This is a genomic window from Streptomyces sp. S.PB5 (genome assembly GCF_030403745.1).
Taxonomy (GTDB): domain Bacteria; phylum Actinomycetota; class Actinomycetes; order Streptomycetales; family Streptomycetaceae; genus Streptomyces.
This window is the reverse complement of the sequence record NZ_JAQMWP010000037.1, coordinates 1-46,089: the sequence shown is the minus strand read 5'-3', so window position 1 is coordinate 46,089 and position 46,089 is coordinate 1. Positions and strand designations below refer to the sequence as shown.

Genomic DNA, 46,089 nt, shown 5'->3' with positions numbered 1-46,089 from the left:
GCGCGCGGTCTGCTCCGCAGACACGACGCGCCGCCGCTACGCGGCGGGCCAACTCCCTTGCTTTGCAAGGGAGTTGATGGATCGTCACTCCGTGACGATAGCCGGATTGCTCCGCAATCCGGCCAAGAAATTCGCTCCGCGAATTTCTGAAAACGCACCTGCAGGGGGCTGCTCCCTCGGCTGAAAGCCCGTCAGTTCCCTTACGGAAACCAAGAGATTCGGGATATGTGAATCCCTGAATCGAAAAATCCCAATTCCCGGTCCGAATGCAGGAAATGACCCTCTGTCAATTATTCTCCTTCCCGATTAAATTACGCTTCGGCGATAACCTCCCCGTAGGGTCTCCCGGCAACCTTTGGCTAGAGTCTGCCGAATGCTCCGCCAGCACACCCCGGGCCGCCGTACCGGCCCGGCGCGGCGGCTCCGCCGACGCGCAGCAGGACCCCAGGCCGCACCGATCCCCGAGGCCGCCGCTCCGACCACGCCCACCCGCCCCCTCCTCTTCTCTCAGGGCAGGGAGCAGCGGCAGCAGAGGGGATGTCAGCGGGCGTACCACGCTTGGTTGGTGGGTTGACCTGGGGTGTTGTAGAGGCCGGCTTTTGGGTCGTGCAACGTCCAGCGCAACCCCTACCGCAACGCCATGGCGCAACTTCCAGTGCAACGGGGGTTCCATCCGAACAACAGACACACTATTATTTAAAGTCCTGGGGAGGTCACCCCGGGGGCCGCAGAAAGCCAACGAAGGGGAAGACGTGGAGATCAAGATCTCTGGTGGGATCGTCAGCCGAGTGCGCGGCGGTAAGGACGCCCCCATGACCGGTCTTGCAATTCAGGCGCGCACGGTCGCTAACTTCCTTCCGCTGCTTGTTCAGCGAGTGGGAGCGAACATCGTGCACAACTCCGACGCGAACTACACCGGCATTCGGTTCGACACCAAGGTTGGCCCGGTGGTACTGGAAATTCCTACTGGTGACCGCCCCTACCGGCTCGTGCATGAACTGCCGGAGCCGGACGAGAACGGGCGTACCGAGGTAGAAATGCGGCGCTTTCCGCAGATCTACAAGCCGAAGGGAATTGCGCACATTACGGCTCAGTTCCTCCAGTCGCGTGGATTCCTCAAGTAGCCCGCCCGGGGCGCCCCCTGTTATGGGGCGCTCCTTCGATCCGGAATTTCCCAGTGGAGAGGCGGACCCATGGAGGGCACGCGGGGTGCAGAGTCGGTCGAGGAAACCGCGCCGCTCACGGGTGCGGAGCGGGATCAAGCACGTTACGCGCTGTGGGAATTGGCGCGCAGTCAGAGTGATCCGGAGGCGTTACGGGTTCCGCGCGAGCTGTTGGACATGGTCCAGCCGCTCTTCGAGTTGGGTTGGGCCCTGGGGCTGCGTACGGGGCATACGGGTTCGGCTGTCACTGGTGTCCCTGTGGATCGTGGAACGGTGGCGCGTGCGTTTGTGCAGCTGCTGTCGGCGCAGGGGGCGGCTCGGAGTCTGGACCCGCAGGGTTCTGGTCCGGTGGTGTGGCAGAAGGTCGAGTACCACGGCAGTGTGACACAACGTCACGGCCGTTATTGGGTCGGGGCGATTCACGCTCATGCCCTTCCGCTGGGCAGCGCGCCGGAGTTGCGCTATGACCTGTGCGAAGTGCGCGGGTTCACGTCGGTGTCAGTGGTCACGAACGTTCGGCGGCGGAGCCTGACGCCATTGCCGGAGTTCCGCGCGCTGGGCTGAGTGTGCTGGTCAGGGGTGGGTTCACCGACTCCTAAAACACACTATTATTGTAGTTGTTCGGGGGGTGGTGGCTCCGCCCCCCGACCCGCTCAGACCAACAGCGAAGGGGAACACCGCATGACTCAGCAGTTCGCCGAGCGCGCTACGAACCTCGCTCCCACCGGCGCCCGTAACGCCGACCTGTCCGACCTGGTCAGCATCCTGGAGGACGGAGAGCGTCAGAAGCTGGACGTCATCGCCCCCGCGTCCGCACTGCGGATGCGCGAGGGAAACGTGCACGTCGAAGGCGTCGAGGCGCAGCTCAGCGCGCGCGGCGTGACGGCCGTTGACGGCGTCTACCGGCCCACCGCCGTTGCCGATGAGGGAATCTCTGACAAGCTCCGCATCCCGCTGGCCTACCTGCGTCGGATGCGCACGGAGAACGTCCCGCTGCTGGACGAGAACGTCAACGCGTGGCTCCGTGAGGGTCCGGAGCGCCGTTTCATGCTCCGCGCGTTCCGGGGCGGCAGCGGCCCCGGCATGCCCGGCGAGGGCGTGGCCCGCGCGCTGCTGTCCGACAGCTACAAGCTGATGGACAACCTTGACATGCTGCTCGCCGCTCTGGACGGGGTGCAGCAGTCCGGCCACCCCACCCGGATCACGGGGTGCGACCTCACCGACCGCCGCATGTACGTGCGTGTCGAGTCCGAAGCGGTCGCGGTCCAGGCGCGTAGCCTGTTGCGCGGCTATCGCTCCCCGTTCGACGGACGCAGCGGTGACGAACTCCCGATGGTCTCGGCAGGGTTTGTCATCACCAACAGCGAAGTCGGGGCCGGGGCGTACACCATCACCCCGCGCGCGGTCATTCAGGTCTGCCGCAACGGGATGACCATGGCCAAGGACGTCATGCGCGCCGTGCACCTCGGAGGCAAGCAGGACGAGGGCGTTGTGAACTGGTCCGGCCAGACCCAGCGCAAGACGCTGGAGCTGATCACCTCCAAGACCACGGACGCCGTGCGCACCTTCCTGTCACGGGAGTACGTCGAGGCCAAGGTGTACGAGATGGAGGCTGCCGCCGGGAAGACGCTTGAGGAACCGACGAAGACGATCGAGCACGTCACCAAGGCGCTCAGCATCGGCAACGAGACGAAGGACCGCATCCTTGCCCACTTCGTCCGGGGCGGTCAGATGACCGCCGGGGGTGTGATGCAGGCCGTCACGTCGACAGCTCAGACCCTCGCCGACGCCGACCAGGCCGCCGTCCTGGAAGCCCTCGCGGTTCCCGCCCTCACGGCCGCCGCCGCGCACGGCTGACAGACCCCCGTGCGGGCCGGGCAACTCCCCCAGCCCGGCCCGCACGGGCCCGACCAGCCCGAGAGCGCGGAGCGTGCGGCTCAGTCCCGCAGGGAGCGCGGAGTGCGCCCGCCCGGCCCCTGCCGCGTAGCGGCAGCGCGACGCGTCGGCGGAGCCGCCCGCGCGCCATGAACACCCGTTATATCCAGGGGCGCAGTGCGGCCGGCCTCCGTCGCCCACCGCCCCGCCCCGCAAGGAGTCCTCATGCCAGTACGCCCGGAGCTCATCTACCCCGGAGACGACGCCATAGCGGCCGCCATGAGCCGCACCCTGAGCGCCCTTTCCGCCGTGTTCCAGGTACTCGGAGACGGTGAGCACACGCTGACCCTCGTTGCCGAGCGGACCGACAACGCGTTCGTCACGGGCCGAACCGATCTCTCTATCGGCATGGAACCGCTACGCCTGGCCGTCCTGGACGAAGAAGAGTTCTGCGCCTTCCGCATGCTGCTGGTGTTCGCGCTGGAGGCCAGCACGATGCGCAGCGCCGTCCTGATCGCCACCACGGCCGCCGATCCCAATCCCCGCGCGTGCGGCTGGGTCGTGCGTGACGGGTGGCTGCACCCCATGGACACGGACGACGTCCAGGCCGCTGTCATTCCGTGCCCCGACGTCACGGCCGTAGAGCGCGAGGTCTACCCCGCCCCCGTTCTCCTGCAGCTCCCCGACTCCGACTTGGAGAACCCGCATGCCTGAGCCGCAGCTTCCACGGCCCGACGCCCCCACGACGTCCGCCATGGGCCGCGCCCTGCACGCGCTCACCGCATTGTTCCCCGCCCTCGGGGAGGGAGGTTCCCTCCCTCACAAGAGACACTATTATTACTCATCGAGCGGCTCCCCTTCCCCGCTCTGCGCCCAGAGCCGCTCGCCGCCCGGCCATGACGAGGGGCGCCACCCCCGCAGCCGAATACCGAAGTGCTGTAGCTCAGCCGGAAGAGCGCGGATCTTATAAGTCCTGAGGTCGTGGGTTCGAGTCCCACCAGCGCTACGCCAAACCCGCCCCAGGCGGCGGGCACGCAGTACCACCAGCACGCCCGCCACCGGGCCCGACCGCCCACCCGTCCCCGCTGGAGCCCGACGACGGCCGGCACCGGCGCGATCCCGGCCGACGTCGCCCGCGCGTTCGCCGACGCATGGTGCACCATCGCCCTCGCGTCCGATGTCGCCGTCAGCCCGTGGTGCGCCGAAGTCGACGCGCCGGCCGACCTGTTGCGCGCCCCCGGCGCCGGAGAGGACGTCGACAAGGGGCCGCCGCCACCACCCTGGACGACGAGCCGAACGGCCGCCGTTTTCGAAAAGCCGTGCCCTCAGGCGCCTCGCCCGCCACCGGCGGATTGCGCTGGAGCCCACCGCCCCTCTGGACGAGCCGTCATCCCGGCGATCCCGTCAGCGAACCAGCAGGTCAAGGGTGGGTTTCCACTCACCCAAACAACACTATTATTGAATGAAAGGGATGGGGTCCACCCCAGCCCGCCAGTCGGCGGCTGCCTGCCCTTCTCCTGACGGCCGCCCCGTGTCAGGGAGGTTCCCGTCAACCCGTCCACGACAAAGGAGTGCACGTGACCCTCACACCTCAACCCTCCGAGCACAGCCGGGACGAGTCCCACGCCGCCCGCCGCAGCACGGCAGACGCGGCCCGCACCGACCGCCGCACCACGCGCCGCGCCCTTCGCCGCGAAGTCGCGGGCGCCATCGGCCTGCTCACCGATGATCACGACTTCCGCGCCATGCGGCACTACCGCTCCTTCGTCTTCGCCGACTTCCCGGCCTATCTCTCAGGAGTGGAAGACCTTCTCCGGGTCCGCGCTTCGCAGGGCGCTCACACCGTGCTCGCCCTGTTCGACCCCGAGGAGTACGCCGACTTCTGCGCGGACAGCGGCCTCGACCCCGACCGGCCGTCCAGCCGCGCCCGCTTCACCGGCGAGCTCGCGGTCACGGGTCCGACCGTCCCGTACAACGGGGAGCCCCTGGCCGATCTTCTCCCGACCCTGATCAAGAAGGCTTTCCGCCAGGCCACCTGGGAGTACGCCTCCATGTCCCTGGCCCGCCTCGGCACTTGCACCACCTGCGGGAAGGACATCGGCCAGGAGGCCTTCGCGCGCGCACGGGACCTCCTCGCCCGCATCCTCGACACCGCCCGACCGGGCCGCCAGCACCTGACGTGCAGCGTCTCGGCATCGCCGGAAACGCTGGTTGCCGTCCTGCACGCGGACACGGACGCCGACGGCACCGCCCGGCTCGACGACGCCGAGGCCCTGGAGTTCACCGCGGTCCTCGCCCTCGGCCTGGCGGCGCTGCCCGGCAGACTCGCCATGCGGGCCAGCACTCGAGGCGCCGCGGACCGCGTGTACGGCTGGCGGCTGCGAGCAGGTGACCTGGATCCCCTCACCGCGGGAGAGGTCTTCGACGCCTGCTGCACCGACATCGACTCAGGCGACCCCATCCCCCCGGAGTCGAGCGTCGACTACTGCGTACCGCCCGACCTCGGCCCCAACTGCCCGCCGCCGGGGCACCGCCACTGAGCGATGCCGTGCACGCCCTCCGTTGACGCAGGGGTGCCGCCGCTCGCGTCCCACCCAAGGTGAGGGCGACGCCCCCCTTTCCCCCTCCAGCCCCGGGAGTCGCCATGCTCCGAACGCTGCGCCGCGCCCTGCGACCGGCACGCATCCGTGTTCCCGCCCACCGGTTCAGCGCCGGGATCGCGGCACTTCCGCCCACCGCGCGCGACGCGCTCGGCACCGACGCCACGGCCGGTGAGGCCATCGCCTACAACCGCACACGTGTCGCCACCGCCACCGCGGTCGCCCTCTATCGCGCCGGACACACGCTGCCGATGTCGGACATCGGCCTGGACGAGGCGGTGCTCGCCCTGGGCTTCCCCTCCTCCGTCCCGAGCCCGGAGACCCGCGCGTCGATCCGCGCCGCCCTCGGGGTCCTGGACGCCGACCGCACCGTCACCGTCACCCGCTGACAGCCCTCCGCGCCAGCCGTGGGCCGCCCGGAAGGAGCCCGGTGTTCCTCGTCGTACCTGACCCCGCTCACGGACTCGTTGCCGCCCCGCAGTCCCCCGAGGACCGCACACCCGTCACCGAACAGTCCCTCACCGCCCGGGGGTTCGCCTGGAACGGCGAGATCGAGGCGTACACCCGGTCGGCCGAATTCGACCCCGCAGCCGTGGACCACACCGTCAGCATGCTGCGCGCGCTGGGCCACTACGTCTTCTTCTCCTACACGCCGCCCCAGAGCTGACCGGCCCCCGGGCGGACTTCACCGCCGCCCCCGGCCCCTTGCGCAGCTGGGAGTTCCGCCCTGCCCCGACGCAGCCCCCAGCCGCAGCGGCCCGTCCGGAACGCCGCCGCCGAGCACGAGGGACGCCAGCCCTTGGACAAGCTCCACGAAACTCAGCTGCCGCCACCACCACGAAGCGCTCCCGGCCGGCGGCCCCGCAGAACCGCCCCCCCCACCGGCCAGCAGGTGACGCCCGTAAGCCCGACCCCCTGCCGCGCGCCCCACCACGATCCGAAGGAACACCCATGCACGCGATACCCCAACGCTGCGCCCACCGCCCGCTGGCGGGCGGACTGGGGGTGCCGTACGTGACCCTGATCCACGACGGCCACGCCGCCTTCGGCGTCCTCGACGCCGACAAGGCCCACGCCGCCTTCCTCAGGCGCCTGTGCCAGATCTACGCACAGCCGCTGGACGAACGGTGCTTCCTGCTTGGTGCGCCCGGCCGACGTCCTCAAGGGCTCCTCCCCGGAACCGGCGCTGCACCCCGAGTGCCTGCCGTACACGGCCGCACACTGCCCGATGCTGAACGGCACCGCCACGCACTACCGCCGCAGCCCGGTCCTGGCTAGCCACCCCGCCGGACGGCCCTGCGCCGATCCGGCCTGCGCGTGTCCACCCCGCACCACGGACGAGTCTCACACCGCCCGCAGCGGCAGCCTCGCCGACCGGTACGAGGCCTGGATGATCCACACGCGCAACCACCACCTCGTCTTCGCGCCCGAGCGGCCCGATGTGCCCTCCGGCATCAGTCTCGACGTGCCCGTCCTGCGCAGACGCGTGCTGCGCACTGCGGCGCTCACCCCCGACCAGCAACACCTGATGGTCCTCTTCAACGCCCTGACGTGCGGGCCCTGACCACCCCGAAGCCCACGGAAGGCAAACGCTATGCCGATCAAACCGGACCCGTCCACGCCCGCAGGCGCGGCCATCCTCGACCTGGCCGACCTGATGGACGGCCTGCAGGAACGCACCGGCGAATGGCCGGGCGCGGACACCGCCGGCATCGTCCAACGGTGGCTGAGCCGCTTTACCTTCGCCGTCCTCGAAGACCTCACCCCGCAGCCGGCGGGGCGGGCGTGGGTACTGCGTCAGTGGGGCCTGTGCACCGATGCCGTGACCCTCTGGTCCGACGAGGCCTCCGCCCTCACCGCGCTCGCGCGGCAGGTACGCCGCTCCTGGGACGACGTGGCGGGCACCGAGGGCTTCCCGCTCCGGCCTCCGGCCGACGACCAGGCAGTCGTGGACCTCTACTACGGCCCGGACAAGAGCCGCGGCACCGAGCGCTACACGCTGCACCCGGCCGCCATCTCCCGTCACGTGCACAGGCCGTTCACCCTCAGCCTCTCCGACACCCAGGCCTGCGCACAGGCCAACAGCTCGGCGCTCTTCCACCCGCAGGAGAACCCCGACGACGAAGGCCTGCCCTGCATCGAGCTCGCAGGCATCCTCGTCTTCGCCCACCTCGACGCCGACCGCCAGGCCGTACGCATCTCCGTCCATCTGGACACCACCGACGAGCAGCTGCTCCGGGCCGACGGCACCGTCCCCGTGCAGATGGAGATCGAGGACACCACCGTGTTCGACAACACCACCCCACCGCTGCCCCCGTCGTAGGCGACCGGGTGGACATCCGTCATCCAGCACCTCCCCCACCGCCCCGGACTACCGGGCGGGAGACGCCGACAAAGGGTCGACCAACCCCCACATACACCATTACTCATAGTCGGAGGTGTTCCTGTGCCCCCGTCCGTCACGCACGTGTCCGGCACCGTCACCGGTGACGTGGAAGTCCGCTTCACCCAGGACGGCATCGCCGTCTGCCGGTTCCGCCTCACCGAGACCCCCACCCAGTGGGACACAGCCGCGAATCGGTGGCGCGACCTGGAGCCGATCGGCTACATCTGCACCACCTGGCGGGACCTGGCCACCAACGCCGCCGAATCCCTGACCGACGGGACCAGCATCCTGACCAAGGGACGCATCACCAAGATCAAAAATAACTCCATCCACCTCAGCGTCGACGACCTCGGCATCAGCCTGCACAAGCGCATCACCTACACCGAAACCAGCCTGCCCAGCCCCATCGCCGCACCCCCGCCCACAACCACCTCCCCCGCTCCCGGGCAACCAGGCAGCCCACCCCAGTGGTGGGAGCAGCAGCCCGCCTCCAACTGGTCCTAGTAGTACTCCGGCAGCGTTTCGCTCTCTGACCTGGTCAGAGAGCGAAACGCTGCCGGAGTACTAGCCCACTCGGCTGTAGCCGTAAACGCCCTTCACCATGCGGTCAAGATAGGTTCCTTTGCTGTGGGCCGCGACAAGCCCGGCATACACATGCTCAGGAACACCGTGGTACTGGTACACGCCACCGCTGTGGAATTCAACCTCCAGGATTCCGCCCGAGTATCCGACCGATCGGACGTTGGACGAGCGGACCGCTACACGTTCCATGGAAATATTCCCTTTCTCTTGCGCCGTCACGGCGTCGCGTTGGTGGGGTCGGGAGCCTGGGACTCGTCCTGCAACGTCACGGCGGCGTGGAGGAGTTCATGGGCATACCGGTTGGCGGCGTCCTGTACCCGCTTCGCGGACGGCAGGAGGAACCAGCCGGCCAGGGAGAACAGGCATGCTGCCAGGCCGAAGAGGTTTCCTGCCGAGGTCTGCGGCCGGTCTATCACCGGCGCGAGCCACGCCATGTAGCTCGTCAGAACGAGCGCGGACAGCAGGCTGATGCTGCGAGCCGCCCAGCGCAGTCCGTAAATGTTTCGTTCGTAGCCGTAGTTGCGATTCTCGTTGAACAGGAGAGCGAACTTCTCCTTGTCTCGCGTTTTGTCGCGTACACGCTTGACGGCCAGCTTGATCGTACTGTCGGCCTTGACCTTGTCCCGTCGCTCGGCACGCAAGGAGGGCAGAGAGACCCCGGATACGGCTGCAACTGCTCTGCGCCATAGCTGCCGTTGGGCTTCGTCGTCGCTGGGCGCATCGAGTCTCAGCCACACGGTCGTCGGCGGACCGCCCCAGCTGTTCCACAGCCGCTGTTCGACCGACCTGCCGAAGTTGCGCACCACGCCAGCGATCAGTACCGGACCCACACCCGCGAGAGCGAGTGTTCCAATCACATAGGAAACCGCGGGTATCTGACGCAGTCCCAGCACGGCGAACAGGACGATGAGGGGCAGGATCGCGAGCAGGCCGGGCACCAGTCGGGCGCGGCGCTCGTAGTCATCGAGGAAGAGCATGCTCACGCGCCTCCGTCGTCTTCCACCACGGGATGGAAGGGGAGGGACTGCGCGGGACGGTTGCCGGAGCGGGCCGGGGCGTCGTGGCTGTACTGGAGCGATGCACTCTGGGTCGCGTAGACCGGGTAGCCGCGCCGTAGGAAGGCGTTGGTCACCTTCTTCGCGGGGTGGCGGTTGTCGGGGTTCTTCTTCGGCGCCGAGACGCACGCGATCCCACGCCTGATGTCTTCAGCCGGCGGGCCCAGCAGCCGGTCGAGCATCGTCGGACCGACGTTGTTGCGGCTGCCGTGGTGCGGCACCTGCACGAAGGGGAGGTCACCGGGGCTGAACCCGTTCTCCTCAAGGCCGTCGAGTACGCGAGTGAGTGCGGGGATCCCGGCGTCGCCGGTCAACAGCATCTTCCTGCCGTCGGCTTCGAGTAGGGAGACCACGCTAGCGTTGTTGGTGGGGGTGGTCGTGCCGTCGTCGCGCAGTGTCTCGTGTAGCCACGTCTCCGGGACCAGCTTCTTCCCCGCCTCCAGCAGCTTGCGCATGGCGGACTCGTAGGCGAGCTGGGCGACGGATTTGGCGGTCTGTGCGACGAGTTCGGTCAGGAGCTGTTCGTAGTATGTCTCGGAGGGGCCGAGCACGCTGAAGATGCCGTCCTTGGAGCCGACGCCGGCAAACGGCTCGACGACCCCGACTCCACGCTCGCGGGCTATGGCCTCCAGCTCCATCGCCGCCTCGAGCATCCGGCGCGCTGGATCGTTCAGCTTCTCGCGCCAGGACTCAGAAGTGCGGGCGCGCTCCATCTCCGCCGAGTGCTCCCAGGGAAGATGCATGAGGAGCTGGCTGACGTGCATGGTCTCCAGCACTGTCTTCAGGCCACAGATATGGTCCTGGTCGGTGTGCGTGGACACCACGATGTCGATGCGGTCGGTGGCGTAGTACTTCTTGATGTGCTCGACCAGGGCGTCACCGCAGTCGGTGTACCCGCCGTCGATGACCATGACGGTCTGCTCTGCGCGCACTCCCCGGAGGTTCCCGAAACGGATTGCGATGGCGTCGCCGCCCTTGGACTCCTCCCCCACCGGGAGAAAGTCGATCTCGTATCCCACTGTGGATCCTTGACTCACAGGCGCCTTGGCGCATCACACGAAGAGGCGGCCGTAGCACTCATGTACCTTCGGCCAACCGCCAACACAGAGTAGCCATCCCAAGCCGGCACATCATCACACTCCGTCAACTCATGGGCAGACAAAAGGAGTAGACCACCACCTCGACATGACCGTTCGTGATCGCTTCTGCCACATGGTGACCACCTACACCCCGCCCCTCGGCGGCCACGGGAAGGCCACCCTCCCCTCGGGAAACGCCCAGCCCGAACAGGGCGACAGGACGTTCGGCGACGGCTTGATTGCAACGAGCTATACGGTGCGCGACCTCGGGAGACCAAACCGCCCGCCCCGGGTGTTCGCCTGCCGAATATCACATTTGCCGTACCCAAGTTCAGCCGCGCAAGGGCGCCGTCTGAGCGATCCCAGGCGTACCAAACGGTCCGAGGATGCAGGTGGGGCCAGGGACGCGTCCGGGAAACAGGTCGAGCCGGCACCGAGGGCAGTGCCAGCTCGAGATGTCAGCGGACGCGGGCCAGCGCACCTGTCGCACGTCCTAAAGCGGATTGAGCTTGCGACCAGTACGCCGACAGCGCTGTTTCCCTAAGGCTGCAGGGGGCGTACCTGACGGCAACACGTAGGGCAGTGGGCGTCGCGCACGCTGGCGAACCACCGCGATCTGCTGCTGACCGCCGGGTGCCGCCCGCGGACGGCGTCGAGCTGTGTGCGCTGGTCGAACGCGTCCGCCAAATGCCGTTCAACCCGAACACCACCATGGCCGAGCTCATCGAACCGTCCCGCCGCCGCGACGCCCCGGACCGGCATCGAGGCGGAGGAGAACGCGGACTTCGAGCGGATAGAACGCGACCCACGCCGCCTTGCGCAAGCCGCCCGCCCGGGACTCCAAGGCCCGCACCGGCCCGGCGAACTCCTGCACAGCGCCACCGGACGCGACGGCTGCCCCTGACCACCACACCGGCGCTTCGAAGATACTTCTGATGATGACGACCACCACACAGCGCCTCCTCGACCTCGCCGCAGCAGCACCGGCCCGCCACGGCGAGGACCTCGTCCTGCTCCTGCGCGAGGCGAACGAGCTCTACCAGCAGGGCCTTGAGGATCTGCACCAGAAGGCGGCAGCCCGCCTCGGCCCGCTGCCCACCTCAGAGCTGATGCTCGCCGCGGACGCCGCCGGCATGCCCTGCGATGCTTCCCAGGACCGCGACGAGATGATCCTGCTCCTGGCCGTGGCCGAGTGGGAGATGACGCCGGCCGCCATGGCCTACACCGAGATGGCCGAAGACGCCGCACGCCGGGGAATCTGCCTGATCCCCGAGGAGTAGGCCGCAGCCGGAAGCAGCCACCCCTCAAAGCCTCGGGCCCCGGGCTGGACCCCCAACCGAAACTCCTGCCATTATTTGTTTTGCGAGCCGGGCCGGCCGGCTCACCGCCGACAGGACGGACGGTTCCGCCATGACCTCGCGCCGTGAGCCTCGCCTGGCCGACGCCGTCGAGATCGCGGCCGAACAGGGCCTGACATCCGCCCGGGTCACCGGCCTGTACACCGAACGCGCAAAAAACTCGGCCGGCACGACCTTCCCCGAACCCGTCGGCATGCGCGGTCGCGCCCGCCTGTGGGACCACACCGAGGTCACGCAATGGTTCGCCCACCGCACGCCGGTACGGCTGCGCGGGTACAAGCCGCCCGCCCGTGACCCGCAGGAACTGCTGAACGCGGCCGACGCCTCAAGGTTCCTCGGCTACAAGAACCCCAACCAGGTCACCACTTTCCTGCGCGACCACCCCGGCTACTTCCCCGAACCGGACGCCGTAGAAGAGATGGGCACGCCCGAGAGCCCCTACCGCCGGCAGCAATGGCGCGTGCAGACCCTGCTCAACTGGCTGGAAACCCGGCCCGGCCGCGGACGGCGAGCAGGAGACAAAGCAGCCCCGCCCCTGCCCGACGTTCCCGTCGACGGCGACCCCGACGAACTCCTGGGAGCAAGCGAGGCAGCTGCCTTGCTGGGATACAAGAGCGTCGGCTCCTTCTCCAGCAGCCTGTCCCAGGGCAACCTCCCCCTGCTGCAGACCACGGACGGCATCGCCGAGAACGCCGGCCGCCAAAACGGGCGCCGGCGGTGGACACGCCGGCGCATCCTCGAACAGGCCACGCAGCGAAAGCCCCCTGGCCGCACCCGAAGATGAGCGGACTTCCGCCCACCAGCCTGAACGCGCCCCCCGGTATGGGGCGTTGGTCCCTTGCAGGCCGGGGGTCGCACGATGGTCGGCACGGCATGGTTCGCCACCACGCCCCGCAGCAGCGCACGCCGCTGCGGACCGGCCATCGCCCGCCTTCCGGCCGCCCCGACCACGGCCCCGACCACGAGAACGTTCCCGGACCGTGACCTTGGTCGGGGCGGCATGGTCGGGGGCCGGGCCGCAGGGTGCGGGTTGCCTGACCTGCATGCCCCGTCCCCCTTCAGGTGTTCCGGCCGCCGAGCCGGCCCCCAGCCCTTCTGAACCGCTGCGCCTGCAGGTCCTGACCGCGCTCGCCCTGCACCGCATGGCCACGACTGGCCAGCTGCGCCAGATGCTGCGCCCGGACGGAACCCGCCAACTCATCTCCCGGGTACTGAACAAGCTGCGCACCACGAGCCTTGTCGACCTCACCCCGTTGCCGGACCCCGACCGATCGCGTACACACGCCTGGTACCTCACCCCCGAAGGCGCACGCCTGACCCGCGATCTCCCTGTCCTGCGAGGGCGACCGCCCTACCCCATCACCTCCACGACCGCAGCCTCGCTGAAAACCCCCCACACCCTCACCGTCGTACACACCCACCTGGCCTTCGCAGCAGACGCCCGCCGCCACGGACACGAACACGGCCCCTTCGACTGGACCCCCGAAATGGCCCACGCCATCGGCGAAGGCGAGCGGCTCGTCGCCGATGCCGTCATGCATTACACCCACATCGACGGCGCACACCGCCGCAAACTGCGCGCGTTCATAGAAGTCGACCGCAGCACGATGAGCAGCGAGCGCCTGGCCGTGAAACTGATCGAGTACGCCCGGCTCTTCCACTACGAAGCCCAACCCGCCGGCCGCCGCAGACCGGCCCCCACCGGCCCGGCATGGCTGCGCCGGTATCCGCTTTTCCCCCGCGTGCTGTTCGTCCTCACCGGCGCATCACGCCCCAGACTCCAAGCCCGCATCAGCGATCTGCAGGCGATGGCCGCTCAGCACCCCCTCGCCGCCACCCTCGCCCGCGAGGTACCCCTGGGCGCCGCCATCCTCGAAGACATCGAAGAACACGGCCCGTCCAGGCCGGTATGGATGCCGCTGACCGGAGGCCAACCCCGCCCATGGACCGACCTATAACCACACCGGCCACGCATCCACGCGCGAACATACCCGGGAAAGACACCACCACACCCGCGCAAACGGCCCGCCGACCTCGACGCCCTCGGCATGCGGTGGTGATGGGGTGGGTCAGTGTGCGGAGCCGAGCTTGCTGATGTGCCGAAGCACGTTAGTTGTCACATCGGCACGCGGGCTGTCACCAAGATCTGGCTGGCCGATTGACCGTCGCGGGGGCACGCTGACGAAGACGTCGAGCTCGCCGTCGGCGTGGCCGTCGGGTGCCACTCGCGGCGGAGGAGGCCGAAGACCCAGGAGTCGGAGACGTCGCCGTTGACGACGCAGTCCTCGCGGAGGGTGCCTTCGCGGACGAAGCCGAGCTTCTCCAGGACCCGGGCGGACGCCACGTTGCGGGTGTCGGTCTCGGCCTGGACGCGGTTCAGGTCCAGGGTGTCGAACGCCCACCGCAGGACGGCGTGCGCGGTCTCCGTGGCGTAGCCGTGGCCCCACGCGGCGCCGTCGAAGACGTAGCCCAGGGACGCGCTGCGGAAGTCCGGGTTCCAGCTGGTCAGGCCGCACCAGCCGATAAACGCGCCGTCGGAGACGCGGTCGACGGCCACCCGCGCTCCCGTGCCTTCCTCCTCAATCGTCCGGCAGGTCGCTATGAAGCGCTGGGCTCGGGCCGGTTCGGTCCACGGCGGGGAGTCCCAGTAGCGCAGCACGTGGGCGCTGCTGTGCAGCGCGTACAGCGACGCCGCGTCGGCGTCGGTGAACGGCCGCAGTCGCAGGCGGGCGGTGTGCAGCTCGGGGGTGGGCAAGGTCATGCGGAGCATCCTGCCGTGTCACGCTCGCCCCCGACCATCCGTTTATCCGGACGGTCGTGGGCGCGTACGTCCGCGGTGACGCCGGACGCGCAGGATGGGCGGTGAGTCCGCAGTACCGTGCCGGCCATCACACCCAGCAGCAACCTCTCCGTGCCAGTGCTGCTGTCGAAACCCGTAAACATTTCGATTCCCTCTCGGGTGGCGGCTGCCTCCCAAACCGGTGTACATCCGCTGCCCGTTCTCGCGAACAGAGCCAGCCCGGTGGCTGGAAGCTGGGCGTGTGGGTCTCGAACACCAAGTCCAGGCGCGACAAGCTCGCCCAGGACCAGCTGGCCGCGCGGCGGGAGCTGGGGGTGGAGTGGGCGTGATGCTCCCGCCGACGGGTCGTTGAACCGGCCGGGCATTCCAGAGCACAGAGAGACCCCGGGCCGCAGAGGCCCGGGGTCTCGTGTCTGTCTGCAGTTCAGGCCGCGAGCTGCTTAAAGACCGTCTCGAAGCGGTCAAGGGTGTCGTCGTCGACCTGTGCGAAGAAAGCGTCCTTGTCCTGGGTGAGTCGGTGTGCGGGTCCGACGTGGTCGAAATCCCGGGGCTTGTGTTGACGCTCCCGGGCGATCCCGATGCGCTTGAGGATCGGGGGGGGTGTGTCGGGGGTGATCAGGTCTTCCTGCTTGATGGTCACCTCGGTCGCCCTGTTGTAGAGCCAGAGGTAGTCCTTGGTGGAGAACAGGTCCTCGATGTCGGCCGTGTCCGGGAGCCCGTCGAGCTGGCCGATGACTGTGATGTGGGCCGGGTCGACTTCGGCCGCCTCGGCAGCGCTGAGAACCTTGGCGGTCACCTTGGTGGTCTCGGCTCCGTCGATGAGCGCGCGGACGGACAGTCGGCGTCCCATGACGGCGATGAAGGCCGGCATGTTGCCGATGCCGCCGACCGGAATGATGGCCAGCCGGGGGTCGAGGCCGGTGCGGTCCTGGCTGATCAGGTAGTCGGACATGCGCATGAGGAAGACGAAGTCGCTGCTGCCTTCCACGGCCAGGAGGGGGCCGGCACCAAGGAACAGGTGCTGCGCCACGGAGTATCCGAGCGCCGCTTCCACCGGCAGGATCGTCTTGGGATCGGCCGACAGGCTGACCGAGGTGATGACCACGCCCAGGCTCGGGTCTGTGCGGGTCGCCTGGTCGTGGATGGCGCGCATGGTCTCGTATCGCGTGGGGTCGATCATGTGCTGAGAGTGGGTGGTGTACAGAACCTGCTGCTTGGGCCCGAGCTCACCGTAGACGTACCGCAGGCATCCCGCCCGTCCCTTCCTCCTTCACCCCAGCCAAGGGACATGGGCAGAACAGCCGCAACGGGGATGTCAGCCCGAGCCGGGGCCACCAGCGGGGCACACGCCGGTCGGTGACGGCACAACGCCGCCTATAAGGCTGCCGTCCAGCTCACCGATCCGGACGGGTCGCAGGCCACCGTAAAAACTGGGGCTGTTCGATGCCCGGGGTCCTCTGTTCCCGTTCTCAGCCCACGGTTTCTTGAGTGGTCTGTACATTGCAGGCCTCTGCCCACTGCCGCACACGCTGACCGTAGCCCTGCTCCCAGTAGCGGATACGGATGGTGCCGTCGGAAGTCATCTGCAGGGTTTCGGGATACCCGAAGTGCTGGATCAGCCCCGTGGTGAGGTCGGCGGTGGCGGCCACGAGAGGAGCCCCATCCTCAGCGAGGTCGTCGAGGTCGAACGCACCCGTGGCGACGGGCGGCTTGACGATCTGATGGCCCAGCGAGCCTCCGTGGGCACGGTTTTGCACGAGGATTGCCGCAGTCTCTTCGGTGACGGGCCACAGGGTCGCGCGAACCGCCGCGTTGCCACCAGACGCCGCGCGGTCACGGGCATGACGGGCTAGGAAGCGCAAGCCAGACAAGACGCCGACGGCCAGGTCCTCATCGCCGATGCGACTGATCAGCGCGCTCGGGTCGCCCATCCGCTCTAGACGGCGATGGTCGATGAACGTGGCAAAGCCGCCAGCGCCGCTCTGATGCAGTTCGCACGCAAGATAGGTGGCCGCGGCCGCGTTGGAGCTGCCGTGGGCGATGAGGCAGCGGCTGCCGACCGATGTGCTCCCGAAGACGACGCCTCGCTGGATCGCGTGGGGGTCCTTGTCACGGACTTCCTGCTCGAACTCCATGAGGGTCTTCTTGTTGAGGATGAAGTCGCCGGCCAGGTCGGGCACGAGCGTGACCGCTACGAAGGTCTGGTCGGACACGTCCAGTCGATCAATCAACTGGCTTTCCAGCTTCGCTAGGTCCTCGAACCGGTCCTGGAAGCCGGCGAAGCGCTCCCGGTACGCCGCTGCCACCTGTGGCTCCGACAGGTACGTGGTTGTGGTGCCATACCGGCGGGGGTAGCGGAGGCCCTTGTCGACCTTGACGGCGTGCGGAGCCATGGGGCTGCGGGGCACGGCGATGAGGAGGAACCCGTGTCCGGGCCGCTGCGGGTTCTCCACCGGGATCACGTCGATGCCCGGAGTCGGGTGGGCCAGCTCTGAGACGATCTGCCGGATCCGATCCTGTTCAGCATTGTCCAGTGCCACCTCGGAAGCTGCGGTGGCCCGCGCCTGGTTGTCTTCCGCGATCCCGAGGACCAGGACCCCGCCGCTTGTGTTCGCCAGTGCCGCAACATCACCCGCGAGGTCCCGCTTGGACTTGTCAGAGCGGCCGTAGAGCTCCGCCTTGAAGTCCAGGTCGTGGGATTCGGTCACGGCGTTCGTGACGAGCGTGATGACCTGAGCATGCGAAACGGCGTCCAGCCGGGCTCCGAAGATGCCTTCGAGCCGACGCGAGCGAAGTGCGACCATGCCGTCCGATCCTGCCGGATTTACCCCCAGGTGTCACAGGAATTGATCGGCTTGGGTCTCGTGCCCCTCGACCCCGGCCGGGCGGCTTGTCCGCCCGGCGGCGCGCGGCCTCGCCGTCGCGCGCAAGCAGCACAGCGGCGCCCGGCCCCCTCGCCCGCTGCCCGGGTTGTCCCACTCACCCACTTCTCTGTTCTTCCTGTTGTGGGGCGTGGAATCGGGGGCGTAGAGGGGATGTCGGCCTGCCGACCACCAGCCGGACCAGCGTGGTGACCTGCGGGTTCGCGGACAGGCGCGGCAGAGGGTGCAGATAGGTGTCGGACGGGTTGTCGGCGGGGATGTGGGCCTGGTCCACAGAGGTGTTGTCGCTTCGTGACCGTGGTCGGGCCTTCGTCGTCGGGGCTGTGGTCGGGGCCGACTGCTGCTGTGACCGGGATGCGCGGCGCCGGGCAGGCGGGTACCGCACCGTCCGTATCAACCCCGGGTACAAGGCAAACTCAAAGGCAAGACCGTGATCGTCTTCGACGACTTCACCACCGAAGGCAAGTCCATCGGATGGGCCCGCACCCTCCTGACCAGCGTCAAAGCGGAACAGGTCATCGCCCTGACCATCGGCAAGTACCGCGACTCCCGCCACACCGCGTACCAGCTGCGCCCCAGCACGACAGTCGACCCCTTCGAGGTCAACTACCACCTGGCCGCCACAAATTTTGCGACGACAGCCGTCACCGGGGCTGCGGGGCCGGGTCCCGACGACGCTCTGAAGGCCACGATGTCCCGCTTCATCGCTGCCGCGCGGAGCACCGACTGAACTTCCCCGTCAGCCGGCCTTCGGAGCTGGCCTGGCCCGTGGCGACCGGTCCCGAGGATCGAGCCGACCGTGCCCTTGGGGGGTACCGCGTGACGTCCCACCGGCCTCACCGTGCCCTGCCGGCCCGTGTGCGCCGAACTCGTATCCATAGAGTCACTTTGTGTCACGTCTTGTATCAGCCAAATTAGGTTCATCCTGTACCCCAACTGGTCGGTCGCTGCCACACTCTGTGACTGCGGTGGGCAGGCTGCCGCTGAGAATGGACCTCGGGGGTGTTGCGTGGCGGGTCGTTCTGGCCAGTACTACCGGGCGGGTCACTGGGTGAACCGGTCGGAAGGCAAGAGCACGCGGGCGAAGAAGTCCGGAACGGGAGTCGTGGTCGTGGGACTGCTGGTCGTGGGGGCCTGGATGGGGCTCTTCTCCCCCGACTCCGGCAACGACACGCCAGCGCCCGAGCCGTCGTCGGTCTCGGCGCCCTCCGGACGCTGACCCCTATGGCATCCTGCCCCGCACCGGGGCGGGATGCCTTGGCGCTTCACGTCCCGCGGTGCCGCGGCCGGCGGTCCTGGCGTCCTGCCAGACGGTCCCACCAGGAGCGCGCTGGTGCCGGCACGGGCGGTTGGGGCCGTGCCGGTTCCTGTTCCTGGGTGCGCAGGCGTTGCCAGGCTGCCTGCCATACGCCGATCTGGTCGGAGGTGAGTCCGCAGGCGGCGAGGTAGCGGCCGGTCGTCTTCCAGGTCGCTGGCAGCGTGGTTGTGTTGAGGAGCCGGGTGACCGTGGCTGGTGCCAGCGGCGGGTCGGCTCGCTGGGCGAGGGCCGGAATGGTCAGGCCGGTGAGCGCCCTCGTCTCCGCGAGTGCCTCAAGGAAGGCGAGCGGAGTGTGGCAGTCGTCCGGGTTGGGCCAGGCGCTCTCGTCCGCGGCTGCGCGTGCGGGGGCGGATGCTGGGCGGTAGGCCTGGTTGTAGGCCAGAACGAGCCGTCCGGCGGTGTTGCGGTCGCGTTTTTGCGGAGCGGGCCGTCCCTTCGCGGCAAGTTCGCCGCGAAGGCGCTGGTAGACGGCGTTCAGGTCCAGCTCGCGCGGACCGTCGGGGATACCGTGCTGCAGGACGTCGAGCAGTTCACCGGTGAAAGCGGTGTGGGTCTCCCCCGGCGGGGCGAGGGCCCGTCCGTTCTCGGGGGCGGCGGCCAGCAGGTAGCTGCCGTCGATCTCCGCCTGGTCGGCCAGCAGGTCCTCACCGCCCATCAGCCCCAGCGCCCGCCCGCTCATGCAGCAGTCGAGGATGATGACGAAGCGCCGGGCCGCGCAGTCCGTGATGATCTCGCGCAGCGCCTGGTAGGTGACGCCGGTGTAGCTGCGGCCCTGGACAGAGCGGGGCAGGCCGAAGAAGAGCTCACCGCGGCCGTCGAGGAGGCCGTGCCCCGCGAAGTACACCAGCAGCGTGTCGCTCGTGGCCTCGGCGGCCTCCTTGACCGGATCCAGCATGTCGCGAGCCGTGTCCGGCTCGGCGACTACGGTGCAGTGCCCGGACGGCAGATGCCACGACGTGGGGCCGGTCAGCGCTCGGGCGAGGGCGGGCAGGTTGTTTGCCACGGCCGGCAACGGCTCCAGCACCGTGTAGCGGCTGACCCCGACCAGGACGGCCCGCGATGCGGCCGGGTCAGGTAGTGCTCTCACGGCCCCTGCCCGGCATCCGAGCCGCCCGGCTCCCCCTCGCTGCCCATGCTCTCCAACACCGCAAGGACACGGCGCAGTTCGCTCTCCGTCCCATTGCTGATACTGATCTCGATATTGCCGCGCCGGATCGTGACCTGCGGGGCACGCGGCCTGGTCTGCCGCCACGCGGCCACCGAGAGCACGAACGAAGCAGCACTCCAGCCGTTACCGGTCACCAGCTGCAGGACATCGAACACGCCGCCCATCGAGCCGGGCTTGGCCGACTTCTCCCGCAGCGTGAGCGCAACGGCCCTGCGCACCGCTGGCTCCTGCCCCAACCAGCCCTGCAGCGAACGCAGTTCACTCTCCGAGCGCTCCTCGTCGATGTACACATCAACGCGCACCGCATCCCCCTCCGACAGCGGCCATGCCCCGCGGGAGGCCCGCACCCGGCCATCCTGCCCCGCCCACGAACCTGCCACTCTTCCCAGTCGGCCACTCCCACGCACGCGCACGAGAAAAGAGAGGGGGCAGGACGTGAGGGCGCGGGCGGAGCCCCTCACGCCGCCCGCGGACGACTCCGCCGGGACCGGCGTCGGGCCCAGCTGGAACAGGAGGCGCGTCGGGGCGGTGAGCAACAGTCCGTGGTGAGGATGAGACGATCACGCCGTATGGCCGCAGCGTTCGACGGCTATCAAGATCTGGTGCGCTACGCGCTGCAAGAGTCCGCCGACTACAGCCTGGAGCGCGTCGCCGAGGCGCATGCCGAGCGCGATGTGCCGGCCTGCGGGATCAGCGACCACGTCGAGCGAGTTCGTGTGCTGCAGACGCGGGCCCAGGAGATTTCCCCGCACCACGTGGTACACAGCTCCCTGGACGCCGACGGCCGGACGGTCGCGCACCTGCCGCCCCCAGGGCCCGACCCGGACGGGCAAAACGCCAGCCAATGCACCGCAGGCCACGCCGCTCGGCCCGGCGCCGAGGTTCGTTCAGACGGCCTTCCTCGGAGCGGCTCGGGGAGATCAGGCGGTGGCCTCGGTGTCCACGTGCAGGAGCAGCAAGTCGAACTCGGGCCCATCGGCGGTGTTCCGGTAGGCACCCGCATATGCGTAACCGAGTCGGGAGTAGAGATCCTGACCGCGCTGGTTCGAGGGGAGCGCGAGCAGGGAGACCCATTTCGGGGCGACGGACTGGAGCAGGTGGTGGTGCAGGCGGCGGCCGATGCCCTGGGACTGCCAGGGCGGGCGGACGGCCAGCTCGCACAGTCCCATGAGGCGCTCGGTCCGGGCGGCTTCGGGGACCTGGTCGATCAGGTCGGGGCCGAACCAGTAGTCGGCGGAGCAGGGGAAGCCGTAGCCGAAGCCGACGGGGGTTCCGCCGGCGTAGGCGAGGACCAGGGTGAAGCCGTTGTGCTTGAGGTGGCCGGTGATCTGCCGGCGCAGGGCGGGGACGGACAGGCCGAGGGCTTCGGCTCCGGGGTTGTCAACGAGTTCGGGGTGGGCGTCGGCCCAGATGTCGGCGAGGACGTCGATCAGCGGCTCGACCTCGCCGGGGCCGTAGGTGCGGATCACCACGTCGGTGCGGGTGCTCGGGGTCGTCACCGTCTCCTCCTCAGCGAACGCCGGTCATGGTGCGGTACTCCTCCAGCCAGTCGGCGACCGCGGGAACCCGCGAATGCCGCTGAAGTGCGCTCTCGACGTTCTGCAGCTGCTGCAGCAGGCGGTCGCTGCGCACGGTAGGGAGGTAGGCGAGGACGCGGGCGGCGGCCTCGGCTGCTGCCTCGGGCTCCGGACGGTCCCTGACCGAATGTTGGATGGCGACGTCGGCCTGGTAAAGAGCGCGGTTGCGGGCGAAGTTCTCGCCGTGCAGGAGCACGGCCTGTTCGGCGCCGGCGGCAGCTCGGTCGTGCTGGGCGAGGTCGGCACGGGCAAGGGATTCCAGGCCGGCCAGCTCGGCGGGGGTGAAGAACTCCAGCCAGTCAGGGTCGGCCTCGGCGGGACCCTCGGCGTAGAGGTGGTGGGCGCGCACGACAGCCTGGTCGGTGGCGCCGGCGTCGCCCATCAGCGCCCATCCTCCGGCCTCGCGCATCGCCATCAGGGCCAGCAGGCGCGGTGAACCGTAGGTGCGTACGGCGCTCTGGGCACCCTGGGCGGCGGCGATCGCCTCGCGCGGCCGTCCGGACGCCTTGGCCAGGAGCGCCAGACACCCGAAAGCGTGCGCTTCGAGCCCGCGGTCCTCGGCGATCCGCGCGGCGGCCAGGGCCTCGTTGTACAGGCTGCGGGCGTCGCCGGTGCGGCCGCAGTCATAGGAGAGCCATCCGGCGGATGCTCAAGTGGCCGGTCGCGGAGCGCAAGTGCCGCTCGGTCCGGTCGGCGAGCTGCCCGTCCTGGAGCCAGCCGTAGGCGGTGTGCAGAGCCTCGGACGCCTGCTGGCGCAGGGTGGCGGACCCGTGGTCGTGATCGTGCGCGTAGAGGGCGCTGACGGCCTGGTGGACGGCATGCACGTTGCGCATGCCGATGCGCCCCGGGGGCCGCTCTCCTGTGGCGGTGAGGACGGGGAGCAGGGCCACGGCAGCGCCGGCGGTGTCGGCGAGGAAGGCCCGGCGGTCCGGGACGGCACTCTTGTTCTCGCCGTTCGGCGCGTTCGGCGCGTTCGGCGCGAGGGCCGGTAGCGCGCTCGCGCTAGGGGTGAGGGGCCGGAAGCCGAGCTGTTCCATGGTCCGCCCGGTCATCCTGGTCAGGATGCGGCGGTACACGCCGCGGGGGCACTCGACGTCCCCGTCCTCCCACGCGGCGACCAGGCGTGCGGTGCAGCCGACACTCTCGCCCATCTCCTCGCCGGTGGTGACGATGCGCTTGGCGAACTCGTGACGGGACATCTGGAACTGACGCTCGCGCACCTGGCGCAGCGCCGTGTTGGCGGTCTTTCGGCGATCGGCCATGGCGGCTCCGGGCGGCGTCCACTAGCAGGTGCGGTGACGGTACCGCTCCCACCGGTGTCGTGCCCTTACTCGGCCGCAGTTCACCCTGCCGGGCCGGACTTGCATCGCACTTGCATCGCGATGGCGTCGCACTCGCCGTCGCACTGCTGCTTGCCTGGGCTGTGACGTGACGACTGAGCAGGGAGGCGCTGTGGCGATTGCGACGAGCAGCAGAACCGCAACGTCCTGTACGCCTTCGGACCCCGTCGATGCTGACGTGATCCGTGAGACGTATAGCGTCGTCTTGGGAACGGGTGGTGGCGTCGAACTGCTTGGGGAGCGGCTGCTCGGGCACGTCCATCTCCTCCTTTTCGACGTCGTCGACGGCATGCCCCGAATGCGGGGTGAGTGGCAGCATGCCGCCGAACACGTCGTTGCCCAGACTCAGGAGATGCTGGACGCCGGAGTCGATCTCCACGGCGACCTCTGGGGGCTCGCTGTCCAGTGCCGGGCCCTGTTGTGCGTGCGTCAGCGTCTCGCCCCTCTCGAACGGTCCGGCGGTGGCAGGGGCTGCAGGGAAACGGCATGACGGGAACGCCTGCGCCTGTGCGGCGCAACGGGTATCCGGGCTACACGCGTACCGGGAGGCGGGCATCCGCGACCGCTGCGGAAGGTCGGGAGCTGGTGCGGGCCGCACTGAGTGCGTGGGAGCTGGACAGCCAGACGGATACGGCCGTGCTGCTCATGTCCGAACTCGTCACGAATGCCGTCCGGCACGCGCACGGCTCCATCGTCCGCATGACGGTGAACCGTCCGGCGGACGATTGGGTGCGAGTGGCTGTGGTGGACACGACGCCCCACAGGCTTCCTCAGCTGCAGAATCCTGATCCGGGTGACGAGCATGGTCGGGGGCTTGTGCTCATCGAGGCCCTGGCCGACCGCTGGGGCTACGACTTCGTGGGCGCCGGTCACAACCCGTGGGGCAAATGCGTGTGGGCAGAGCTGCAGGTCTCTCGGTGAAGTTCCGCAGGCCCGTGCTTGAGACCGTGGCCCTAGTGCTGGTCACCGCTACTCAACCCGACGGAACCCGCTACCGACCGGTCGACCGTCAAGTGCGGGCTCGACGGCGTGGCCGGGCAGGGACGGATTACGGCGTGGGCGGCTGTTCGGAGTTGAGGCGGGCAAGCGTCGCGCTGAACGCCTGTTGATCGGCCGCGAAGTGGCGGGCCCGGGTCCACCAGAAGCCGAAGAACTGGCGCTGTACCGGGGTGGTCAGCGCGAGCAGCAGCTCCCGTTTGGTGGCCTCGTCCCGCTCCGACAGGACCACGCCCCGGGCACTGGCCGCGTAGGAGACGGCGAAGTCTTTGTGGCGCTGCAGGGGCCAGCTGCCGGCATACACGGCGACGTTGTCGACCATCCAGCGTGTGGCGTCGTCGAGCTGCTGCAGCCACCGTTCCCGCTCGCCCTTCATCCGGTCCCGGAGTACGGGCGTCCAGTCCGGGACGTCGAGTGGGGTCTGTTCCAGGAGAGTGCAGGTCGCCAGGACCGTGATGAGGTGGGTTCCGAAGGTGTCGCGGGCGGTGTGGGCCTCACCGATCCGCTTCTTCCGGGCATCCAGCCGGGGAGTGACCACCAAGCCGGTCGCGGTGGCGGCCACCACGGCGGTGACGGCGGTCAACGCGAGGGTCGAGGCGAGGTTCATGGCGCACATGCTCCCGCATGGCGCGAGCCGAACACGGCCCGTTCGGTTCGGCGGGGCGTCACACTACGAGCCCCGAACACGTACATGAGCGCACACAGCCAGAAAAGATGACATCGAGCAGTCGTCTAGACCCTCTACTCGGGAAGCTTCGGCGAGTTGCTGCGCAGCCACTCCCCTGCCCACTCCCGGACTTCCTCGGGCTGGGCACCGCTCGCCTTGGCGAGCGACAGCAGAAGTAGCTCATTGAGGTACAGCTGTCCGCGGATCACGTGAATGGGTTCAACCCTTGTCTCAAGTCGATCGTGACGTGCTCCAGGACGTCGCCCGCTACCTGTCGGTCCCTCCGCAGCGTGAGCGCAACCTGCCTGCAGTTGCGGACTGCGTCAGCTGGTGGCTTCATCCGCGCGCCGGCCTGCCGGTAGGAGACGGCGAGGTTGCCGCGGACGGTGACCGCGTCGGGATGGTCGACGCCCAAGACGCGCTCGCTGTCGGCCAGCACCTGCTCGCAGGCGAGTAGCCTCCCGCAGCGCACCGTCCTCGTCGACCCGCTGGCGCCGGTAGGCGACGACCAGCGCGACCAGGGCGCCGGTCCCGGCGACCACGCCGAAGGAGAGCTTGACCAGGTCGAAGAGGGCGTGGAGTCGATGCGATGCTCGGGCTTGAGCCCGCGGGCGCCCCACCCCTGACACCGCGTCACCCCAGCGCAGCCACCGGCTGCTTCCGATCCCCCTCGCCACCCCGAAACGGCCCCGGCCCGCCGGGCCGCCGCTTCGCCACGGGGGCTCGCCCATGCCCGGCTCCCCCCTGCCCGAACCCGCCGCCCGCGCCGCGCTCGCTGATAGGGCTCTTTGAAATTGGCTCTGTCCGCAGTTCCGTGGATCCCCAGATCAGTGAGGAGATCCACGTAGCGGGGCGGGCGCCTCCGCGGTGCCAGGGTCAGTCGACCAAATCGGTGCGGTGCGCTGCGAAGTAGTCGGTGAGCGGTGTGGCGGGCTCGCCGGTGAGTCGTGGGACGGTGTGGGTGGTGATGTCGTACCAGCCATTGCGTTTGGCGATGCCGGCGGTGCTCCAGCCGTGAGCGAAGTGCTCGGGGATTCCCTGATCGACGAGCCGCTGGGGGTGTTCGGCGTCGGACACCTCCTCGCACCGCACGCGGTGGCCGGTGGCCTCGGTCAGCGCAGCAGCGATGTCTGTGTCGGTCACCGCCTCGGGCCCGGTGACCTCCAGGATCTCGCCCTGGCTGCCTCCCTCGGCCAGGACGGCGGCGGCCACGGCGGCGCTGTCGTCACGGGTGAGGTGGCCGATGCGCCCGTGACGACTGTTGCTGGGAAGGACTCCGGTGGCTACGGCCCGGGGGGCCACGCCGATCAGGGTCAGCATCTCGACCCAGACGTTGAAGCGCAGGACCGTAAAGGGCAGCCCGGAGTCCGCCAGCATCCGTTCCGTGGCCCCGTAGTCGGGGACGAGGGGATTGGGGTGTCCTGGGTCGCCGGCGCGGGTGATGGAGGTGAAGACGATGTGGCCTACACCCGCCTTCACGGCGGCGTCGATCGCCCGGGCGTGCCTGGGCAGCCGGTCGTCGGTGCCGATGCTGATGATCAGCAGCCGTTCCACGCCGTCGAGAGCCCGTACCAGCGTGTCCGGTTCGTCGAAGTCGCCGTGGCAGGTCTTGACGCCCAAGCCGGCACTCCTGTGCGGGGTGCGGGACAACGCCAGGACGCGGGCGGCGTCGGTACGCTGGATGAGATGCCGGACAGTCAAACTGCCCAGGTTTCCCGAGGCTCCCGTCACTGCGATCACTACAAGCTCCTTTGCCGGGTGTCTAATCTGATGATCGGTGAGCGCGCGTCGTCTCGTAAGAAGGCACATTGATGTCACCCCTGCCTGAAACCTCGGCACCCGAACCCGTCGTCGGCATCACGGTCCCGGTCACCGCCGACGACCACGAGCGGTGTCCGGCAACGGCGCTGCTACGCCGTGTCGGCGACAAATGGAGCCCGCTGCTGCTGTCGCTTCTGGCGCAGCGCAGTCATGGGTTCAACGAGCTCGACCGGTCGGTCCAGGGCATCAGCCGCCGCATGCTGGTACGCACGCTGCGATCGCTGGAACGCGACGGACTCATCAGCCGAGCCCTCCATCCCGGCACACCGGTGCGGGCCGAGTACGCCCTGACCGACCTCGGCCGTTCGCTGCGAGAACTGCTGATCACGCTCGGCCAATGGGCAGTCGCCCACGAGACCGAGATACAGACAGCACGCGCCCGATACGACGCCGGATCCTGACCCGCTCACCACACACCTGCACCGACACCGAACACCCCAGCGCCCCTCCGAAGTACGCACACCAGCACCCAAGCCTCAACGCCTCACACAACCGCAGCCAGAACCGAATACGCGGATCCCCATCAACGCCGCGGCCGGCGACCTGCAAAGCGGGCTGAGACCCCATCGTTGAACCGCCCAGCCGTCCACGTGCGCAACGGCCACACGGTCAGCGAGGCCGCTTCCTGACGCCCCCTCGGAAAAAAGCTGCGGGCCGCTGTCGATCTGGCCGCGTCCGATTCGACGTCATGATGTGCGGCGCCCCGCCACACAATGACCCGACAGGACCTGACGAGGAAACACGTGGATCAACTGCTGAGAGTCATGAACTTCAACGTCTCGAGTGACGGAATCGGTGCCGGCGAGCACCAGAGTCTCGACAGACCGTTCGGCCACGACCATCCCGAGAGGCTGTTCTCCTGGGCCGGAGCCACGGCGAGCTGGCCCATGCGCACGGATCCCGGCGGGAGTCGGGGCCTCGACGACTACTTCACGCGAGACTTCGCACGCAACATCGGCGCCGAGATCATGGGCCGCAACAAGTTCGGGCCCCAACGCGGGCCCTGGCAGGACCACGAATGGCGCGGCTGGTGGGGGCAACAGCCCCCCTTCCGCACCCCGGTGTTCGTCATGACCCACCACACGCGTCCGTCGTTCACGCTCTCCGACACCACATTCCACTTCGTCGACGGCGCCCCGGCCACGGTCCTCGAACAGGCGCGGGAAGCGGCACAGGGCAAGGACGTCCGACTCGGCGGCGGAGTCACCACCATCCGGCAGTTCCTCGACGCCGGCCTCGTCGACACCCTGCATGTGGCGGTCTCTCCGGTAAAGCTCGGGTCGGGACTACGACTGTGGGAATCCCCCGACGAGCTGCTCGACCGGTTCCACCTGGAGACCGTGCCCAGCCCGAGCGGCGTGACGCACCACCTGTTCTGGCGAAGATGACGCAAGAGCCCCCTCGGATCCGGCTGAAAGGCCGGCCAGGCACTCGACACAAAGACAGGTTCTGACCCCCTGTCCGGCTGCGAGCCCCTTCATCGCGGCCCACTCAGCCGGGCAGTCGGTACGGATCTCCGCGACCGTGCACCGTCACGACGCGCCGCCTTTTCGCCACTCGCGGGCACCGGCCTGCCGCATCACGTTCTGGGCAGTGGCAGCGTCGGTGAAGAACGGGTGCACACGCTGGACATAGTCGACCAGACCCTGGAGAGACTTCCTCAGCTGCCTCAGGTTGCGGGCACTGTAGGAGACACCGCCGCGCTTCTCCACGACTCCGACCGCCATGGCCAGCGGCTCAATGTCCAGTGTCAGCATGATGGTGTCCGTCTCGGTCATAGCACTGCATCCCACCGTGCCCTCCGATTCGTTGAGACGGAGTCGGTATTCGACAACAGCGCCCTTGTAGTCGGAGCACGGCATGATCTCATCGCTCTCGTCGGGACCGGTGAGTCCCAGGCCGGCCACCGCGGGGGCACAGGCCGTTCGGACCTCCTCGAAGAAGACCTTCGCCGTCGGAACCACGAGGCACCTCCTGCACGCGGTGATCTGGGCCGGTCAGAGACTGACTCTAGACACTCCCCGAAGGTCACCTGCCCTGCGCCAGCCATATCCCCGGTCCCGGGCACCCGGCGTCACACTGCTGCTTGCCCGGGCTGTGACGCGACAACTGAGCAGGGAGGCTCTGTGGCGATGGCAGCGAGCAGCGCAACGGCGGTGTCCTGCCCGTCCGCCAAATCCTGCAGCGGGACGGGGACGTCCTCTTGGAGGCCGTCGATGCTGACGTGATCCGGGAGACGTACGGCCTGGTCCTGGGGACAGGCACCGTCGTCGAGCTGCTGGGCGAGCGACTGCTCGGACATGTGCACCTGCTTCTCCCCGACGTCGCCGCCGGCGTGCCCCGGCTCCGGGGCGAATGGAGGCGTACGGCCGAGCACGTCGTGGCCCAGACCGAGGAGCTGCTGGACGCCGGGGTCGATCTCCAAGGTGACCTGTGGGGCCTTGCCGTTCAGTGCCGGGCCCTGCTCTGCCTGCGCCAGTGCCTCCCTCTCGATCAGCCCGGCGGTGGCGAGGCACGCAGCCCTCGCCCCTTACCGCGCCCGCCCGCAAGAACCCCCCCACCCCGTGAACACCACCGTGAACACCACCGCACAAGGCGCGGCGGTGGGGCCGCCCCTACCCAGCACGCAGGCCCTTTTGACGTCGGCGCGAAGTCCTGACCATGGCCACGGCGCAGTTCGAACACGCCAACGGGGCCCCTTACCGCGCGCGGCGGGCAGCCGTGCACGCAACCCGAAGGCGGCACTCGGTGCTCAGCCCAGCGTCGCTGTGGCGCTCGTTGTCGCAGCCATCACGACCGTGTCAGCTCCGACCAGCAGCCCGCCCTCCCCCTCAGCCGCAGCCCACCGGCACAAACCCGTTCGGCAGCCGGCTCGATCAGGTGACCCGTCTTCGCGTCCCTCAGGTATCCCTTCCGAGAAGGCTTCTCCCCCCCTTCATGACCCTGCCCGTCCTGGGGATCCGCCGCCGGCTCCTTCATGACCACCGGCCGACTCCCCCAAGGGCCCGCCGCTCGCCGCCCCCCATCCAGCCGCTCACGGTCCGTGCCTCGCAGGCCCTCCGATCCGCTACACTTGATCTTGAGCTGGTCGCCCGAACTCGAGGCAGCCGGCTGCGCGTTGGTGGTCCAAGGCAAGACGTCCCGCTTCCTGCGGGGAGATGCAGGTGCAAGGCCTGCCCGGCGCTCGATAGGCGGAGCCGGTCCCGGTGTACACCGGGACCGGCTCCGCTTCTTTTGACCATCGAGGGTGCGGTCATCACCGGCTCTGGGGGCCCATGCCCCGTATTCGGGTACGGGTGCTCCACCCGGCCTCCGCCACGAAGACCACAACCCGCTTGTGGTCTTCGAAGGGGGTCCTGCGCGCACCGCCACGGCCGGCGCCCTGGCCCTCTCGATCGCTCCAGCCCAGGCACACCTCCGCGGCCGTCGGTCCGTTCAGGCCGAGGCGCCCGGCCAGACCGTCCTCCTGACGGTGCGCCATGATCCGATCAGGCCCCCTCCCCCGCAACCGGGTCCAGGCTCTGCTGATACGCAGGGCGGGCGGCCCGGGCCGAGTAGTTCGGGCAGGGCAGCGTCGCGGTCCAGATGCCCATGCCGTACGTCGCAGGGGATGCCGAGGGCCGCGGTGTCGGGAGGTGTCGGCGGCCCGCTTGTCCGGGGTGCGGGATGGCGGTTCTTGGTCCAGCGCCGAGGACCTCGCCTTCGTCGCCGCCCACGGCCACCGGCGCACCTGGCCGCTCTCGGCAGGAACAAGCTCAGCCGACGGTGAAGGTGGCGCTCTGGTCGGCGAAGGCGGTGTCGCCGTTGTCCGCCGTGGCGAGGGTGGCGACATACCAGCGGCCGGTGGCGGCCTCGGCGGCCTCGGCAGCGCTCACCGTGACCTGATAGGTGCAGCGGGCGGTGTCGCCGCCGGCGGGCGTGCACGTGGCCGGCTCCACGGCGGCCAGCTCCTTCTCGCTCAGCCCCGTCTTCGCGAACGGGCCGTCAGCCGGCCAGGCCAGTACCTTCAGGCTCTTCACGCCGGAGTCCGCCGTGACGTCGGCGGTGAAGGTGAAGGAGCCCGCGCGGTCGTCGGCCGGGGCCGTGTAACGGGCGGTGCTGTGCTCCACCACGGGCGGCTGCTGCCCGGCATGGGCCAGCGCGAACGCTCCCACACCGCCCACGACGACGAGTGCGGCGGCCGAGCCCACGATGATGCGTCCAGACATGTCAGTTCTCCCCCGTGATCGAGTCAGCTCCAGCGGCGCCCTTTGGCCGCGCCGCTGCATCAAGGATCACCGCGCGGGGCCGTCCGGCCGTGAGTACGCATACTCAACTGTGGATGGGGACTTCAGCCCCGGCAGGGCCCCCTGTCACTCAACCCGCCCGCACGCGCGCCCTGCGCGGCCGGGCGATCGTGCACCCGCCGCAGCGACACCCGACACCGACCTTGGCCCCGACACCCGACCGACACCGGCCCCGACACCCGACCCCGACCTTGGCCTTGGCCTCGGCGCCGACGGCAGGCGCCAGTCCCACTACGGCGACGTCCGCGACAACCCGCATCGCCGCTGCGTTATGCGGGCCGGAGCAGCACGTGGCAGGGCGGGAGGCTGTGTCCGTCCTCAGGCCGCCGCCGGTTCCGCGGCCAGGAAGCCTTCCACGGCCTTGCGCGTGCGGCGGTCGAACTCGGCATACTGCGCCTCGCGTTCGGCTCCCGCAACCGCGTCGCCGACCAGCAGATTGCCCTCGGCATCGATGCGCTGCGGGCGTTCCTCGGCGTCGGGGAGCAGGGCGACGCGGGAGTGGGAGAAGCCGCAGTAATAGGCGATGCCCTCGCTCAGGTTGGTCTCCAGCACGGCGTGCATTCCCTCGGTGACGGGGTCGTGGGAGGTGGCGCCGGCCAGGCCCAGCCACAGCATGCGCTTGCCCGCCAGGCGGGGCTTGCTGCGGCCGTAGGCGAATCCGTAGTTCCACACGCGGTCGATCCAGCCCTTGAGGAGGGCGGGCACGCTCTGCCAGTACACGGGGAACACGGCGACGACGACGTCGGCGTCGAGCACGCGCTGCATATGGGCCTGGGCTTCGTTGGAGTAGCGCTTGTCCCGGTTGCCCCAGTCCGGCTGGTCCGCCGCGTTCATCCGCGGGTCGAACCCTTCGGCGTGCAGGTCGAGCAGGTCGACGCGGTATCCGGCGGTCTCGAGGTGCGCGGCGGTACGGCGGGCGGTGGACGCGGTGAGGGAATCGGCCCGGTGGTGTGCGAGGACGACGAGTGCGGTCCTGGCAGTGCTGCTGCGGTGCGGCACGGCTTCTCCTGACGGGTTTCGGTGTGTTCGGCCCGTCCAGTACACCCGTGATCTGTTAGACGATCCATAGGGGAAACGCTCTGCTGCATAGGAGTTCGTCTACGATGGCCTGTGTGGATCCTTTGAGTGCGCTGCTGGGTGGCATCCGGGCCGAGGGCTCGGTCGTCTGCCACGCGGTACTGGAAGCGCCCTGGAGCATCCGCTTCGTCGACGGCGCCCCGCTCACGATGGTCAGCGTGCTGCGGGGCGGCGGCGTTCTGCTGCTGCCCGACGGAGGCGAACGAGCGGTCGGCGTCGGCGACACGGCCGTCGTGCGCGGCCCCGGCCCGTTCCACCTCGTGGACCAGCCGGCCACCCTCGACCGCCCGCACGCCGCATACGACATCGCGTGCTTCGCAGCGGATGCCGAACACACCGCCCACGACCTCGGCGGCATCCGCTGGGGCACCGAACCGGACGGAGCAACCGCACTGATCGTGGGCGCCTACCGCGCCGTGGGCCATCGCCATGAACGGCTGCTCCGCGCGCTGCCCCCGGTACTCGTGATCAACGAGGACACAGAGGTCTGCGCCTGGCTGGAGACGGCTGCCGCCGACGCCGCCCTGCGCTCGGCCGGCTCCCAGGCCCTGATGGACCGGCTGCTGGACTGGGCCCTGGTGTGCACACTGCGTACCTGGTTCGACCAGGCAGGCCCCAAAGCCCCCCACTGGTATCGCAGCCAGGCCGACCCGGTCCTTGCCCCCGCTCTCAAAGCCTTCCACGCCCGGCCCGCCAGAAAATGGACCGTAGAGGCACTCGCCGCCGAAGCCGGCGTCTCCCGAGCCCTGTTCGCCAAACACTTCACCAAGGTGATGGGCCGCCCGCCACTGGCCTACCTCACCCAATGCCGCATGGACGAAGCCGAGACACTCCTGTCCGACACCCACGCCTCCCTCGCCCAGATCGCCAAGCACGTCGGCTACGCCGACGCCTTCGGCTTCAGCGCCGCCTTCAAACGCCACCGCGGCATCAGCCCCAGCACCTTCCGCACCCGCAACACCCCCTGACGAACATGTCACGCCCCCTGCCGCGATTTTCCCCAGGGCTAACGTCACGCGATTCCCCGCCTCTGCGGGACGTCAGGCCGGGTGACGTGCCTGTCGTGCTGCCGTGCTCCCAGGTCGGAAGTCGGTAGGCAACAGGCGTGTGGCACCACAAGATTGGCGAGGTGACGTCTCACAGCTTCGATGTGGACACGTTCCTGCAGCAGCCGCTCACCGCTCGTCTTGCCACGAGCGGGCCCACCGTGCGCCCGGTCTGGTTCTTGTGGGAGGACGGCGCCTTCTGCGCGCTGACAGGCCCGGGGACCCGGTTGTTCGACCGGGTGAAGAACGACCCGAAGGTCACGCCCGTGGTGGACGAATGCGATCTCGTGACGGGACGTGTCCAGCAGGTGATCGCGCGGGGGCAGGCTGAACTCGTGCCGTTCGACGTGCCGCGAGTGGCTAGGGCGGCGCTTTTGGGCTCCCCCCGGGGCGACTTGGGTTCCAGAGGTGGTTGCAGCACCTGACCCTCGGGGTTGTTGCGATGACCACGCCGCGCCGGAAGGGCGGATTTCACCGATTACCCACAAACCAGGGCCACCTCAACTCGCCTCGGCGGGGCCGCTGGTGACCGCCCTGGCCACCGGCCGCACCGTCGTCCTCGTCCCGCTGGCCGACGGCTGGAAGATCCACATCGACGACGGCGCTCCGCCGATCACCCGCCGGAGAACCACGGCACCGCCCGCAACAGCCAAGGATGGCCGGCACGCCGGTACGCCCCGGACGACGAACTGATCGACGTAGCGCCACCCCTGCCCCGACACCGCGGACGAGTGCCCCGCCGACAGCGCGTCCTGCACCCGCCGCCTGACGCAGTGGCGCGCCGAGAACCAGGCCAAGGACCCCGCCCAGGAGTGACCCTTCATGAAACACCGCCCCGGAGCCTGCCGGACATGGCGACACCCACAAGGTCACGCTCAGCCACGTGTCGGTTGGTTGGCCATTCGTTGACGGCACCCCAGATTCCCGACGGAGTCGAGCTGAGTTCATTTTCGGTCTGCCGCAGGCACCCGGTCCCTCCAGAGGACGAGCATGACGCCGACGACGGTGGCGATCAGCATCACGACGGCCGCCAGCAACTGCGTGCCGATGCCGATGCCGAACCAGTCGCTCGCCCGGCCGGCGGCAAGAGTGAAGGCGGCGGCGGGAAGGTAGACGCTGATGCTCAGGCATGCGTTCGCGGCGGCGAGACGCTCGCGCGGCACCGAGGTGTTGAGCAGGGTGAAGGCGCCAAGCTGTCCCGCGCCCTGTCCCACACCGACCAGGACCGCGGCGGTGCAGAGCGCGGCCACCTGGTGCGTGGCGGCCGCCACGAGGAGGCAGGCCATGCCGGCGAACGTGGCGCCGGCGCTGGCGGGCAGCATGTCCCTCACCGGCAGACGGCGGGCCGTGAACTGGATGGTGGTGGCCGCCGCGAAGGCGAGGAAGACCAGCGATCCGGTGGCCAGGGCTCCGGCGTGCGGTTGCGCACTGTGCAGCAAGGAGGGGCCCAGTGCCAGGAAGAAGGACCCGCCGATCAGCCCGGGGGCGTAGACGGCGACGCCCAGAACAAGGTGTGTCAGCTGCGGCCGTGGCACCGCGGGCATCTGGATGAAGCGCCCCTTGCGGCGGGGGCGGGCGGGCAACGGCATCCTGACGGCGACCAGCACGGATGCGGCCAGCAGGACAAGGACGAGGAGGAAGACGGGGCGCACGGGCTCCGCAAAGACGCCGATGACGGCTCCCGCCAGCAGGGGGCCGAGCCCGGAACCCAGCACGATGGCGCTGGAGGCGAGGCGGGCCGCCTGGGCGCGGCGGCCCCCGGAGAGATCGATCACGGCGGCGATGCCGCAGGAGACGACGGCTCCGCCGCTGAGACCGGTCAGCAGCCGCGCGGCAACAAGAGCGGCAACACTGCCGGCCGTCATGAACAGCAGACAGCTCACGAAGGACAGCGCGAGAGCGGGCAGGAGCACGGGCTTGCGCCCCACCCTGTCCGAGGCAGGGCCGCTGACGAGCAGCGAGGTCAGCAGCCCCGCGATGTAGACCACGAAGATCCACGTGAGCGTGGTGTCGGAGAAGCCGATGCGCTGTTGCCAGATCGTGTACAGCGGGGTGGCGGCGTTGGACAGGACAAACAGCGACAAGATCGGCAGGATGGCCAGCCACATCCAGCGGGGCGCAGCGGCGGGTGGGGCCGCAACGGCTTCGGCGGGAACCTGCCTGCCAGCCCGGTTGCGGTGAGTGGAAAGCACATCGGTCTCCATGGGTCCGGTAGGGCGTCGGCGAGCGGAGTCGTCCGGCGCAGGTCTCGGTCACCTGACGCAGGGGGGCGGCGGCGTGCGGCCGGCGTCTGCCTCTGCCGGCGGTGGTCATGCCCGCCCGGCCAGCCGCCTGTTGACGGCGTCGGCCAGAGGGCCGCTGGAAGCCGGGTTCTGGCCGGTCACCAGGTTGCCGTCCTCGAGCACGAACGGCTGGTACGGTGCGCCCTTCTCAAGGCGGGGCCGCAACGGCTTCGGCGGGAACCTGCCTGCCAGCCCGGTTGCGGTGGGCGCAAAGCACATGGATCTCCAGGGGTCCGGCAGGGCGCCGGCAAAGGGAAGCCGTCCGGCGCAGATCTCGGTCGCCCGACGCAGGGGGCAGGCGGCGGCGTGCGGCCGGCGTCTGCCCCTGCCGGCGGTGGTCATGCCCGCCCGGCCAGCCGCCTGTTGACGGCGTCGGCCAGAGGGCCACTGGAAGCCGGGTTCTGGCCGGTCACCAGGTTGCCGTCCTCGAGCACGAACGGCTGGTACGGTGCGCCCTTCTCAAGGCGGGCACCCGCCTGCGCGAGCCGGTCGGCCTGCAGCCAGGGCGCATTGTCAGCGGTGCCGAACAACTCCTCCTCCTCGGTGGTGAAGGCGGCGATACGACGCCCCTCAAAAACCCACTGCCCGTCGGGACCGACCGCGCTGAGCAGGGCGGCGGGGCCGTGGCAGACCGCCCCGATGATCTTGTTCTGGTCGTCGGCGGAGACCAGGACGCGCCCCAGGCCGGCATCCTTGTAAAGATCCACGACCGGGCCGTGGCCACCGGGAAGAACGATCGCGTCATATGCCGCGGCATCGACGTCCTCCAGCTTCAGCAGCGGGCCGAAATCACTGAGCGCCTGCCGGGCATGCGCCACGTAGCGGGCGCACTCCTCCCCGGCAATGGCAGGATCCGCGCTGTGCAGGTCCAACGGCTGCAGGACCCCACCCGGGGAAGCGAAGTCCACAGTGTGCCCGGCCTGCACGAACTTCTCGTGCGGAGCAGCGACCTCCTCGGCCCAGTAACCCGTCGGATACAGCGAGCCGTCGGCCCGCTCCCAGACACCGGCGGCGGACATGACAATCAGGATACGGCCCATCACAGGAATCGCTTTCTCTTCAGGACTCTTCGGGTTTCGGTGCTTCGGGTTTCGGTGCTTCGGTACTTCGGTGCTTCAGGATCCGGTGCTTCGGGATCCGGTGCTTCGGGATTCTTCGGGTTTCGGTGCTTCGGGTGCAGGCCCGGCACAGGGCCGTGATGGCGGCGCCGGAAAGGCGGCTCAGGCCTGGGGGAAGTCCGTGGCGTGGGCGGACACCGCGTTGGCGTCGAGGTCGGCGCGCAGGGCGTCGACCTTGGCGCTGGCGTAGGCGTGGGCGTCGGAGCCCAGCAGCTGGCGCAGGGGGCCGTCGTCGCGGCCGGCGCCCTCGATGATGGCGGCGGCCGCCTTGACGGGGTCCCCGAGCTGGTGCCCCTGGAGCTTGATGTGGTCCTCGACCATGGCCCGTACCGCCGGATAGTGCTCGCAGGTCTCGGCCGGCAGGGCCAGGGAGTCCGGGGTGAGGAAGGAGGTACGGAAGTAGCCGGGCTCCACGACAGTGACCTTGATACCGAAGTCCGCGACCTCGGCGGCCAGCGCCTCGCTCAACCCCTCGAGCGCGAACTTGCCCGCGCAGTACAGGGCCCAGCCGGGCACCGCGGTCAGACCCAGGACCGAGGAGACATTGATGATGCGGCCCGCGCGCTGCTCCCGCATCACCGGCAGCGCCGCGCGCAGCACATGCCACACCCCGGCGATCTGCACGTCGAGCATGTCCCGCACGTCCTGGGCGCTGGTCTCCTCGACCGCCGCGAGGTAGCCGTACCCCGCGTTGTTGACGACGACGTCCAGGCGGCCGAAGCGCTCGGCGGTCTGCTGCACGGCGCTTTCGACCTGCGCCTGGTCCGTCAGGTCCACGCTCAGCGCGAGGAGCCGGCCGGTGTCGGCCGATCCGCCGAGCGCCGCCGTCAGACGCTCGACGGACCGGGTGGTGGCGGCCACATTGTCGCCCCGGGCGAGCAGCTGCCGCACCAACTCCAGCCCCATACCGCGGGAGGCGCCGGTGACGAGCCAGGTGGAGGCAGTGGTGGTGCCAGACATGGGTGATCCTCTTTCCTAGGTGCCGTGATGGGGAGCCGGAGGGTGCTGCTGTTCCGGCGCTGACTCCATCGTCGGCCGCCCAAGCGCGCTCTTCCGGGCCATCACGAGCCCTGCACGCCCTAGGCCGCGGCTGCCTAGGACTGACAGACCCCCCTTTGAGGAGGCCACGCTCGCCGTCCATGGAACAGACTGCTCTCATGGCCTCTGTCAACCGCGAACTCGCGGACTTCCTCAAACGCTCCCGCGCGCAGTGCGACCCCGAGCGGGCGGGACTGCCACCGGACGGGCGCGTGCGGCGCGTACCCGGACTGCGACGCGAGGAAGTCGCCCGCCTGGCGGGCGTCTCCACCGACTACTACGCCCGTCTCGAACAAGGCCGCCCCATCAACCCCTCTCCGGCCGTGGTCGCGGCCATCGGGCATGCCCTGGGGCTCGACGAGGCAAGCCTCACCCACCTCAAAGACCTCATCGGCAGCACCACCGCCCGTCCGGTACCGCGCACCCCCAGCGTTCAGCGCCTGCGCCCCGGCCTCCACCAGCTGCTCAACTCCCTGGACCCGGCCGTCCCCGCCCTCGTCCTCGGCCGCCGCTCCGTCGTCCTGGGCGCGAACCGCATGGCCAGAGCACTGTTCGCGGACTTCGAGGCCATGCCCGCCACAAAACGCAACTACACCCGCTGGCTCTTCCTCGACCAGCACGCACGCACCCTGTTCATCGACTGGGACGTGCAGGCACGCGCCGCGGTAGAAAACCTACGACTCGACGCGGTGCGCGAAGCGGACCGGCAGGCCACCGAAGCGCTCGTCACCGAGCTGAGGCAACGCAGCGAAGACTTCGACCGCTGGTGGCAACAGCACCGCGTCCACCAGCGCACCCACGGCTCCAAACGACTGCGGCACCCCCTGGTCGGCGAACTCACCGTCGAATACGAAACACTCTCATTCCCCGACAGCGACATCACACTGTTCCTCTACACCGCCGAACCCCACTCCACATCCGCTCAAGCACTCAACATCCTGGCATCGTGGACACTCACCACAACCCCGACAGGACCGGAACCCACACACCCCGCATAACACCGACTGATCAACGACCCCAGGTATGAGTAGTTGCCGTAATCACCAACCGCAAATGCGGCGCGAACTGGGAACAAGCCAGCAGGGCCGCCGGAATGACGTGCCAATCAGCCCACGAGAAGCGGGCGCCGGACGAGACGGCATGGGCGGCAAGCGAGCGGCGGGAGCACAACCTGGGTCAACCCGTGCACCCGTTACAGAACACAGCCAGGCCAGACGCGTCATACACCCACAGCCACGACGACAGCGACAGCAACGACAGCAACGACAGCAACGACAGCAACATCACTGCCCGCACAGGGCACACGCCATCACCAACGGCCTGAATACCACGCACCCACCACAGCGAGACCGAGAGAAGGACCGCCCCGAGCCTCCAACGACCACGACCGCGATCCGTGTCACACCCACCCATCACAACAACACAAGCAGGGCGACCGGCCGCCGCGGTACCTGCTCACGCACCCACCGGCGGACCTTCTGGCCGACGCGACGGAATCGGGGCGGTCGGATCCGCGCGCACCCGAAGACCTCCTCGACGCCCTCGCCCGGCACCTGACCTACGGGCGGTACGGACAGCCCCCCGACGGGGATGACATCCCCCGCAAGCTGGTGCTCGCGGAGATGATCGCAGGCGACCGCAGATACCCCTAACCGAGCCGCTGAACGAAGGTCACCAGCCGGCCCGTGTCAGGCGGCCCGGCCGAGGCCGGCGGCGGTCAGACCCTGCTCGCGCGGCGGGAGGAAGTCGACGTCGAGTTTCGGACCGTACACCTCGGACTGGATACCGAACTCGTACGTGAAGTACTCACCGAACCGGTTGATCATGTGCTCCGACCAAGGTGCACCGATCAAGACGAAGGCCATGAGAGTGAGTCTGCTGCCTGACGCCGATCCCGGAGATGCGTTCGCGCAAGCGTCACGCTTCCGGAAGGACCTATTCCACTGCCTGGCCGCGCATAGGGACGAACTGCACTTGAACCGGCGTACCGAGGTCCGTCCGGGCACTCAGGGGAACGAGATCGCCGAGATCCTCCACCATGCCGACTTGGAGATCGGCACGAGCCAGGTGTCGACGTCGCCCTCGACTGAGTCGAGGGCGGCAACGGGCCTGACCACCGGCCGGACGCCAGCGGCTCAGCGTGAAGCCCCGCTCTGCTCGCCGCTCAACGCAAACCGGAGCGCATCGTCCGTCTCCCCACACCGGCAGTCTGACGGCAACTCTCGCTATGCCTTCTTGGCCAGCTCCACGAATGCCGCCCAGGCGGCCGTCCGGAAGGTCACGATTCCGCGGCTGCGCGCCTTCGTGTCCCTCACCATCACCTGGTTCGGTTCGTTGTCGGCCACTTCGACGCAGTTCTCCGTCCCGGTATAAGAGCTGGTCCGCCAGTTGGAGGTCACGGTCTGCATGGCGTTCTCCTAATCGCTCGGCATCTGGTCGAAGTGTTGGGCTGCAGTGAGGATGACGTCTCGGACGGCGGTGCCATAGACGGCGGACTGCTTCAAAAGAGCAAACGCCTTGGCATACAGGTCGATCTCTCGCGGCTGGGTGACGGAGAACTCCGCCGAGTAGGTCTCCACGAGGACGAGCCTGTCGTCGAACATCGAGAACCCGTGGCCGAGCCAGATCTCCGTGGCGGCTGCCCTCGGGACGATGCCCAGGCTCACCCGAGGCAGGCCCATCAGGGCGAGCAGGCGGTCGAGTTGGGCCTTCATCACCTCCGACCCGCCGACGTTGGAGTACAGGGCCTGCTCGCCGAGGAGCACGTTGTAGATCCGGTTGCCTTCGTAGAGGTACCGCTGCCGTTCGAGTCGTTTGCCGACGGCGGCTTCTGTGTCGTTGGGGAACTCCAGGAAGCGGACGGCCTGTTGGAAGATCTCGGCCGCATACTCCGCCGTCTGGAAGGTCCCCCAGACCATGTTGGGATGCCAGATCCTGAAGACCTTGGTCCTGGCATAGACGGGAAGGGACTTCTTCTGGCGCGTCTCGGCGCCCGTCTGAACCTGCCGACGCCACTCGAGCCACAGCTCGTCGATATGCCGCACGGTGGCGATCAGGTCGTCGATGTGCTGCTCTTGCCGGGTCGCCGTGCACCAGGCCCGGATGTCCTGCTCGCTCGCGTTCTGTTTCCCGTGCTCAAGACGGGAGACCTTCGACTCCTGCCAGCCCAGGGTGCGCGCCAGGGCCCGGCCGCTGGTGAATCCGGCGTCTTTCCGGAAACCGCGCAGCCGGCCGCCCAGCGCCTCACGCGTCTCTTGTGCCTGGTTACTCACGGATGGGTCAGGGCTTGTACTCGCGGTGCGGGATCGCCAGGTCCCACAGGAGGTCCCGGACACGGACGCACTCGGCGACCACGTCGGGCATCTCCACCAGCTCGGAGCCAAGAACGCGGCCATCGCCGTCAAAGTGCCCGACGGCCAGGAGCCGGTCGTCCAACAGCCACCAGTCGTTACCCCCCACGGGAAAGACCAACTTGCCGGGAAGCAGGTGGCGCGGCACCCACCGGATCTGTTCGCCGGCCTCCTCGTTGCGCGCTGTGGCGGCGTACTCCCATTGGATGTAGGGCGAGTGCGGCTCGGTGACGACGCGAACCCGCCGGACGGTTCTGCCCTCTGCGGTGACGCGCTTGATCAGCTGCGTCCACGGCTCCATGTACGCGTAGTCGACCGGCTCTCCGCGCCGCCAGCTCTCGTACGGGCCGTCCTCGTCGGGGACGGAGTAGTCGTCCCTCAGTTCCAGATGGAAAGCGTCTGCCGTGAAGGTCTCAAAGAGCCGGTTGCGCTGGGCGCTGGAGATCAACTCCACGCGGTTCCTCCAGTAGGGCGGTGACCGAGGCCCTGGGGACCTCGACCACGGTCTCGTAGTCCGCAATCTCCATCTGGGACAGGGCCTCGGGATCGGTCACCTCCGGGCCCTGAACGACGTACGTGCCGCCAGGCGCCAGGATCATGATCGGGTCCTCGATGCGCCTGAACTCGCCGGCCGCCAGCCCGTCCTCCTTCAGGGACTCGAACAGCTCCGTCGGTACTTCCACTGCCGTCTGCCCCTCGGGAATGTCGAGGTGCATCAGCAGGTCGTTCGCGAAGATCCTCCAGCCCTGGACGAGGTAGGTGTCCCGGTCCGTGGCGTACAGGGTCGGGCAGTCGCCCACGGTGGAGTTCTTGCCAAGGAACCGTAGCTTCATGGCGCTCTCCTGTCTGCTGTCTTGCGCTTGTTTGCGCGACATGACGATGGTGGAGGGCCTGTTCGAGGCCGTCAATCGACTTGCTGCAAACTCGCGCAATCTTCTTGGGGGTTGGAAGGCGGCCGTCCTACGGTCGTGGGCGAACCGGAGCAACCGAGGAAGCCGCACCCGGCCGTACCGAGGGGAGATGCGTGGTGGCCACCGTGACCGACAAGCCCGACGCTCCAGCCGTCGACAGCCCGCCCATCGACGTGGAGTCGATCGCGGACGGCACCGACGCCGCCCTCAGGATGGAGCTGGGCACGTCGACCCGCGAGGAGATCGACACCAGGACGACGGCCATTGTCGCCCAGCTGCATCTGCTGCTGGGCAAGGAGCTCGGCGCCGACGAAGACCCCGCCGTCAAAGACCTGTTCACACAGGCCTACCGACTGCTGGACAAAACGAACCGCCCCACAAAGCAGACCGCGGCCTTCAACGCCTTTTTCTCCATGCGTGACGTGGCCAACCTGGCCCGGCGCCTGCTGTGGATCTACACCGAGCCGAGTCACCATGCGCCCTGATCACCCCATGCTGCTCCACCGTTCGTCCGCGCTGACACACGCCGAGAGCATCCTGACGCCGGGATTCTGGTGCGATTGGCGCCACATGGACGGACGGCAAATCAGCTCCGCCCGATGTCCGACCGCCGCATCAGCCATCCGCTGGGCACGCGTTCAGATCCGCATCATCGCCTCGGCCGTCGCGCCGGACTCCGTGGACCCTCTCGTCGACCGGTCCTACCAGGGCTGGCACGACGCCGTCACAGCCCTAGAGCAGGGCTCCGACTTCACGTTGCCCCTCGTGGCAGAACCATTTTCCTTCGTGTGGCACGCCCGCCCTGCCACCTGCCTCCCCCTCATCGACGACCGGCCCCCGGCTCACCAACGGACGAAGGAGGACCTGTGGGGCTGAGGCCGGAGGAACAAGCCGCTTCGACTGGCGCGACGGCAGCTGCTTCCGATGCGAGCAGACCGGCGTCCCCGTCGCGGAGACCGGCGACATCACGGTGACCGGCGCGACCTTCCCGCTCCTCGCCCGCCGACGCCGTGTGTTCCGGCTCGAACAGCTCCACTGAACGATGAGCGAACAGGCCGTCCGCCGTCAGAGCACCCCCTCGCCCACCGGACCTCCTCCCTCTGCCCACTGGCCCACTGAAACTTCGCTGCCCAGCCCGCCCGCCCACGTCGCATAGAAAGACGGCACGCCCTGAGCAGGCCCCATCCCCCGTCCCCGCTGCTCGAACAGGAGGTTTCCCCCACCTCAGAAGGACAGGTCTCAGCGGAGACGGGGCCCAACCCGGGAAAAGAGGCACAGGATGCACCAGCTGATCGTCAGCCCGTTCCTGGATGGCCACCTGGCCGTCCGACCTGGGAGCGCCGCCTGCGTGCGCTTGCCAACCGAACACTACGAGGAGGTACGGCAGCGGGCCCGGGCCGACGACCGCGTACCCGACTGGCTGGCTACCGCCGCGGCCGAAGCCTGGAGTCTCGACCTGGCCGACCAGACCGTCGGGGCAGCGCTCCTGGTGCGCGAGCCGACCGAACTCGCCTTCGCCCGGGCGAGCTGGGAGATCAACCTCTACTGCAACTTCGGCTGCAAGCACTGCTACCTCGGCGAACGTTCCCTGTCTGGCCTGAGCTGGGAGGAGAAAGTCAAACTGATCGACATCTTCCGCGACTCCGGCGTCCTCTGGCTCCAGATCACGGGCGGCGCACCCACGGTCGACCCCGACTTCGCGGGCACCTACCGGTACGCGTACCGCCAGGGCATGATGCTCACGGTCTCCACCAACGCCTCGCGCCTGTGGAAACCCGGCCTGCTGCGCCTGTTCTGCGATCTCCCGCCGTACCGCGTCGTCGTCAGCATGTACGGCGCCTCCGAAGAGTCTTTCGACGAACTCACCCAGCGCAAGGGCGCCTGGAAGAACTTCCAGAAGGGCATGGCCGCTGCCCGCAATGCCGGCCTGCCGCTACGGGTGTCCGTCGTCGTCACGGAGGACAACGCCCACGAGGTCGACGCCATGGTGGCCGTGGTCAAGGGCTGGGGCCTGGACCACCACGTGTACACCAACATGCAGCCGACCTTCTCCGGCACGGGCGAGCCCCTGCTCGTCCAGTCAACGGAGCACCTGCGCACGCGCCCTGTCTTCCAGGGCTGCAACGCCGGCGTGACCTTCTTCCACGCCGACCCGCACGGCAAGGTCTCGATCTGCAAGATCGGCCGAGATGACCAGATCGACCTCATGGCCGAGGGCATCGACGGTCTGCGTCGACTCGGAGCGATCTCCGATCGTCTGATGCTTCGCACCGGTGGCTGCTCGGGTTGTTCGCTCTCCGGTTCCTGCCGGGTGTGCCGACCGCTCGCCAAGGTCTACCAGGAGGCGGAGGCACCACTGCACACCTACTGCCAGCACGGAGACACCGAGGAGATGGTGCACGCATGAGTCTCGTTCCCGTCGAGATCCAGACCCGCCGCCCGCCGGCCGTCCGCCCGGCTCTCCCTTCCACTCTCGTCGCCACCGAGGCGCTCGTCATCGAGCCCGACGCGGACACCGTGATGGAGGGCAGCGCCTGCTCCTGCGCGGCCGGAGACGACAACCCGAACTGACCTACCCGGTCACGCTCGCTCAGGTCCTGGCGCATCCTGCGCCGGGCCTGAGCCCTGAACACGAGACGAGTACCTTAAGCACATGCGTTTCCGCTGGGACTGGCTGCGTCCCGTGGTGTCGGCGCCCTACGTGCCGACGATCGGACCGGTGCACCCGTCCGTCCTCACCGAAGACCTGTTCACAGACACCTTGATCGCGGCCTCCACCGACCGGTGGTTCCTGCGCTACGACAAGGACATCCGCTGGTCCGACCGCAAGGACGAGACCGTTCTCGCCGAGAACATCGCGCACCGGCCCGGTGAGACCCTGATCCCCACGATGTCCCGGCGGGGCGCCGGAATGGTCAAGGTCCACCTCTACGGCATCGAGCCCGACAGCATGTTCGCGGCCACCGAGCTGGCTCAGAAACTGACCGCCGAGTACGGCGCCGGGAGGGCACGGGTGGTGCGCTTCCTCGGCCCCGAGTCCCCGGACGGCCGCGGGACCCGCGTCCAGCTCCAGGACTTCAAGGCGGCGGTCCGCCCGGCCCCGGTCGGCCCCGTCGGCCCATTCGACGACTGGCCGGCGGGCGTGCGAGACACCTTCGCCGGCTTCGCCGAGGAGATGGCCGCGGACGGCTTCGCCTTCCTCTACGGACAGATGAAGGCAGCGAAGGTCGGCCCCGTCCTGACCGCCGCCCAGGACGGCAGGGTGGTCGGCGCCATCGGCCCGATGGAGATCCGGCCCGACGCAATCGGCACCCCGCAACTGATGCCGCAATACTTCGGAGTCCTCCAGGAGTACCGCGGTCAGGGCTTGGGACGCCTGCTGTGGCGGGCGGCGATGCACTGGGGACAGCGCAACGGAGCCGCGTATCAACTCCTCCAAACCGAAGTCGGAGGAGCTTCGGATCGCCTCTGCCGGTCCGAAGGACTGACGTCGCTGGGCTTCACCTACTGGCAGGACGCTTGAATCCGCCAAGGACCACGCGAGTGCGCATAGCGCGGCCCCACGGACACACCAGGGCTACGCCCTCGGCGACCACGGGCTCCTACCGCCTCGCCCCGTCCCGGGCTACAGCTGCACAGACCGCCTCCACCTGAACGGGGCCAGGGACTGTCACGATGCTCGGTCATGGCCGATCCCTTGCCCGTTCTACCCGACGATGCGCTGAGGAACTGCCAGGTCCTCGTACGCGAACAGGCGCGTCAAGGACAGCGGGTCGTCTCTGGCACAGACAGCGGCAACCGTGTCGATGAGCCGGTCGTACCCGGGTCCGGTCTTGTCTTCGTACGCTGCGGTCATGCGGCCCCCTCCGTCCCAGGGCAGCGTCCCCAGCTTGCACAGCACGGCGGGGTCCCGGACGGCATTGCCGCTGATCTCGGCCCGTCCCCAGGCGTGACCGGTGCCGGTTACCCCGAACACGTCCGGGTCGATCAAGCCGCTGCGGTACTGGACCCATGCCTCGCCCCCGGTCACAAACTCGCCGGGAGCAAGGTCCTCTGGGCGGTCGACGTGGCCTGTGCCCAGGATCTCGGAGTCGATACGCACCCACCGCGCCAGGGCGGTGTCCCAGTACTCGGTGATCCAGTGGTCAAGGCCGCGTTCTGCCACGAAGTAGGTGGCAAAACCGCACCGGGCACGAGCGGCTATACCCCGCATGCGCAAGAGGTTGCGTCCAGGGAAGTGGTGTACGGGTTCGACCTGATCCGGGGGTTTGCTCCGGCATCGGGATGGTGCCCGCATAGTTGAACGGCCACCGG

General features: G+C 68.8%; 56 protein-coding genes, 1 tRNA gene and 2 pseudogenes. 28 read left to right on the top strand and 31 right to left on the bottom strand.

Translation table 11 applies throughout. The features are described from left to right. Window positions 1-752 precede the first annotated feature (752 nt). From PH203_RS47810 to PH203_RS47760, 11 genes are all read left to right on the top strand, one after another. Entirely contained in the window at window positions 753-1,124 is a 372-nt protein-coding gene (locus tag PH203_RS47810) for a hypothetical protein (RefSeq protein WP_289929059.1), read from the top strand. A 69-nt stretch (window positions 1,125-1,193) separates the two neighbouring features. Continuing rightward, on the top strand, window positions 1,194-1,727 hold the full coding sequence (locus tag PH203_RS47805) for a hypothetical protein (protein WP_289929058.1): 534 nt from the start codon (window positions 1,194-1,196) through the stop codon (window positions 1,725-1,727). A 117-nt stretch (window positions 1,728-1,844) separates the two neighbouring features. Next, complete coding sequence (locus PH203_RS47800) at window positions 1,845-3,020, top strand: DUF932 domain-containing protein (protein ID WP_289929056.1); 1,176 nt, start codon at window positions 1,845-1,847, stop codon at window positions 3,018-3,020. 243 nt (window positions 3,021-3,263) lie between these two features. Further along, window positions 3,264-3,752: a hypothetical protein gene (locus PH203_RS47795; RefSeq protein WP_289929055.1), complete on the top strand. Its 489-nt coding sequence runs from the start codon at window positions 3,264-3,266 to the stop codon at window positions 3,750-3,752. A gap of 218 nt (window positions 3,753-3,970) precedes the next feature. Further along, window positions 3,971-4,044 (top strand) — tRNA-Ile (locus PH203_RS47790). A gap of 703 nt (window positions 4,045-4,747) precedes the next feature. Further along, window positions 4,748-5,578, top strand: coding sequence for a hypothetical protein (locus PH203_RS47785; RefSeq protein ID WP_289929061.1), 831 nt, complete (start codon window positions 4,748-4,750; stop codon window positions 5,576-5,578). Window positions 5,579-5,682: 104 nt separating this feature from the next. Next, window positions 5,683-6,027, top strand: coding sequence for a hypothetical protein (locus PH203_RS47780; protein ID WP_289929054.1), 345 nt, complete (start codon window positions 5,683-5,685; stop codon window positions 6,025-6,027). 41 nt (window positions 6,028-6,068) lie between these two features. Next, window positions 6,069-6,305 (top strand): hypothetical protein, encoded by a 237-nt coding sequence (locus tag PH203_RS47775; RefSeq protein WP_289929053.1) that lies wholly within the window; start codon window positions 6,069-6,071, stop codon window positions 6,303-6,305. Window positions 6,306-6,776: 471 nt separating this feature from the next. Beyond that, window positions 6,777-7,202, top strand: coding sequence for a cell envelope biogenesis protein OmpA (locus tag PH203_RS47770; RefSeq protein WP_289929052.1), 426 nt, complete (start codon window positions 6,777-6,779; stop codon window positions 7,200-7,202). A 30-nt stretch (window positions 7,203-7,232) separates the two neighbouring features. Next, window positions 7,233-7,961 (top strand): hypothetical protein, encoded by a 729-nt coding sequence (locus PH203_RS47765; RefSeq protein WP_289929051.1) that lies wholly within the window; start codon window positions 7,233-7,235, stop codon window positions 7,959-7,961. A gap of 123 nt (window positions 7,962-8,084) precedes the next feature. Beyond that, window positions 8,085-8,528: a single-stranded DNA-binding protein gene (locus PH203_RS47760; RefSeq protein WP_289929047.1), complete on the top strand. Its 444-nt coding sequence runs from the start codon at window positions 8,085-8,087 to the stop codon at window positions 8,526-8,528. A gap of 60 nt (window positions 8,529-8,588) precedes the next feature. Here the strand turns inward: PH203_RS47760 and PH203_RS47755 are convergent, their stop codons facing one another. The 4 genes from PH203_RS47755 to PH203_RS47740 all read right to left on the bottom strand — a co-directional run bounded on the left by PH203_RS47755 (window position 8,589) and on the right by PH203_RS47740 (window position 11,692). Next, complete coding sequence (locus PH203_RS47755) at window positions 8,589-8,795, bottom strand: KTSC domain-containing protein (RefSeq protein ID WP_289929046.1); 207 nt, start codon at window positions 8,793-8,795, stop codon at window positions 8,589-8,591. A 26-nt stretch (window positions 8,796-8,821) separates the two neighbouring features. Next, a complete protein-coding gene (locus PH203_RS47750; protein ID WP_289929045.1) occupies window positions 8,822-9,589 on the bottom strand; it encodes a hypothetical protein in 768 nt (255 codons plus the stop codon). Then, window positions 9,586-10,680, bottom strand: coding sequence for a hypothetical protein (locus tag PH203_RS47745; RefSeq protein WP_289929042.1), 1,095 nt, complete (start codon window positions 10,678-10,680; stop codon window positions 9,586-9,588). The genes PH203_RS47750 and PH203_RS47745 overlap by 4 nt, the downstream gene beginning before the upstream one ends. 781 nt (window positions 10,681-11,461) lie before the next feature. Further along, window positions 11,462-11,692, bottom strand: a complete 231-nt coding sequence (locus tag PH203_RS47740) for a hypothetical protein (RefSeq protein WP_289929041.1) — start codon at window positions 11,690-11,692, stop codon at window positions 11,462-11,464. Between PH203_RS47740 and PH203_RS47735 the strand changes: the two genes are divergently transcribed. The 3 genes from PH203_RS47735 to PH203_RS47725 all read left to right on the top strand — a co-directional run bounded on the left by PH203_RS47735 (window position 11,679) and on the right by PH203_RS47725 (window position 14,056). Beyond that, complete coding sequence (locus tag PH203_RS47735; protein ID WP_289929040.1) at window positions 11,679-12,020, top strand: hypothetical protein; 342 nt, start codon at window positions 11,679-11,681, stop codon at window positions 12,018-12,020. The two genes, PH203_RS47740 and PH203_RS47735, sit on opposite strands and share 14 nt — an antisense overlap. 130 nt (window positions 12,021-12,150) lie before the next feature. Then, window positions 12,151-12,882 (top strand): hypothetical protein, encoded by a 732-nt coding sequence (locus PH203_RS47730; protein ID WP_289929038.1) that lies wholly within the window; start codon window positions 12,151-12,153, stop codon window positions 12,880-12,882. A 259-nt stretch (window positions 12,883-13,141) separates the two neighbouring features. Then, window positions 13,142-14,056 (top strand): replication-relaxation family protein, encoded by a 915-nt coding sequence (locus PH203_RS47725; RefSeq protein ID WP_289929036.1) that lies wholly within the window; start codon window positions 13,142-13,144, stop codon window positions 14,054-14,056. 158 nt (window positions 14,057-14,214) lie between these two features. Here PH203_RS47725 and PH203_RS47720 read toward each other — a convergent pair whose 3' ends face one another. From PH203_RS47720 to PH203_RS47710, 3 genes are all read right to left on the bottom strand, one after another. Then, window positions 14,215-14,859, bottom strand: a complete 645-nt coding sequence (locus tag PH203_RS47720) for a GNAT family protein (RefSeq protein WP_289929034.1) — start codon at window positions 14,857-14,859, stop codon at window positions 14,215-14,217. Between the two features lie 463 nt (window positions 14,860-15,322). After that, window positions 15,323-16,078 (bottom strand): hypothetical protein, encoded by a 756-nt coding sequence (locus PH203_RS47715; RefSeq protein WP_289929033.1) that lies wholly within the window; start codon window positions 16,076-16,078, stop codon window positions 15,323-15,325. A gap of 289 nt (window positions 16,079-16,367) precedes the next feature. Continuing rightward, complete coding sequence (locus tag PH203_RS47710) at window positions 16,368-17,702, bottom strand: ATP-binding protein (protein ID WP_289929032.1); 1,335 nt, start codon at window positions 17,700-17,702, stop codon at window positions 16,368-16,370. 508 nt (window positions 17,703-18,210) lie between these two features. On the opposite strand from PH203_RS47710, the gene PH203_RS47705 reads away from it, so the two are divergent. After that, complete coding sequence (locus PH203_RS47705; RefSeq protein WP_289929031.1) at window positions 18,211-18,510, top strand: hypothetical protein; 300 nt, start codon at window positions 18,211-18,213, stop codon at window positions 18,508-18,510. Between the two features lie 279 nt (window positions 18,511-18,789). Beyond that, entirely contained in the window at window positions 18,790-18,999 is a 210-nt protein-coding gene (locus PH203_RS47700) for a hypothetical protein (protein ID WP_289929029.1), read from the top strand. 46 nt (window positions 19,000-19,045) lie between these two features. Here the strand turns inward: PH203_RS47700 and PH203_RS47695 are convergent, their stop codons facing one another. The 5 genes from PH203_RS47695 to PH203_RS47675 form a co-directional block, all read right to left on the bottom strand. After that, complete coding sequence (locus tag PH203_RS47695) at window positions 19,046-20,185, bottom strand: caspase family protein (protein WP_289929026.1); 1,140 nt, start codon at window positions 20,183-20,185, stop codon at window positions 19,046-19,048. Then, a complete protein-coding gene (locus PH203_RS47690; RefSeq protein WP_289929025.1) occupies window positions 20,182-20,568 on the bottom strand; it encodes a hypothetical protein in 387 nt (128 codons plus the stop codon). The genes PH203_RS47695 and PH203_RS47690 overlap by 4 nt, the downstream gene beginning before the upstream one ends. Window positions 20,569-21,186: 618 nt before the next feature. Continuing rightward, window positions 21,187-21,765 carry a GNAT family N-acetyltransferase gene (locus PH203_RS47685; protein ID WP_289929024.1) on the bottom strand — a complete coding sequence of 193 codons (579 nt, stop codon included), beginning with the start codon at window positions 21,763-21,765 and terminating at the stop codon, window positions 21,187-21,189. A gap of 10 nt (window positions 21,766-21,775) precedes the next feature. Then, window positions 21,776-22,258: a hypothetical protein gene (locus PH203_RS47680; RefSeq protein ID WP_289929023.1), complete on the bottom strand. Its 483-nt coding sequence runs from the start codon at window positions 22,256-22,258 to the stop codon at window positions 21,776-21,778. Between the two features lie 208 nt (window positions 22,259-22,466). Next, window positions 22,467-23,105 carry a hypothetical protein gene (locus PH203_RS47675; protein WP_289929022.1) on the bottom strand — a complete coding sequence of 213 codons (639 nt, stop codon included), beginning with the start codon at window positions 23,103-23,105 and terminating at the stop codon, window positions 22,467-22,469. Between the two features lie 190 nt (window positions 23,106-23,295). Here PH203_RS47675 and PH203_RS47670 point away from each other — a divergent pair, with 190 nt between their 5' ends. Continuing rightward, a complete protein-coding gene (locus PH203_RS47670; RefSeq protein WP_289929021.1) occupies window positions 23,296-23,673 on the top strand; it encodes a hypothetical protein in 378 nt (125 codons plus the stop codon). After that, window positions 23,670-24,104: an ATP-binding protein gene (locus PH203_RS47665; protein WP_289929020.1), complete on the top strand. Its 435-nt coding sequence runs from the start codon at window positions 23,670-23,672 to the stop codon at window positions 24,102-24,104. The genes PH203_RS47670 and PH203_RS47665 overlap by 4 nt, the downstream gene beginning before the upstream one ends. Before the next feature lie 127 nt (window positions 24,105-24,231). On the opposite strand, the gene PH203_RS47660 is transcribed toward PH203_RS47665, so the two are convergent. The 4 genes and pseudogenes from PH203_RS47660 to PH203_RS47645 form a co-directional block, all read right to left on the bottom strand. After that, the gene (locus PH203_RS47660) at window positions 24,232-24,786 is read right to left on the bottom strand and encodes a hypothetical protein (protein WP_289929019.1); all 555 of its coding nucleotides are present in this window, start codon (window positions 24,784-24,786) and stop codon (window positions 24,232-24,234) included. 134 nt (window positions 24,787-24,920) lie between these two features. Beyond that, window positions 24,921-25,055, bottom strand: a complete 135-nt coding sequence (locus tag PH203_RS47655; RefSeq protein WP_289929018.1) for a hypothetical protein — start codon at window positions 25,053-25,055, stop codon at window positions 24,921-24,923. 237 nt (window positions 25,056-25,292) lie between these two features. Further along, a pseudogene (locus tag PH203_RS47650) lies at window positions 25,293-25,459 on the bottom strand (pentapeptide repeat-containing protein); the annotation flags it as partial. Window positions 25,460-25,722: 263 nt separating this feature from the next. Beyond that, window positions 25,723-26,655: an NAD(P)H-binding protein gene (locus PH203_RS47645; RefSeq protein ID WP_289929017.1), complete on the bottom strand. Its 933-nt coding sequence runs from the start codon at window positions 26,653-26,655 to the stop codon at window positions 25,723-25,725. 2 nt (window positions 26,656-26,657) lie between these two features. Between PH203_RS47645 and PH203_RS47640 the strand changes: the two genes are divergently transcribed. Both PH203_RS47640 and PH203_RS47635 read left to right on the top strand, forming a co-directional pair. Continuing rightward, window positions 26,658-27,068 carry a helix-turn-helix domain-containing protein gene (locus PH203_RS47640; protein WP_289929016.1) on the top strand — a complete coding sequence of 137 codons (411 nt, stop codon included), beginning with the start codon at window positions 26,658-26,660 and terminating at the stop codon, window positions 27,066-27,068. 342 nt (window positions 27,069-27,410) lie between these two features. Further along, window positions 27,411-28,055 carry a dihydrofolate reductase family protein gene (locus tag PH203_RS47635; protein ID WP_289929015.1) on the top strand — a complete coding sequence of 215 codons (645 nt, stop codon included), beginning with the start codon at window positions 27,411-27,413 and terminating at the stop codon, window positions 28,053-28,055. Between the two features lie 144 nt (window positions 28,056-28,199). Here PH203_RS47635 and PH203_RS47630 read toward each other — a convergent pair whose 3' ends face one another. From PH203_RS47630 to PH203_RS47610, 5 genes are all read right to left on the bottom strand, one after another. Next, on the bottom strand, window positions 28,200-28,631 hold the full coding sequence (locus PH203_RS47630; RefSeq protein ID WP_289929014.1) for a hypothetical protein: 432 nt from the start codon (window positions 28,629-28,631) through the stop codon (window positions 28,200-28,202). Window positions 28,632-28,741: 110 nt separating this feature from the next. After that, the gene (locus PH203_RS47625) at window positions 28,742-29,092 is read right to left on the bottom strand and encodes a hypothetical protein (RefSeq protein WP_289929013.1); all 351 of its coding nucleotides are present in this window, start codon (window positions 29,090-29,092) and stop codon (window positions 28,742-28,744) included. Window positions 29,093-29,923: 831 nt separating this feature from the next. Continuing rightward, a complete protein-coding gene (locus PH203_RS47620; RefSeq protein ID WP_289929012.1) occupies window positions 29,924-30,148 on the bottom strand; it encodes a hypothetical protein in 225 nt (74 codons plus the stop codon). A 274-nt stretch (window positions 30,149-30,422) separates the two neighbouring features. Then, window positions 30,423-30,875: a DUF5707 domain-containing protein gene (locus PH203_RS47615; RefSeq protein WP_289929011.1), complete on the bottom strand. Its 453-nt coding sequence runs from the start codon at window positions 30,873-30,875 to the stop codon at window positions 30,423-30,425. A 396-nt stretch (window positions 30,876-31,271) separates the two neighbouring features. Next, on the bottom strand, window positions 31,272-31,952 hold the full coding sequence (locus PH203_RS47610; RefSeq protein WP_289929010.1) for an NAD(P)H oxidoreductase: 681 nt from the start codon (window positions 31,950-31,952) through the stop codon (window positions 31,272-31,274). 104 nt (window positions 31,953-32,056) lie between these two features. On the opposite strand from PH203_RS47610, the gene PH203_RS47605 reads away from it, so the two are divergent. The 3 genes and pseudogenes from PH203_RS47605 to PH203_RS47595 all read left to right on the top strand — a co-directional run bounded on the left by PH203_RS47605 (window position 32,057) and on the right by PH203_RS47595 (window position 33,769). Next, a complete protein-coding gene (locus tag PH203_RS47605; protein ID WP_289929009.1) occupies window positions 32,057-32,998 on the top strand; it encodes an AraC family transcriptional regulator in 942 nt (313 codons plus the stop codon). A 182-nt stretch (window positions 32,999-33,180) separates the two neighbouring features. Continuing rightward, window positions 33,181-33,432 (top strand): annotated as a pseudogene (locus PH203_RS47600) (pyridoxamine 5'-phosphate oxidase family protein); the annotation flags it as partial. Window positions 33,433-33,601: 169 nt separating this feature from the next. Further along, a complete protein-coding gene (locus PH203_RS47595) occupies window positions 33,602-33,769 on the top strand; it encodes a hypothetical protein (RefSeq protein ID WP_289929008.1) in 168 nt (55 codons plus the stop codon). A gap of 251 nt (window positions 33,770-34,020) precedes the next feature. Here the strand turns inward: PH203_RS47595 and PH203_RS47590 are convergent, their stop codons facing one another. The 4 genes from PH203_RS47590 to PH203_RS47575 all read right to left on the bottom strand — a co-directional run bounded on the left by PH203_RS47590 (window position 34,021) and on the right by PH203_RS47575 (window position 37,436). Next, window positions 34,021-35,160, bottom strand: a complete 1,140-nt coding sequence (locus PH203_RS47590; RefSeq protein ID WP_289929007.1) for an MFS transporter — start codon at window positions 35,158-35,160, stop codon at window positions 34,021-34,023. Between the two features lie 225 nt (window positions 35,161-35,385). Beyond that, a complete protein-coding gene (locus PH203_RS47585; protein ID WP_289929006.1) occupies window positions 35,386-35,577 on the bottom strand; it encodes a hypothetical protein in 192 nt (63 codons plus the stop codon). Window positions 35,578-35,696: 119 nt separating this feature from the next. Further along, on the bottom strand, window positions 35,697-36,398 hold the full coding sequence (locus PH203_RS47580) for a type 1 glutamine amidotransferase domain-containing protein (protein ID WP_289929005.1): 702 nt from the start codon (window positions 36,396-36,398) through the stop codon (window positions 35,697-35,699). A gap of 180 nt (window positions 36,399-36,578) precedes the next feature. Continuing rightward, entirely contained in the window at window positions 36,579-37,436 is an 858-nt protein-coding gene (locus PH203_RS47575; protein WP_289929004.1) for an SDR family NAD(P)-dependent oxidoreductase, read from the bottom strand. A gap of 197 nt (window positions 37,437-37,633) precedes the next feature. Here PH203_RS47575 and PH203_RS47570 point away from each other — a divergent pair, with 197 nt between their 5' ends. Then, window positions 37,634-38,512: a helix-turn-helix transcriptional regulator gene (locus PH203_RS47570; protein WP_289929003.1), complete on the top strand. Its 879-nt coding sequence runs from the start codon at window positions 37,634-37,636 to the stop codon at window positions 38,510-38,512. 690 nt (window positions 38,513-39,202) lie between these two features. Here the strand turns inward: PH203_RS47570 and PH203_RS47565 are convergent. From PH203_RS47565 to PH203_RS47545, 5 genes are all read right to left on the bottom strand, one after another. Then, window positions 39,203-39,379, bottom strand: a complete 177-nt coding sequence (locus PH203_RS47565) for a hypothetical protein (protein ID WP_289929002.1) — start codon at window positions 39,377-39,379, stop codon at window positions 39,203-39,205. Window positions 39,380-39,739: 360 nt separating this feature from the next. Continuing rightward, entirely contained in the window at window positions 39,740-39,922 is a 183-nt protein-coding gene (locus tag PH203_RS47560; RefSeq protein ID WP_289929001.1) for a DUF397 domain-containing protein, read from the bottom strand. Window positions 39,923-39,931: 9 nt separating this feature from the next. Then, a complete protein-coding gene (locus PH203_RS47555) occupies window positions 39,932-40,786 on the bottom strand; it encodes a helix-turn-helix transcriptional regulator (RefSeq protein WP_289929000.1) in 855 nt (284 codons plus the stop codon). A gap of 7 nt (window positions 40,787-40,793) precedes the next feature. Then, window positions 40,794-41,318, bottom strand: coding sequence for a DUF6879 family protein (locus tag PH203_RS47550; protein ID WP_289928999.1), 525 nt, complete (start codon window positions 41,316-41,318; stop codon window positions 40,794-40,796). Further along, on the bottom strand, window positions 41,278-41,697 hold the full coding sequence (locus PH203_RS47545) for a hypothetical protein (protein WP_289928998.1): 420 nt from the start codon (window positions 41,695-41,697) through the stop codon (window positions 41,278-41,280). The genes PH203_RS47550 and PH203_RS47545 overlap by 41 nt, the downstream gene beginning before the upstream one ends. 191 nt (window positions 41,698-41,888) lie before the next feature. Between PH203_RS47545 and PH203_RS47540 the strand changes: the two genes are divergently transcribed. The 4 genes from PH203_RS47540 to PH203_RS47525 all read left to right on the top strand — a co-directional run bounded on the left by PH203_RS47540 (window position 41,889) and on the right by PH203_RS47525 (window position 45,298). After that, window positions 41,889-42,260: a hypothetical protein gene (locus PH203_RS47540; RefSeq protein WP_289928997.1), complete on the top strand. Its 372-nt coding sequence runs from the start codon at window positions 41,889-41,891 to the stop codon at window positions 42,258-42,260. Between the two features lie 794 nt (window positions 42,261-43,054). Further along, window positions 43,055-44,182, top strand: coding sequence for a radical SAM protein (locus PH203_RS47535; RefSeq protein WP_289928995.1), 1,128 nt, complete (start codon window positions 43,055-43,057; stop codon window positions 44,180-44,182). Next, a complete protein-coding gene (locus PH203_RS47530; RefSeq protein WP_289928993.1) occupies window positions 44,179-44,346 on the top strand; it encodes a hypothetical protein in 168 nt (55 codons plus the stop codon). Before PH203_RS47535 ends, PH203_RS47530 begins: the two co-directional genes overlap by 4 nt. Before the next feature lie 82 nt (window positions 44,347-44,428). Further along, on the top strand, window positions 44,429-45,298 hold the full coding sequence (locus tag PH203_RS47525) for a GNAT family N-acetyltransferase (protein WP_289928991.1): 870 nt from the start codon (window positions 44,429-44,431) through the stop codon (window positions 45,296-45,298). Between the two features lie 183 nt (window positions 45,299-45,481). Here the strand turns inward: PH203_RS47525 and PH203_RS47520 are convergent, their stop codons facing one another. Then, complete coding sequence (locus PH203_RS47520) at window positions 45,482-45,940, bottom strand: hypothetical protein (protein WP_289928989.1); 459 nt, start codon at window positions 45,938-45,940, stop codon at window positions 45,482-45,484. Between the last annotated feature and the right edge of the window lie 149 nt (window positions 45,941-46,089).

Coding starts and splice junctions, on each gene's coding strand:
- PH203_RS47805 (WP_289929058.1), top strand. CDS start 1,194: ATGGAGGGCACGCGGGGTGCAGAGTCGGTCGAGGAAACCGCGCCGCTC.
- PH203_RS47800 (WP_289929056.1), top strand. CDS start 1,845: ATGACTCAGCAGTTCGCCGAGCGCGCTACGAACCTCGCTCCCACCGGC.
- PH203_RS47795 (WP_289929055.1), top strand. CDS start 3,264: ATGCCAGTACGCCCGGAGCTCATCTACCCCGGAGACGACGCCATAGCG.
- PH203_RS47780 (WP_289929054.1), top strand. CDS start 5,683: ATGCTCCGAACGCTGCGCCGCGCCCTGCGACCGGCACGCATCCGTGTT.
- PH203_RS47765 (WP_289929051.1), top strand. CDS start 7,233: ATGCCGATCAAACCGGACCCGTCCACGCCCGCAGGCGCGGCCATCCTC.
- PH203_RS47755 (WP_289929046.1), bottom strand. CDS start 8,795: ATGGAACGTGTAGCGGTCCGCTCGTCCAACGTCCGATCGGTCGGATAC.
- PH203_RS47735 (WP_289929040.1), top strand. CDS start 11,679: ATGACGACCACCACACAGCGCCTCCTCGACCTCGCCGCAGCAGCACCG.
- PH203_RS47730 (WP_289929038.1), top strand. CDS start 12,151: ATGACCTCGCGCCGTGAGCCTCGCCTGGCCGACGCCGTCGAGATCGCG.
- PH203_RS47725 (WP_289929036.1), top strand. CDS start 13,142: ATGCCCCGTCCCCCTTCAGGTGTTCCGGCCGCCGAGCCGGCCCCCAGC.
- PH203_RS47720 (WP_289929034.1), bottom strand. CDS start 14,859: ATGACCTTGCCCACCCCCGAGCTGCACACCGCCCGCCTGCGACTGCGG.
- PH203_RS47715 (WP_289929033.1), bottom strand. CDS start 16,078: ATGATCGACCCCACGCGATACGAGACCATGCGCGCCATCCACGACCAG.
- PH203_RS47710 (WP_289929032.1), bottom strand. CDS start 17,702: ATGGTCGCACTTCGCTCGCGTCGGCTCGAAGGCATCTTCGGAGCCCGG.
- PH203_RS47680 (WP_289929023.1), bottom strand. CDS start 22,258: ATGGCGATGCGCGAGGCCGGAGGATGGGCGCTGATGGGCGACGCCGGC.
- PH203_RS47675 (WP_289929022.1), bottom strand. CDS start 23,105: ATGGCCGATCGCCGAAAGACCGCCAACACGGCGCTGCGCCAGGTGCGC.
- PH203_RS47665 (WP_289929020.1), top strand. CDS start 23,670: ATGACGGGAACGCCTGCGCCTGTGCGGCGCAACGGGTATCCGGGCTAC.
- PH203_RS47660 (WP_289929019.1), bottom strand. CDS start 24,786: ATGAACCTCGCCTCGACCCTCGCGTTGACCGCCGTCACCGCCGTGGTG.
- PH203_RS47645 (WP_289929017.1), bottom strand. CDS start 26,655: ATGTGCCTTCTTACGAGACGACGCGCGCTCACCGATCATCAGATTAGA.
- PH203_RS47640 (WP_289929016.1), top strand. CDS start 26,658: ATGTCACCCCTGCCTGAAACCTCGGCACCCGAACCCGTCGTCGGCATC.
- PH203_RS47620 (WP_289929012.1), bottom strand. CDS start 30,148: ATGGCGCACCGTCAGGAGGACGGTCTGGCCGGGCGCCTCGGCCTGAAC.
- PH203_RS47615 (WP_289929011.1), bottom strand. CDS start 30,875: ATGTCTGGACGCATCATCGTGGGCTCGGCCGCCGCACTCGTCGTCGTG.
- PH203_RS47605 (WP_289929009.1), top strand. CDS start 32,057: ATGGCCTGTGTGGATCCTTTGAGTGCGCTGCTGGGTGGCATCCGGGCC.
- PH203_RS47585 (WP_289929006.1), bottom strand. CDS start 35,577: ATGTGCTTTGCGCCCACCGCAACCGGGCTGGCAGGCAGGTTCCCGCCG.
- PH203_RS47580 (WP_289929005.1), bottom strand. CDS start 36,398: ATGGGCCGTATCCTGATTGTCATGTCCGCCGCCGGTGTCTGGGAGCGG.
- PH203_RS47575 (WP_289929004.1), bottom strand. CDS start 37,436: ATGTCTGGCACCACCACTGCCTCCACCTGGCTCGTCACCGGCGCCTCC.
- PH203_RS47570 (WP_289929003.1), top strand. CDS start 37,634: ATGGCCTCTGTCAACCGCGAACTCGCGGACTTCCTCAAACGCTCCCGC.
- PH203_RS47565 (WP_289929002.1), bottom strand. CDS start 39,379: ATGGCCTTCGTCTTGATCGGTGCACCTTGGTCGGAGCACATGATCAAC.
- PH203_RS47560 (WP_289929001.1), bottom strand. CDS start 39,922: ATGCAGACCGTGACCTCCAACTGGCGGACCAGCTCTTATACCGGGACG.
- PH203_RS47545 (WP_289928998.1), bottom strand. CDS start 41,697: ATGAAGCTACGGTTCCTTGGCAAGAACTCCACCGTGGGCGACTGCCCG.
- PH203_RS47535 (WP_289928995.1), top strand. CDS start 43,055: ATGCACCAGCTGATCGTCAGCCCGTTCCTGGATGGCCACCTGGCCGTC.
- PH203_RS47530 (WP_289928993.1), top strand. CDS start 44,179: ATGAGTCTCGTTCCCGTCGAGATCCAGACCCGCCGCCCGCCGGCCGTC.
- PH203_RS47525 (WP_289928991.1), top strand. CDS start 44,429: ATGCGTTTCCGCTGGGACTGGCTGCGTCCCGTGGTGTCGGCGCCCTAC.